This window comes from Amycolatopsis sp. NBC_00438, assembly GCF_036026695.1.
Lineage (GTDB): Bacteria > Actinomycetota > Actinomycetes > Mycobacteriales > Pseudonocardiaceae > Amycolatopsis.
Map to the genome: position 1 here is coordinate 5,298,359 of NZ_CP107923.1, position 55,379 is coordinate 5,353,737.

Sequence of the window (55,379 nt, forward strand, 5' to 3'; positions counted from 1 at the left end):
CGGTAGTCGAGGGCCCGCTGGTCGAGCGGGCTGATGCCGGCGTCCCACCACTCCTCGGCCTCGGCGACGCCGCCGACCATCTGCCACCAGCCCGCGGCGGCCGTGAGAAGCTCTTCGGGCACTTCCGGCAGCCTGCGGCGCATCGCGTCGAGGTAACCGGGGTCGGCCGCTTCGACCTGGGCCCAGCGGGCGGAACCCGACCGGGCGCGCTGGCCGGGGATGCCCGGGGCGGGTGCGGGGGCGTCGGCCAGCCACGCGGATGCGATGCGGTCGACCTCCTGCTCCTCGGGGGTCTGCTCGCGCTCGGCGGCCCACTGCCGGATCAACGCGTCCACTCCGGGATCTCCGGTCATCCCTGCCTCCTCATAGGTCCCCGACGGACAGGTCCTGACACCTGTCCCACGCGGCTGTGCCGCACGCACCCAAGTGCACCTTGCTGAGTGGAAACTGCCTGCGTACCGGGGTTCCCGAGGGGTTCGGAGTACCACCTGATCACGCAATGTGAGCACCGTAGGGCCGGGGTGGTCTCCTTCGCCAGACCCCGGCAGGCACGAATTCGCCGACCTGCGCGTTTTCAGTCGCAATCCACCCGGATGGTCGAGCGTAGAGCCCGAAATCTGGGATTCGTGACGCTGAGTGATTTACCGTCCGATAACACGTGCGGTGACCACCGAGACCGCCCGAATGCGGCGCCGATTCACGAGACCGGCCCAGGGTCAGGAAAAAAGCGTCCGGAAAAAGGTGACGATCGCCTCGGCGCCGTCCTTCAGCCACCCGAGGACGCGGTGGACGAAATCGGCGGACTGGGTGGGCTGGGTGATGAGGAAGAACAGCACGAGCGCGACCACACCCACGATGAGGATCTTCTTCACGCCGCTCGACATCTGCTTCCTCCCGGCTCGCCGTCCCGTCCGGGAGTGGCAGGCTCCCTACTCTAGGAGAGGCTTGCCCGGAAGACACCCCGATCACCCCCAGGGAGCCCCGATGACGCGCAACGTGCTGGTCGAGCGGGACGGCGCCGTGACGACGATCACCCTCGACCGGCCCGCCGCCCGCAACGCCGTCGACGGCCCCACGGCGGCCGAGCTGGCCGACGCCTTCCGCGCGTTCGACGCCGACCCCGAGGCCGCGGTCGCGGTGCTGACCGGCGCGGGCGGCGCGTTCTGCGCCGGCGCCGACCTCAAGGCCATCGGCACCGACCGGATGAACCGCACGCACCCGGACGGGGACGGCCCGATGGGCCCGACCCGGATGACGCTCGGCAAGCCGGTGATCGCGGCCGTCCACGGGCCCGCCGTCGCGGGCGGCCTGGAGCTGGCGCTGTGGTGTGACCTGCGGGTCGCGGACGCGACCGCGGTGTTCGGCGTCTTCTGCCGCCGCTGGGGCGTCCCGCTGATCGACGGCGGCACCGTCCGGCTGCCGCGGCTGATCAGCCAGTCCCGGGCGATGGACCTGATCCTGACCGGACGGCCGGTCGACGCCACCGAGGCGCTGGCCATCGGGCTGGCGAACCGCCTGGTCCCGGCGGGTGAAGCGGTGTCGGCGGCGCAGGAGCTGGCCCGGCAGCTCGCGGAGTTCCCCCAGGCCTGCCTGCGCGGCGACCGCGCGGCGGCGCTCGGGCAGTGGGGCCTGAGCGAGGCGGACGCGCTGGCCGCGGAGTTCGGCGCGGCGATGGGCACGGGCGTCCTCGCGGCCGAAGCGGTCGACGGCGCGGCCAAGTTCAGCGGCGGCGCGGGCCGCCACGGCAGCTTCGGCTGAGCTGATACCCGCTCTGTCACCGGGCGTGCCTCCACCGGGTGGATCCCGGGCTGTCGCGGCGAATCCGGCCGAGTGGCCGATAGGGTCGGCTGATGGACGAGGACGTCAGCAGAGTCGTGCTCCGGCCGGTCGCGGAGTCCGATCTCGACCTGCTGGAGCAGCTGACCAACGACCCCGTCGCGGCGGGCGCGCACCAGTGGTTCGGCTGGCACGACCCGGGTTTCCTGCGCCGCCGCTGGCGCGAGACCGGGATGCTGACCGCCGACAGCGGGATGCTCGTGCCGACGCTCGGCGGGCGGCTGCTGGGCCTCGTCTCGTGGCACCGCAGCCGCACCGGGCCGACGTCGTACTGCTGGAACATCGGGCTGGTGCTGGCCCCCGAGGCGCGCGGCCACGGCCACGGCACGGACGCCCAGCGCCTGCTCGTCGAATACCTCTTCGCGCACACGCAGCTCAACCGCGTCGAAGCGACGACCGAGGTCGACAACCGCGCCGAACAGCGGGCGCTCGAGAAGGCCGGCTTCACGCGCGAAGGAGTCCTTCGCGGCTACGGCTTCCGAGACGGCCGGTGGCGCGACAACGTCGTCTACTCGGTCGTGCGCTCCGATCTCGCGCTGGGCTAGACGATCGCGCCGGCCTCCCGCAGTGCTCCCAGCTCCGTGACGCCCAGCTCCGCCAGCACCGCTTCCGTGTCGGATCCCTTGGTGCGCGGGGCTTCCGGCGTTTCCGGCGGGGTCCGGTCGAAGCGTGGCGCCGGGGCCGGCTGGACCAGGCCGCCGATCTCGACGAAGGTGCCGCGGGCCGCGTTGTGCGGGTGGCCCGCCGCTTCCTGCGGCGACAGCACCGGCGTCAGGCAGGCGTCGGTGCCTTCGGCGCGGGCGACCAGGTCGTCACGCGTGTGCTTGGCGATCGCCTCCGCGACGATCTCGCGCAGCTTCGGCCACTGCGTCTTGTCCACGTGCAGCGGCAGCTCGGCCGGGTCGAGGTCGAGGACCTTGACGAGGTCGCCCCAGAACCGCATCTCGATCGCGCCGACGGCGACGTACTTGCCGTCCGCGGTCTCGTAGGTGTCGTAGAACGGGGCGCCGCCGTCGAGCATGTTGTCCCCGCGGCCGCCGCCCCAGAGCCCGGCTGCCGCCATGCCGTGCAGGCTGGTGGTGAGCAGCGCGGCGCCGTCGACCATGGACGCGTCGACGACCTGGCCCTTGCCCGACGTGTTCCGCTCGTACAGCGCGGCGAGGACGCCCATCGCCAGCAGCAGCCCGCCGCCGCCGAAGTCACCGACGAGGTTGAGCGGCGGCACCGGCCGCTCCCCCGCCCGCCCGATCGGTTCGAGCGCGCCGGCGATACCGATGTAGTTGATGTCGTGCCCGGCCGCCGTGGCGAGCGGGCCGTCCTGACCCCAGCCGGTCATCCGGCCGTAGACCAGCCGCGGGTTGCGGGCGTGCACGACGTCCGGGCCCAGCCCGACCCGCTCGGCGACCCCGGGGCGGAAGCCCTCGATGAGGACGTCGGCCGTGTCGCACAGCTTCAGCACCAGCTCGACGCCCTCGGGCGTCTTGGTGTTGATGCCGACGGTCCGGCGGCCGCGGGCCAGCGGGTCGACCGGCAGGCCGAGCACGTCCTCCCCCGGCGTCGCGCGGTCCACGCGGACGACGTCGGCGCCGAGGTCGGCGAGGATCATCGTGGCGAACGGCCCGGGCGCGAGCCCGGCCAGTTCGACCACCTTCAGGCCGCTGAGCGGACCTGCCTTCATAGCGTGGTTCCTTTCAGAGCGACCGGGAGATGATTTCCTTCATGATCTCGCTGGTACCACCGAAGATCCGGGAGATCCGGACGTCGGCCCAGGCACGCGCGATCGGGTACTCGGACATGTAGCCGTAGCCGCCGAAGAGCTGCACGCAGTCGTCGATCACCTTGTTGACGCGCTCGGTGGTCCACAGCTTCGCCATCGCCGCGCCCTGGACGTCGAGCTCGCCCTTGAGGTGCCGTTCGATGCACTGGTCCAGGAACGCCCGCGCGACGGCGGCCTCGGTGGCGGCCTCGGCGAGCTTGAACTTGGTGTTCTGGAAGGAGAAGATCGGCCGGCCGAACGCCGTGCGCTCCTTCGTGTACTCGAGGGTGAGGTCGACCGCCGCCTCCAGCCCGGCCACCGCGGTGACGGCGATGATCAGCCGTTCCTGCGGCAGCTGCAGCATCAGCTGGATGAAGCCCTGGCCTTCGGCGTCGCCGAGCAGGTTGGCCGCGGGCACGCGGACGTCGTCGAAGAACAGCTCGGCGGTGTCCTGGCCCTTGAGCCCGACCTTGTCGAGCACGCGGCCGCGGCGGAAGCCGGGGGTGTCGGTCTCGACGGCGATCAGCGAGACGCCCTGGGCGCCCGCGTCCGGGTCGGTCTTCACCGCGACGACGACGAGATCGGCGTGGAAACCGTTGGTGATGAAGGTCTTCGCGCCGTTGATGACGTAGTGGTCGCCGTCGCGCACCGCGCGGGTCTTGATGCCCTGCAGGTCCGAGCCGGTGCCCGGTTCGGTCATCGCGATCGCGCCGACCATCTCGCCGCTGGCCATCTTCGGCAGCCACTCGCGCTTCTTCTCTTCGGAGGCGTATGCGCTCAGGTAGTGCGCGACGATTCCGTTGTGGACGGTCACGCCCCACGCGCTGTCACCGGAGCGGGCCTGCTCCTCGTAGAGCACGGCCTCGTGCGCGAACGTGCCGCCACCGCCGCCGTACTCCTCGGGGATGGACAGGCAGAGCAGGCCGACCTCGCCGGCCTTGTTCCACAGCTCGCGGTCGACCTTCTTCTCCGCCGCCCAGCGCTCCTGGTGCGGGACCAGCTCCTTCTGCATGAACGACCGCGAGAGCTCGCGGAGGTCTTCGAGCTCGGTCGTGCTCCAAGAGCTCTTCGGGAGTTTCAGCGGCACGGGGGACCCTCCTGCGGGACGAGTGCTGGAAAACATGACGCGCAGCATGTAAGTTCTCTCCGGAATGTACATCCGTTCAGGCCGGTAGGTAAAGCAGGGGAGGCCGGAGTGACCGAGACGGGTCACCGCACCCAGGCGCAGCGGCGGGAGCAGACCCGCACCGCGCTGCTCGACGCCACCATCGACTGCCTGGTCGAGGTCGGCTACGCCCGGACGTCGGTCCAGGAGATCTGCGCCCGCGCGGGTGTGTCGAAGGGCGCGGTGCAGCACCACTTCACCGCGAAGGCCGAGCTGATGGCGGCCGCCGTCGAGCACCTCACGAACCGGCTGCGGAGCCAGCTGGCGGCGTCGCTGGACCGGCTGCCCAGCGGCGGCACCGGTGTCGCCGCCGCGATCGACCTGCTCTGGACCGGCTACTCCGGCACGCTCTCGACCGCCGTCACCGAACTGTGGGTCGCCGCCCGCACCGACCCCGAGCTGCGCGCGGCGATCCGGCCGGTCGACCGCGCGCTCGGGCGCGCCACCCTCGAGCACGTCACCCAGGTCGCCGGCGACCTCCCGCCCGGACGCGCGGAGATGCTGTTCTGGCTCACCGTGAACCTGACCCGCGGCCTGGCGCTGGACGCCGAACTCGGCGGCGACCCGAAGCGGCGCCGTCAGCTCCTGGAGGAGTGGAAGCGGATCGCCGTCTTGCTCTACCAGGACGCCGCCACTGCGCCGACCTGACCAGCGCGGCGCACCAGTGTCACTTCGCCCCTTATCCCGCAGGCGGATTCGTGGTCCAATCCCCGCAAAGAGGGAGATTTGATGACCACCAGCGCGCCGCCGCCGTACCCTCCGCAGCCGTATCCGTACGGCCCGCCCCCGATGCAGCCGCCGCGGCCGCAGGCCGCCGATCCCGGCGCGCTCTTCCGGCTGGTCGCCGGGTTGTTCGGCGCCCTCGCCGCGATCCTCGTGCTGGTCGGGTCGTTCCTGCCGCAGACGACGTTCGAGCAGATCGTCGGCGGCAAGACCGAGAGCAGCCAGACGATCAGCGCGTGGTCGCGGTCCTTCGACGTCGACCCCAGCCCCGAAGCGGCGAAGTTCTACGAGAGCACCCACGTCGCGCACTACGGCATCCCGCTCTCCGTCGGCGCGGTGATCCTGCTGGCCGGCGCCGTGCTGGCGATCCTCGGCCTCCGGCGGTCGGCGGGTGCCGGCACGCGGTCGGGCGCGCGGACGGCGTTGCTCGTCGGCGGCGCCGGCGTGGCCGCGGCGGTGTGGATGCTCGGCATGGACGTCTCGGCGACGCTGAGCTACGAGTCCAACGACGACTCGATCACGTCGCACTACACGACCGGGACCGGGTTCTGGCTGCTGCTCGGCGGCGGGGTGCTCGCGGTGGTCGTGCTGGCGTTCGCCCTGCTGGCCGGCCGGCGCGCGACGGCACCCGCCGGTCCGCCGGCGAACCTGCACGGCGGGCCGGGGTATCCGCAGCAGCAGTCGCGGCCGTACCCGGCCGGGCCGCAGCAGTCCGGCGGCTACCCGGGTTCGTCGCCGTACCCGGGCCAGCAGCCCTACGGCGGCCAGCAGCCTTACGGCGGGCCGCCGTCGCAGCCGTTCCCCGCGCAGGGCCCGCCGTCCCAGCCGTTCCCCGCGCAAGGCTCGCCGTCCCAGCCGTTCCCCGGGCAGGCCCCGCCGTCACAGCCGTTCCCGTCACAGCCGTTCCCGTCACAGCCGCCCGCCGACGCCTACGAGGCGACGCAGGCCCAGCCGCACCCGGACGAGCCGCCCGCGGCGACGGCGTCACCGACCGAGCCGACCTACCAGCTCCCGCCCCTGAACCCGCCCAAAACGTGAAATAGATTCACGTCGAGCTGGACAGCTGACGTACCGACGGTATGCTGTACTCGTCGGTAACCCCTGCGCGTCGCCGCGCGGAACGGAGACGTCATGACCAGCACGACCCCCGCGAACCCGGTCCACGACACCGCCCTCCCGCCGACCGTCGGCGGGATCGCCGGTGCGCCGACCGCCGCCCGGGCGGCCCAGCTCGTCGCCCGGGTGGCCGGCGGCGCGGACTCGGCCCCGATCCGGATGGCCGCGCCGTTCACCGGGCAGCCGATCGCGACCCTGCCCCAGGCCACCGACGCCGACGCCCGCGCGGTGTTCGCCGACGCGCGGATCGCGCAGCGGGCGTGGGCGGAACACTCCCCCGCCGAGCGCGCCCGCGTGCTCACCCGGCTGCACGACCTGGTGCTCGCCCGGCAGGACGAGGTCCTCGACCTGGTCCAGGTCGAGGCGGGCAAGGCCCGGCTCGACGCGTTCGACGAGGTCAGCGTGACCGCCCTGGTCGCGGCCTACTACGGCAAGCACGCGGCGAAGATCCTCGCCCCGCGCCGCGTCGCCGGCGTCATCCCCGGCCTGACCCGCGCCGGTGAGCTGCGGCACCCGAAGGGCGTCGTCGGCGTCATCTCGCCGTGGAACTACCCCCTCGCGCTCACCGCGATGGACGTCTTCCCGGCGCTCGCGGCCGGCAACGCCGTCGTCCAGAAGCCGGACAACCAGACCGCGCTTTCGGCGCTGTGGCTGCACGAGCTCGCCGAGGAGGCCGGGCTGCCGGCCGGGACCTGGCAGATCGTGCTCGGCCGCGGTTCGAAGATCGGCACCGCGCTGGTCGAGGAGTCGGACTACCTGTGCTTCACCGGGTCCACGCCGACCGGCAAGGAGCTGGCCGGGCAGGTGGCGAAGCGGCTGACGTCGTACTCGCTCGAGCTCGGCGGCAAGAACCCGATGATCGTGCTGCCCGACGCCGACGTCGCGAAGGCCGCGACCGGCGCGGTGACCGCGTGCTTCTCCTCGGCCGGGCAGCTGTGCGTGTCGGTCGAGCGGATCTACGTCCACGAGTCCATCCGCGAGGAGTTCACCCGGGCGTTCGTCGCGCGCACGGCCGCCGTGAAGCTCGGCGGCGCGCTGGACTACCAGGCCCAGATGGGATCTTTGACGTCCGAGGACCAGCTCAAGACGGTGTCCGCGCACGTCGACGACGCCCGCGCGAAGGGCGCTTCCGTGCTCACCGGCGGACGCGCCCGGCCCGACCTAGGCCCGCTGTTCTACGAGCCGACCGTCCTTTCCGGAGTCACCGAAGAGATGGTCCCGTTCGCGGAGGAGACGTTCGGGCCGGTCGTCTCGATCTACGGCTACACGGACGTCACCGAGGCCATCGACCGGGCCAACGACACGGCGTTCGGGCTCAACGCCAGCGTCTGGTCGCGCAACGGCCACGCGGGCTGGGAGGTCGCGGCCCGGCTCAAGGCGGGCACGGTCAACGTCAACGAGGGCTACGCGGCGACGTTCGGCAGCGTCGGCGTCCCGATGGGCGGCATGAAGGACTCGGGCGTCGGCCGCCGCAACGGCGCCGAAGGCCTGCTGAAGTACACCGAATCCCAGTCGATCGCGCTCCAGCGCGGCCTGGCCCTGCGCCCGCCGCGCGGAGTCTCGGGTTCGCTGTGGTCCCGGGGCATGACCCTGGGCCTGAAAGCCCTCCGCCGCCTCCCCCGCTGACCCGATCGGTGTGTCTGAAGGGCAGCAAGGGTGTCGACCTTCTGATCACGCGCGTTGGCCGGTGGTGGGGGCTGTCAGCAGGCCTCGGTCGTAGGCGATCGCGACCGCTTCCGCGCGGCGGCTCGCGCCGAGCTTCGCCATCACCCGGGACAGGTGGACGCTCACCGTTTTCTCGCTGATGTAGAGCTCTTCACCGACTTGGCGGTTCGTGCGGCCCAGCGCGACGCGCTCGAGGACGTCACGTTCACGGTCGGTCAGCGGGTCGACGACCGCGCGGGCCGGGGCCGCCGGTTCGACGCCCGCCAGGTCCACCCGCGCGCGGTGCGCGAGGTCGCGGACGGCGTCGCGCAGCGGGATCGCGCCCAGCCGGGCCGCCACCGCGTGCGCCGACTCCAGGGCGGCCCGCGCCCGGTCGACGTCGTCCGCCAGCAGCCAGGCTTCCGCTTCGTGCCGGCGGCAGATCGCCTGCTCGTAGACCGCGCCGTAACCGAACGCCGCCGCCGCGACCGCCCACTTCTCGGGGTCTCCCCGGCCGCTCAGGCCGGACGCCGCCGCTTCCAGCCGGGCCAGCCAGGCCCGGCCTTCCGGCCCCAGCGTCGTCGAGCGCGGCTGCCCGACGACCGCGCACATCCGGCCGTGCGCCAGCAACCGCTCGCCCGCCGCCACCGCGGCTTCGACGGCCGCCTCGTCGCCGCGGATCCGGGCGTCGGCGGCCAGCGCGGCCGCGGCGGTGACGCCGAGCGCTGCGACCCGGATGCCGGCCAGCAGGCCGGGTTCGATCCGGTCGAGCCAGCCGACGAGCTCTTCGGCCCGCTTCACCGCGTCCTTGTGGTCACCGCGCCAGTAGGCCAGCTCGATGCCGGCGTCCCCGGCGGACAGCGGGATCTGGATGTCCGCCGCCCAGTGCTGCCGCAGCCCGGCCACGAGCTTCGCGGCGTCGTCGAACCGGCCGCGGGCGACCACGAACAGCGACCAGATCGCGAGGATCCGCGCGGCGACCGCGCTGGACACCCCGCGCCCGGCCCGGCCGGCGCTCTCGTCCGGCCAATCGCCCATCAGGTACCGCAAGGTCATCTGCCGCGCCCGCAGCTCCAGGCCGTAGACGCTCCAGCTGAGCCCGGATTCTTCGGCCCGGGCGACCCCGCGTGAGGCGTGTTCCAGCGCTTGCGCGAACTCGGCCTGGTCGTCGTGGCTCAAGGCGAGGAAGTAGGTCGCGCGGATCTCGGTGTTCAGCGCCCCGGAGTCCCGCGCCTTGCGCTCGGCCTGGCGCAGCCGCTCGCGGGCCTCCTCGGCGTCGCCCGCCGAGTCGGCCAGCGTGCCCAAGGTGACCAGCGCCGACGCCTCCGCCCCGGCCGCGTCGACCTCCCGCGCGTCGGTGACCGCGGTGAGCGCGCTGTCCAGCGCCGCGTCCGGCTGGTCGAGCAGCCGGAGGAACCCGGCCCGGCTGGCCAGCACCCACGCGCGGGTCCCGCTCGGTTCGGTGTCCTTGACCAGGTCCCACGCCTTGTCGATCGCCGCGACGGCCTCGTCGAGGGTTCCTTCCAGCGCGAGCAGCGCCTCCGCCAGCCGCCGCCACGTCTTCGCCGCGCGGTCGGTCGAGCCGTCCGGGGTCAGCGCCTGCGTGGCCGAGCGGGCGAACGCGGCGGCCCGCTCGGGCTCGCCGGACGTGCCCGCGAAGTACGACGCCTCGTGCAGCAGCCGGATCTCGTCGAACCCCTCGGGCCGGTCGGCGGCCGGAACGGCGTCCCAGATGGACAGTGCCTGCTCGACGTGGCGCAGCGCCGAGCCGGGCGCGCCCAGGTTCTCGGCTTCGTCCATCGCGCGCAGCAACGCCGGCAGCGCCGTGACCAGGTCGCTGCTCTGCAGGGAGTGGTAGGCCAGCTTCGCGTCGTGCCCGCGGCCTTGCGGCCGCGACCGGATCCGCGTCGCGTACGCCGCGTGCGTGCGCGACCGCTCCCCCGGCAGCAGATCGCCGTACACCGCTTCCTGCAGCAACGCGTGCCGGAACCAGTAGGCGCCGTCCGGCATCACCACCAGCACGTGGTGCTGGACGGCTTCGCGCAGCGCCTCGTCCAGCTCCAGCTCGCCCAGGGCGGAGATCTCGGCCAGGGCCGCGTGCATCACCGGCTCGTTCGCCACCGACACGACGCGCACGACCCGGCGGGTGTCCGGCGAGAGCCGCTCCAACCGCGAGAGCAGCACTTCGGCCAGGCCCGCGGGCAGGTCGTCGCACTCGGACTGGGTGGCGAGCAGCTCTTCGGCGAAGAACGGGTTGCCCTCGGAGCGGCTGACGATGTCGGCCACGACGTCGGCGGACAGCGGCTCGTCGGCCAGCGCCTCGACGAAGGCCCGGGCGTCGGCGTTGCCGAACGGCTGCAGGTCGACGCGCTCGACGGTGGCGAGCCGGACCAGCTCCGAGAGGAGGCCGCGCAGCGGGTGCCGCCGGTGCACGTCCTCCTCGCGGTAGCTGCCCACGACCAGGAGACGTTGCGCGCGCAGCCTGCTGAGCAGGAACGACAGCAGGTTGCGGGTCGAGGCGTCGGCCCAGTGCAGATCCTCGAGCAGGATCACCACCGGCCGGGACTCGGCGATCTCGGTCAGCACCCCCAGTACCGCGTCGAACAACTGCAGCTGACCGAGATCCTGCTCCGGCCGGGGACGCACCATGGTCTCCCGGTCGTTCGAGGTCATCGCGGCGTGCTCGGCCGCCCGGGGCTCTTCGAGGCCGTGCAGCCCCTGGCCCTGCGGGAGCAGCCGGCCGAGCGCGGGCCGGGCCCGCACCGCGGCGGCGATCGCCGGGTCCGTCGCGCTGCCCAGCGGGGCGAGCGCTTCGGCGAAGGGAAGATAAGGGAGACCGCCTTCGCGGACGTCGATGCAGCGGCCGGTGAGCACCAGCGCGCCGCACGCGGCGACGTGCTCGCCGAGCGCGGTCAGCAGCCGGGTCTTGCCGACCCCGGCGTCCCCCGAGAGCAGCGCCGCGCCGGCTTCGCCACGTTCAGCCCGGGCGAAGGCGGCGCGGAGCCGCCGCATCTCGTGGGTACGGGCGACGAGCGGGATTCCGGAGCCGAGTCGGGGCACAAGGAGCATTCTTGCTCACCCCACCGACAGATTTTCGGGGGTTCGGGTGGCGAAGCCCCTGACCTGGGGTGAAGCCCCCGATGTCACCGACAGAATCCGCACGCTCATCGCCTTGGACACCATCACCCGCCCTTACCGGGCGGTCTCGCCGACGGCCGCGGTCTCCCGCGACGCTTCCCGGCGCTCCTGCGCCGGGACCTCGACGACGCTGCGCCCGGCCCGCACGTGGCGGACGGCGCGGCGGGCGCGGTCGGCCCAGGCGCTGCGCCCGGCCTTCCGCAGTTCCTCGGCCCGGTAGGCCGCTTCGGCCCGGACCGCGTCCAGCAGCAGATCGCTGTGCATCGTGTTCCCCTGTTCCCTGAGTTCACCGGTTGGTAGGACTCAGGTTCGTCCTGAGGGACTCCCCCAGGCATCGGGTGATCACGTACCCCTGGCACGGAAAAGACCCCTTACTCCCGGCCGAGTCCAGCTCGGCGGGGGTAAGGGGTCTTCCCCAGGCCTCAGTCGCGCGCGGGGCCGCCGGGCCGCACCGCGGCCAGCAGCCCACGCCAGCCCGATGCGGGCAGGCGGAAAGCACCACCCTCGGGGTCTTTCGAGTCGCGCACCGCGGCACCCCCGGCGACGAACGCGACCTCGACGCAGTCGTTGCCGCCGCCGCTGTGACTGCTCTTGCGCCAGCGCGCACCCGAAAATTCGGCTTCCATGGTCCCCAACTCCCTTACTGTGTCCTCGGTTCCAGATGGTGCACCGGAGCCGGTACAGCCGCCTGTTCGGCGAACCGTCCGGCCGCCTCGGCGATCAGCTCCACCGAGTCGTCCGGCTTCAGTGCGGCCGCGCGCAGATGGTCGAACATCAGCCCGTAGCGCCGGACATCTGTGGGTTCCTCCAGGTAGAGGCCGCTGGAGGTGCTGTCGTCGACGTAGACGACGTCCGGGTCGGCCTGCTCCGGGAACCCCATGATCAGGAAGGGGCCTTCCATCCCGGGGTGCGCGCCGGCGTGGAACGGCACCACCTGGATGATCACGTTCGGCTTCTCGGCGAGGGCGACCATCCGGTAGAGCTGCTCGGCCATCACCTCGGGGGTGTCGACGACCCGGTGCAGCACGGCCTCGTCGATGACGGCCCAGTACTCCGGCGGCGGTGTGTCCGACAGCAGCTCCTGGCGCGCCATCCGGGCCGCGACGCGGCGGCGGATCTCGGCGTCTTCGGCGTCCGGGCGCAGGGCCCGGATCACCGCGCGGGCGTACCGCTCGGTCTGCAACAGGCCCGGCACGAGCAGCGCCTGGAACGCGCGCAGCGAGCTCGCGTCGGCTTCGAGCCCGACGAACGTGCCGGTGAAGACCTCGTTGTAGGCGTGCCACCAGCCGCGCTTGCGGGCTTCGCGGGCCAGCTGGACGAGCGCCTCCTGCTCGTCGCCGGTGATCCCGTAGAGCGCCAGCATGTCCCGGGCGTCGCGCGGGGTGACCCCGACGTGGCCGGTCTCGATGCGGCTGATCTTCGACGCCGAGCATTCGAGCTTCTCGCCGACCTCGTCGATGGTGAGGTCCGCCGCCTCGCGCAGCCGGCGCAGCTCGCCCGCGAGCCTCCGGCGGCGAACCGTGGGGCTCTGTCCCCTGGCCATTCGGCACCTCCGGATGTCGACGGCGTCGTAGCCGTTCGCTTGCTCCCAGTATCTAACCAGGACGGTGGCGCATTAACACGGCACCGATTCCGGGCCCGGCACACGCGTCGCACCTGCAATTTGCAGAATGCTCTTGTATCCTCGCACTCTGCACTGCGACGGGACGCGGTACGGGCCCGGGTCGTTCGGCCGCCGGGCCCTGCGGCCCTTTGAGCAGCGTAGACGATGACTTCGCGGTCCGCCGTGTGGTCATTCGGAGAAGGGGTCCGGGACCGTCCCCCGATCGGTCCCGGCCCCCTTCACCGAGCCGAATACCCTATTCCCGCGGCGAATACCCCGACTATTTGTCGCCCGTAAGGGTGATTTTCCCGCCAACGTTCAGAGGACGCGCAGGAGTCCTTCTTGGACGACCGTGGCGATGAGGGTGCCGTCCGCGGCGAAGAACCGGCCGGTGGCCAGGCCACGCGCTCCGGAGGCGGTCGGTGAGGCGCTGTCGTAGAGGAACCATTCGTCGGCGCGGAACGGCCGGTGGAACCAGAGCGCGTGGTCGAGGCTCGCGCCGAGCACCTTGTCGGTGTCCCAGTACACGCCGTGGCGCGCGAGGACCGAGTCCAGCAGCGTCATGTCCGAGGCGTAGGTCAGCACGCAGACGTGCAGCAGCTGGTCGTCGCCCAGCTTGCCGTCGGCGCGCATCCACACCTGGTTGCGGGCGGGCGGCTCGCCGGTCTGGCGGGTGACCCACGGCGGGTCGTTGACGTAGCGCAGGTCGATCGGCTGCGGCCGGCTGTGCGCGCCGATCGCGTACCCCTCGGCGCGTTCCATCAGCGTCGGCAGCGACTCCGGCGCGGGCACGCCCTCCGGCATCGCCTCGGCGTGGTCGATGCCCGATTCGTCCTTCTGGAAGGACGCCGAGAGCGAGAAGATCGCCTTGCCGTGCTGGATCGCCACGACCCGGCGGGTGGTGAACGAACGGCCGTCCCGGATCCGGTCGACCTCGTAGACGATCGGCACGCTCGGGTCGCCGCCGCGGATGAAGTACGCGTGCAGCGAGTGCACCCGGCGCTCGTCGGGCACCGTGCGCCCGGCCGCGACCAGCGCCTGCCCGGCCACCTGCCCGCCGAAGACACGGACCGGCGAGTGGGCGGGCGAGACGCCGCGGAAGAAGTTCTCCTCGATCTTCTCGAGGTCGAGCAACGCCACCAAGCGGTCCAGCACGGGCTGGCCGCCACCCGGGATCTCCAGCTCGGTGGCGGCCGCTCTGGCCATTTCAGTCATGGCCAGACCCTATGTGGTCGGAGGGCAAGCCGTCCCTTACGCGTGGTCGTCTTCACCAAGGCGGTGGACGTGGATCAGGTTGGTCGAGCCCACGGTCCCGGGCGGGGAGCCGGCCACGATGACGACGAGGTCGCCCTTCTGGTACTTGCCCATCTCCAGCATCGCGTGGTCGACCTGCTGGATCATCTGGTCGGTGGACTCCACCCGCGGCACGATCTGGGTGGTGGTGCCCCAGGTCATCGAGAGCTGGCTGCGGACGCAGTCCTCGGGCGTGAACGCCAGCAGCGGCAGCCGCGTGTGCAGCCGGGCCAGGCGGCGCACGGTGTCGCCGGACTGTGTGAAGGCGACCAGGGCCTTCGCGTTGAGGCGCTCGCCGATGTCGCGGGCGGCGTAGGAGATCACGCCGCGCTTGGTGCGCGGGACGTGGGTCAGCGGCGGGACGACCGGCGAGTCGGTCTCGACCGCCTCGATGATCCGGCCCATCGTCTGGACGACCTCGATCGCGTACCGGCCGACACTGGTCTCGCCGGACAGCATCAGCGCGTCGGCGCCGTCGAGGACGGCGTTCGCGACGTCGGAGGCCTCGGCGCGGGTCGGCCGGGAGTTGTTGATCATCGACTCGAGCATCTGCGTCGCGACGATGACCGGCTTCGCGTTCTCGCGGCAGATCTGGATGGCGCGCTTCTGGACCAGCGGGACCTGCTCCAGCGGCAGCTCGACGCCGAGGTCACCGCGGGCGACCATCACCGCGTCGAAGGCCAGCACGATGGCCTCGAGGTTGTAGACGGCCTCGGGCTTCTCGATCTTCGCCACGACCGGCAGCCGGCCCTTGCCGACGCGGTCCATCACCTGGTGGACCAGGTCGATGTCGGCCGGCGAGCGGACGAAGGACAGCGCGATGAAGTCGACGCCCAGCTCGAGCGCGAACTCGAGGTCCTCGATGTCCTTCTCGGACATGGCCGGGACGGAGACGTCCATGCCGGGCAGCGAGACGCCCTTGTTGTTGCTGACCGGGCCGCCTTCGGTGACCTCGCAGACCACGTCCTGGCCGTCGACCTCCTTGACCACCAGGCCGACCTTGCCGTCGTCGACCAGCAGGCGGTCGCCGGGCTTGGCGTCCTTGGCCAGGCCCTTGTAGGTCGTGGAGACCCGGTCGTGGGTGCCGGCGACGTCCTCGACGGTGATCCGGACGATGTCGCCGTTGTGCCACTCGACCGGCCCGCCGGCGAACGTGCCCAGGCGGATCTTCGGGCCCTGCAGGTCGGCGAGGATGCCGACCGCCCGGCCGCTCGCGGCGGCGGCGTCCCGGATCAGGTCGTAGACCTGCTTGTGGTCGCCGTGGCTGCCGTGGGAGAAGTTCATCCTCGCCACGTCCATGCCCGCGTCCACGAGTGCCCGCATCTTCTCCGGGGTGGCGGTGGCGGGGCCCAGGGTACAAACGATCTTCGCGCGTCGGCTCACGTTCGCATAGCGTAGTCCCTGTCCGCGCGTTCGTCTGTACCGATCCCGAAAAGTTCAGAGAAACGGTTCAGAAACTCGCGGGTCACCGGCGGGGCTGCTCGCTCGGGCCGACCCGGTCACGGGCCCATTCGTTGAACTCGCGCAGCTGCCGCCACGCCTTCCGCACCCGGTCGAGGGCGGCGCGCTCGTGCAGGACGTCGTCCGGCTCCCAGGTGCGCACGGCGTACACCGAGCGGTAGCGCAGCAGGTCGAGGCGCGGGTGCTCAGCGTCGAAGCCGCGCGGCTTCGACTTCAGCCGGTCGCCCTTGACCTCCCAGCCGGCGCGCTCGAGCTTCGTGATGATCTTCTGGAGCGCTTCGCCGTGCAGGTCGGTGTCGACGGCCTGGCGGAACCGGGCGATCTGGTCGGACGCGAGGTAGAAGCACCCGCCGCCGACGCGCAGGCCCTCCGGCCCGACCTCGACGTAGTAGGCACCCCCGCCGCGCCCCTGCTCGATCACGCCGCCGCAGTGGGTCTTGTAGGGCGTCTTGTCCTTGGCGAACCGGACGTCCCGGTAGGGGCGGAACACCTTGGGATCGCCGAAGCCGTCGCCGAACTCGGTCTTGAGCTCGTCGAGCAGGGCCTCCATCGGCGCCCGGACGTCGGACTTGTACGTCTCGACATGGTCGTCCCAGTAGGGCTTGGAGTTGTCTTCCACGAGACCGTCGTAGAAGTCGACGGCGTACTCGCCGAATCCGCTGAACTTCACGGTGAGGAGGGTAATCGGGGGTACCGACAGGAACTGAAACCCGGTGCGGCCGGCGCTCCGCGCGAGACCGGCCGCACCGGGAGCCCTTACTCGGCGACGGCCGTGATCAGCTCACCGTCGGTGGTGTCGCCCGAGAGGTCCCAGACCATCGCGCCGCCGAGGCCCTGCTGCTGGGCGTAGCCGATCTTGCCGCCGATGGTCGACGGGGTGTCGTAGCTCCACCAGTCGCCGCCGCACTTGGCGTACGCCGTGCCGGCGATGGTGCCGGTCGACGGGCAGGACGTCTTGAGCACCTTGTAGTCCTCGATGCCCGGCTCGTACTTGGCCGGCGCCGGCCCGGTCGCGGTGCCGCCCGGGGTGTCCTGCGTGACACCGGTCCAGCCGCGGCCGTAGAAACCGATGCCCAGCAACAGCTTGCTCGACGCGACGCCCTTGCTCTTGAGCTTCTGGATCGCGGCGTCGGAGTAGAAGCCCGGCGTCGGGATGCCGTCGTAGGACGTCAGCGGCGAGTGCGGGGCGGTCGGGCCCTGCGCGGCGAACGCGCCGAAGTAGTCGTAGGTCATCACGTTGTACCAGTCGACGTACTGGGCGGCGCCCGCGTAGTCGGCCAGGTCGATCTTGCCGCCGTCGGTGCCGTCGGCGGTGATCGCCGAGGTGACCAGCTGCGAGCCGAACTTGGCGCGCAGCGCGGCCATCAGGTTCCGGTACGCGTCGGCGCCGCTGGAGTCACAGCTCAGGCCGCAGGCGTTGGGGTACTCCCAGTCGATGTCGATGCCGTCGAAGACGCCGGCCCAGCGCGGGTCGTTGACCAGGTTGTAGCAGGAGTCGGCGAACGCGGCGGGGTTCTGCGCGGCCTGGCCGAAGCCGCCCGACCAGGTCCAGCCGCCGAACGACCAGATCACCTTGAGGCCGGGGTGCTTGGCCTTGAGCTCCTTGAGCTGGTTGAAGCTGCCCGCGAGGGGCTGGTCCCAGGTGTCCGCGACGCCGTCGACACTGCCCGCTGCGTCGTAGGTCTTCTGGTAGTCGGCGTAGGCGTCGCCGATCGCGCAGCCGCCGTTGGTGATGTTGCCGAAGGCGTAGTTGATGTGCGTCAGCTTGCCCGCCGAGCCCGACGTCTCGATGTTCTTGACGTGGTAGTTGCGGTCGTACACCCCCCAGTCGGTGAAGTAGCCGACGACCTTGCCGACGGAAGCCTCGGCCTGAGCGGGGGCGGCGGTGGCGGCCGGGGCCGCGGCGGCGCCCACCACCAGGCCCGCGGCGGCCGCCACGGTCAGCAGGGCCGAGAAGCTCTTCCTGCGGAAACGGGACATGCCTTCTCCCTTCGGAGAATTACCGACAATCATGGGGACCACGTGGTGGAGACCACACCAACCGTAAATGGACTAGACCATCAGGTCAATGGTTCAGACCAGACGGGTCAGGCCGAGCAGCCCATCGGGACCGCCGCACATGCCTTGACAGGAATATGCCGGGCGGCGCACATTTCCAGGGTGATGCAGACTTTCGACGTCCTCGCCGAACCCCGCCGGCGCACCATCCTCGACCTGCTCCGCGACGGCGAACGCTCCGTCGGCGAGCTCGTCGAGGAGCTGGAGCTCAGCCAGCCCGCGGTGTCCAAGCACCTGCGGGTCCTGCGCGAAGCGGGGCTCGTGACGGTCCGGGTCGCGGCCCAGCGCCGGTGCTACGCGCTGCGCCCGGAGCCACTGGCCGAAGTGGACGCTTGGCTCGCCCCCTACCGCCGCTTCTGGGCCGGCCGCCTCGACGCGCTGGAACGCCGCCTCGACGAGACCCCCTAGCCCGCGCGGACGACACGCGTACCCAGGCGGACGACACGCGTACCTGGATGGACGACACAGCCGCGCTCAGGCCGGGGTGCGGCGTGTCGTCCATCCGCGTACGCGTGTCGTCCGCGCGGGTACGCGTGTCGTCCGGTCCGGCGTTTGGCCGGTTCTAACCAGCCGGTTCGAACGTGATGCCAGAGGCCGCCGCGCGGCGCTCGCCCCACTCGTACAGGGCCGTGAGCGCCGGGCGCAGCTCCTCCCCCACCGCCGTCAGGTGGTACTCGACGTGCGGGACGCGGCCGTCGCGCTCCTCGCGGCGGACGATGCCGTCCGCCGTCAGCTCGCGCAGCTGCTGGGTCAGCATCTTCTCGCTCACCCCCGGCATCCGGCGGCGCAGCTCGCCGTAGCGGTGGGCGCCCTCCTTGAGGTGCGCGAGGATCACCGGCTTCCACTTGCCGCCGATCAGGTCGACCGCCAGCTCCGTCGCGCAGTGGTAGCGCTTCATCCCGTTCCCCCTACGCACCGGAAAGTACGTGCTTGCCCGGCCGGGCCGCCGCTGGTTGCCTTGCCGGGTGATCGTGCCAGAGAACCCGCCCGCCACCCCGACCCTCTACGAGTGGGCAGGCGGCCACGAAGCCCTCGTGAAGCTCCTCACGATCTTCTACGGCCACGTCCTCGAAGACCCGCTGCTCGAGCCGGTGTTCCGGCAGATGGACCCGCACCACGCCCAGCACGTCGCGGTCTGGCTCGGTGAGGTCTTCGGCGGACCGGCGGCCTATTCGGAGAGCCACGGCGGGCACGCCCACATGATCGGCCGCCACCTCGGGCGCGGCATCACCGAGCGGCAGCGCCGGCGCTGGGTCACGCTGCTGCTCGACGCCGCCGACGAGGCCGGCCTGCCGGGCGACCCGGAGTTCCGCGCCGCGTTCGCCGGCTACCTCGAGTGGGGCAGCCGGCTGGCCGTCCTCTTCTCCGCGCCCGGCGCCGAGCCGAACCTGCACGAACCCGTCCCGCAGTGGGACTGGCCGAAGCCACCCTGGCCGCCCGCGCCGTCCTAGCCCCTTGGTCGTCCTGGCCCCTTGGTCGTCCTGGCCCCATAGTGAGGGCAGGCGAAAGGAGGCTGCCCTTGATCCGGGTGGACGGTCGGACCCTGCGGTGCGCCGACGTCGTGACGGCGGCGCGCACCGAGGGGCCACTGGGTATCGACGTCTCGATCGCCGCGCTGCGCGGCGCCGAGCACGCCTGGAAGCTCGCCGAGGAGCTCAGCACGCGGCGGGTGGTCTACGGCCGGACCACCGGCGTCGGGGCCAACAAGGACGACACGGTCGCGAGCTCGAAGGAACACGGGCTGCGCCTGCTGCGCAGCCACGCGGGCGGCAGCGGCGACCCGATGCCGCCCGGCCAGGTTCGCGGGATGATGCTGATCCGGCTCAACCAGCTCCTGGCCGGCCGCTCCGGGATCAGCCCCGAGCTGATCGGCGCGCTGGCCGAGGCCGTCCGCACCGGCGCGCTGCCGCTGGTGCACCGGCTCGGCGCGATCGGCACCGGCGACCTGGCCCCGCTGGCCGAGACGGCGCTCGCGCTCACCGGCGAACGCGACTGGCTCGCCGGGCATGTCCCGGCGGTGCCGGTGCACGCCGGCGACGCGCTGGCGTTCATGAGCAGCAACGCCGCGACGCTGGCGGAGGCGACGCTGGCCGCGATGCGGCTGGACGCCCTGACCCGCGCCAGCCACGCCATCGCCGCACTGACCTACGTCGCCCTCGACGGCAACCCCGAGGCGTACGCGACGCCGGTGCACGAAGCGCGGCCGCACGCCGGCCAGGTGGCCTGCGCGGCGGAGATGCGGCGGCTGCTCGGCATGCACCAGACGCCGAAGCCGGGCCGCCGGATCCAGGACCCGTTCGGGCTGCGGGCGTTCCCGCAGGTCCAGGGCCCGGCCCTGGACGCGATCCACTACCTGCGCGACGTGCTGGCCGTCGAGATCAACGCGAGCACCGAGAACCCGATGATCTCCACGGTCCACGGCGACGCCTACCACCACGCGCACTTCCACACGGCGTACGTCTCGACGGCGCTGGACCAGGCCCGCGCGACCGTGCACCAGGTGGCGGAGCTGTCGGTGGCGCGCCTCGGCGACCTGGTCGAGCCGGAGTTCACCGGGCTGCGGCCGTTCCTCGCGGCCGGGCCGGCGGGCAGTTCGGGCGTGATGATCCTGGAGTACGTGGCGCACGACGCGCTCACGGAGCTGCGTCAGGCGGCGCTGCCGGCGACGCTCGGCACGGCCGTGGTGTCCCGCGGCATCGAGGACCACGCGAGCTTCTCGACCCAGGCGGCCCGCGCGGCGACGGCGGCTTGCACGTCGTACCAACAGGTTCTGGCCTGCGAGCTGGTCGCGGCGGTCCGCGCGCTGCGGATGCGGGACGCCGACCTGGTGGACCTCCCGGTGCGCGACGCGTTCGACGTCGCGTCCGAGGTCCTGGACGACAGCACCGACGACCGCCCGCTGACCGACGACATCGCCCGGGCGATCACCGTCCTGGACACCTTGGCCCGCATCTGAAAGCCGTGAAGGCCACCTTGAGGGACTCCATGTCCCTCAAGGTGGCCTTCACGGACAACCAGGCGCAGGCTCAGCCGAAGAAGACTTCGGCCTCTTCGTAGCGCTCGGTCGGGACCGTCTTCAGCTCGGCGGTCGCCTCCGACAGCTTCACGCGGACGATGTCGGTGCCCTTCAGGGCGACCATGACACCGAAGTCGCCGTCGGCCACCGCGTCGACGGCGTGCAGGCCGAAGCGGGTCGCGAGCACGCGGTCGTACGCGGTCGGCGTGCCGCCGCGCTGGACGTGGCCCAGCACGACCGCGCGGGACTCCTTGCCGGTGCGGCGGGCGATCTCGTCGGCCAGCCAGGTGCCGATGCCGCCGAGGCGGACGTGCCCGAAGGCGTCCTTCTCACCGGTGAGCAGCTTCTCCTCGCCGCCCTCGGGCAGCGCGCCCTCGGCCACGACGATGATCGGCGCGAACTCCTTCTCGAAGCGGCGCTCGACCCAGGAGACGACCTGGTCGACGTTGAAAGCCCGCTCCGGCACCAGGATCACGCTCGCGCCGCCGGCCAGGCCGGAGTGCAGCGCGATCCAGCCGGCGTGCCGGCCCATGACCTCGACGACCAGCGCGCGGTGGTGCGACTCGGCGGTGGTGTGCAGCCGGTCGATCGCCTCGGTCGCGATGGAGACCGCGGTGTCGAAGCCGAAGGTGTAGTCGGTCGAGCCCAGGTCGTTGTCGATCGTCTTGGGCACGCCCACGACGCCGACGCCGTCGTCGGTCAGGCGCTTCGCGACGCCGAGGGTGTCCTCGCCGCCGATCGCGATCAGCGCGTCGACACCCTGCTCGGCGAGGACCTTCTTGATCTGCTCGACGCCGCCCTCGACCTTGTACGGGTTGGTCCGCGACGAGCGCAGGATCGTGCCGCCGCGGGTGAGGATGTCCTCGACGTCGTTCAGGCCGAGCGGGCGGCTGTCGCCCGTCAGCGGGCCGTTCCAGCCGTTGCGGAAGCCGACGAAGTCCCAGCCGTGCACCTCGATGCCCTTGCGGACCACCGCGCGGATGACCGCGTTGAGACCCGGGCAGTCGCCGCCGCCGGTCAGCACACCGACACGCATGAGAATCCTCCGTTTGTGTTCGCTGGAGATGACAGTCACATTTCGCCAGGGCCAAGCGTAGCTGGCTTCGTCTGGATCGGTGCAGCCCGTACCACCTGCCGAATCGGTCCGCGCCGTCGTTGTGCTAACTTGTCGTCGTGCAGCGCTATTACTGGTTTACGAAGCCGGCCCCGGGTGGGCACGGCGGCGTGAACCTGCGCTGACCTCCACCCCCGAGCCGGATTCTCCTACCGGCTCGGCGAGGGTCCCCCGCGCGGGTCGGTGTCCATCAGGAAGGAACACCCCCGCCATGACGCTCTCCGCAGGCCCGGCCGCCATCGGTGACCTCGACGCCGCGCGCACCACGTCGATCAGTCCGCTCATTTCGCCCGCGATGCTGCGCGAAGATCATCCGGTCGACGCCGCCGTCGCCAAGGTGGTGCAGCACGGACGCGCCGAAACCGTCGACATCCTCGAAGGCCGGGACGACCGGCTGCTCGTCGTCGTCGGCCCGTGCTCGGTCCACGACCCCGAAGCCGCTCTCGACTACGGCCGCCGCCTCGCCGAGAAGGCCGAAGAGCTGCGCGGCGAACTGCACGTCGTGATGCGGGTGTACTTCGAGAAGCCGCGCACCACGCTGGGCTGGAAGGGCCTGATCAACGACCCGGACCTCGACGGCACCTTCGCCGTCAACAAGGGCCTCCGGATGGCGCGCCGGCTGCTGCTCGACGTCTCCGAGCTGGGCCTGCCGGTCGGCTGCGAGTTCCTCGACCCGATCACACCGCAGTTCATCGCCGACATCGTCACGTGGGGCTCGATCGGCGCCCGGACCGCGGCCAGTCAGGTGCACCGGCAGCTGTGCAGCGCGCTGTCGATGCCGGTCGGCATCAAGAACTCCACCGAGGGCGACGTCCAGGTCGCGGTCGACGCGACCCGCGCGGCGGCGGCGAGCCACGTGTTCCCCGGCATCAACACCGACGGCCTGGCGGCGCTGCTGACGACGTCGGGCAACCCGGACTGCCACGTGATCCTGCGCGGACACGCGGGCGGCCCGAACTACGACGCCGGCACGGTCACCGACACCCTGGCGCGGCTGGCGAAGTCGGGCCTGCCGGAGCGCGTGATCATCGACGCGAGCCACGGCAACAGCGGCAAGGACCACGTCCGCCAGGCTTCGGTCGTGCGTGAGCTGGCGGAGCGGATCGGCGGCGGTGAGCGCGGGATCGTGGGCTTGATGATGGAGAGCTTCCTCGCGGGCGGCCGCCAGGACCTCGACCTGGGCCAGCCGGAGAAGCTGACCTACGGCCAGTCGATCACGGACGCCTGCATGTCCTGGGACGACACCGCTCCCCTGCTGGACGAGCTGGCCGAGGCGGTCCGGGCGCGCCGCTGAGAGGTCCCCGCCTAGGGGTCCCCCGGATTTCACGTTACCGGGAGGCACCGACAGTTCCGGGCCGTGCGGTGGAGGCGGACAGCGCCAACGGACCGTTTGTGCCGAGGTGGGCGCGAACGGTCCGTTGGCACGACCTTCGAGCAAGTCTTCAGCGGCAGAGCCTCAGCGGCGGGGGAAGTAGGACTCGATGACGTCCCAGCGGGCCAGGTTGTGCTTGGCGTCCGCGAGGGCGTCGTGCTGGTCGGTGGGGGCCGCCGGGAGCTTCGGCTTGCCGGCGTCCTCCCAGCGCTGACGCAGGTCGCGGGTGAACCGCGGCAGCTGCCGCGGCAGCGCCGGCATCGGGCCCCAGAGCTGCGCCAGCGCGACGTGGTCGTACGCCGCGAACCAGGCCCACAGCTCGATCCCGCCCGGCGGCTTGCCGAAGAACTCCAGCAGGTCGGCGCGGATCTTCTCGCGGCTGCGCCAGGCCGGGTCGGCGGGTGAAGGCAGCTTCGGCAGGACGTTGTCGCGAACCCACGGCCCGGCCCGGCCCGGGTCGAAGTCCGTGGAGACCGCATAGAACTCGCGGCCACGCTCGTCAACGACACCGATGGACACCAGATCGATGGTCACGCCGTCTTCGATGAATTCGGTGTCGTAGAAAAAACGCACTGGTGAACAGTAGTGGGTCAGCCGACCTTGCTGTCGGGCACCCGGGCGGCGTCCCGCGCGGTGGGCTGCGCCGGCACCTTCGGCTTCGCCCCGGCGGCCTCCGCTGCGAGCAGTTCCTTCGCCTTCGCCGCGTAGATGTCGACGTACTCCTGGCCGGAGAGCTCCATCAGCGCGTACATGATCTCGTCGGTGATCGACCGCTCGATGAAGCGGTCGCCCGCGAGCCCCTCGTACCGCGAGAAGTCGAGCGGCTTGCCGAAGCGGACCTCGAGGCGGCGCGGCCACCACATCTTGGAGCCGATGGGGTTGACCTTGTCGGTGCCGATCATCGCCACCGGGACGACGACGCCGCCGGAGTCCAGGGCGATCCGGGCGACGCCGGTCTTGCCCTTGTACAGGCGGCCGTCCGGGGAGCGGGTGCCCTCGGGGTAGATGCCGAGCAGGTGGCCGTCCTTGACCAGGCGGGTCGCGGTGTCGAGCGCGGCCTGGGCCGCGTTGCCGCCCGAGCGGTCGATCGGGAACTGGCCGACGCCGGTGAAGAACCACTTCTTGAGCAGGCCCTTGAAGCCGGGTTCGGTGAAGTACTCGGACTTGGCCGGGAAGGTCACCTTGCGCTTGACCCGCAGCGGCATGAAGAACGAGTCGGCGACCGCGAGGTGGTTGCCCGCGAGGATCGCGCCGCCGGTCTCGGGGATGTTCTCCGCCCCGACGACCTTGGTCGGCCACAGCGTCTTGAGCAGCGGACCGATGAACACCCACTTCATGAGCCAGTACAGCACCGGTGCCTCAGTCCTCCATCGCAGCTCGGCCCCTGTTCACCCGCGTCGACCAGACTACGAAGCCGGGTGGCCTCCGCACAACGGAAGCCACCCGGATACTCGCCGGGCAGCGATCGATCTCACAGAGAATTACGGGTCCGGGCGGACCCCCACAACGCCCTCGACCCGTGAGAGCATGGATGGCCTACACCGCTCACACGGAAGGCGATCGCATGGGCGTGCTCGCCGGCGCGGAACCGTTCGGCCACACCGGTTCGGCCGAGACCGGGTTCCTGCTCTGCCACGGCTTCACCGGTACCCCGGCCAGCATGCGGGCCTGGGGTGACCACCTCGCCGAGGCCGGGTTCACCGTGCGCTGCCCGCTGCTGCCGGGCCACGGCACCCGCTGGCCCGACCTCAACCGCACGACGTGGCAGGACTGGTACGGCGCGGTCCGCGAAGCGCTCCTCGAGCTGCTCTCGACCTGCAAGACCGTCTTCGTCGGCGGGCTCTCGATGGGTGGGACGCTCACGCTGCGCCTGGCCGAGGAGTTCGGCGACCGGATCGCCGGGATCGTCCTGGTCAACCCGTCGGTGACGCGGCTGAAGTGGGACACGAAGCTGCTGCCGGTGCTGGGCCGGATCGTGCCTTCGGTGCCGGCGATCGCGAACGACATCAAGAAGCCGGGCGAGACCGAGCTGGCCTACCCGCGCACGCCGGTGCGGGCCGCGGCGAGCCTGGCGAAGCTGTGGGCGCTCGTGCGCGCCGACCTGCCGAAGGTGACGCAGCCGGTGCTGCTGCTGCACTCGGCGGTCGACCACGTCGTCGAGCCGGAGAACTCGCGGCTGGTGCTGGCGGGGATCTCGAGCGCCGACGTCACCGAAGTCGTGCTGGAGAACAGCTATCACGTGGCGACCCAGGACAACGACGCGGACGTGATCTTCACCCGCAGCGTCGAGTTCGCGAAGGCGCACGCCGGGCAAGCGGAGGAGACCGCATGAGCCGAGGGAAGGACGGGCCGGAGGACGTCGACGCGACGTTCGCCGAGATCGTCGCCGACCTGCGGGCCGACGGGTTCGGGCTCCCCGAGTTGGACACCGCCGACACCGCGGACAACGCCGACAGCGCCAGTGGTGCCGCCGGGGCCGCCGGGCGCGGGGTGGCCGAGGAGAGCGAGACCCGGAAGGCCCCGGACCGGCCGGCCGAGCCGAAGCCGCCCGCCGCCGCCGACCCGCCGGACACCGGCTGGCGTTCGGGCGGCGGCACCTCGTGGGACAGCACGATGTTCTCCGACGACCCGGCGGAGGACGACGAGCACTTCGTCCCGCCGGAGCCGCCGCCGTTGCCGCGGCCGAAGATGGGCGCGTTCCTCATCCTGCTGCTGTTCCTGGCCGGGCTGTTCCTGCTGATCCTGCCCGGCGTGATCGGCGTGGGCCCGACGGTGGCGACCCCGCTGGGCATCCTCGCGCTCGCGACGTCGATCGCGCTGCTGCTGCTGCGCGTCCGGCAGGGTCCGCCGCCGGGCGCCGACCCGAGCAACGGCGCGCAGGTCTGATCCGGAACCGATGAACATCGAATTCACGCCTTCACGGCGCTCCACCGTCGGCGTGGAGTGGGAGCTGGGCCTGGTCGACCGGCGCAGCGGCGACCTGTCGTCGACCGCCGAGCGGATCCTCGACGCCGTCCGCCCGGACGGCGCGGCCGAGCACCCGAAGATCAAGCAGGAGCTGCTGCTCAACACCATCGAGATCATCACCGGCGTCTGCGAGACGATCGGCGAGATCAAGGCGGACCTGAACGAGTCGCTCGAGGTCGTGCACGGCGTCGCCGACCCGCTCGGCGTCGAGATGTTCTCGGCCGGCACGCACCCGTTCTCCAACTGGTACCAGCAGAAAGTCACCGACAAGGAGCGTTACGCCAAGCTGATCGACCGCACCCAGTGGTGGGGCCGGCAGATGCTGATCTACGGCGTCCACATCCACGTCGGGCTCGACCACCGCGAGAAGGTCCTGCCGGTGCTCGACGCGCTGCTCAACTACGCGCCGCACCTGCAGGCGCTGTCGGCGTCGTCGCCGTACTGGGGTGCCGAGGACACCGGGTACGCGTCGAACCGCGCGCTGATCTTCCAGCAGCTGCCGACCGCCGGGCTGCCGTTCCAGTTCCGGAAGTGGGCCGAGCTCGAGAACTACGTCGAGGACATGTTCACCACCGGCGTGATCGACAGCTTCTCGGAGATCCGCTGGGACATCCGGCCGTCCCCGCAGCTGGGCACGATCGAGATGCGGGTCTGCGACGGCCTGCCGACGCTGGAGGAGGTCGGCGCGATCGCGGCGCTGACCCAGTGCCTGGTCGACGACTTCGGCGAGCGCCTCGACGACGGCGAGATCCTGCCGTCGCTGCCGCCGTGGCACGTCCAGGAGAACAAGTGGCGCGCGGCGCGCTACGGCACCGACGCGATCGTCATCCTGGACGCGGCGGGGCGCGAGCGGCTGGTCACCGACGACGTCTGCGACCTGCTGAACCGGCTCGAACCGGTGGCGCGGCGGCTGGGCTGCGAGGCCGAGCTGCGCGACGTCGAGACGATCCTGAAGTACGGGCCGAGCTACCGGCGCCAGCGCGCGGTCGCGACGCAGCACAACGGCAGCCTGAAGGCCGTCGTCGCGTCGCTGGTCGCCGAAATGCGCGACGGGATCCTCAAGGACTGAGCCGGTCCAGCTGGGTCCGGAGCGTGCCGGGGCCCATCGTGGCCGCGCCGAGCGCCTCCACGCGGCGGCGCAGTGCGCGGTCGGCGGTCGCGACGAGCACCTTCGCCTCGCGGTGCTGCCCGGTGACCTCGACGATCTTCGAGTCGCCGTCGGTGTCGGCCGGCACGACCGCCACGCCTTTGACGGGCTGCACGCCGCTCGCCTTGCCCTCGACGACCAGGATCACCCGCGGCCACCAGGTCAGCGTCGGGTCGTCCGGGTCCGGCAAGCCCGTTTCGGCGAGCCGGGCCAGCTGGTCACGCAGGCGTTCGGCGGCGCCGTGGCGATCGTGCCACCAGCCGTCCGGCCGCGAGCCGACGACGTTGGCCGCGTCGACGACCAGCACCAGTTCCTGCCCGACCCGCGGCCGCAGCGCGGGCCAGGCCGCGGCGAACCCGCTGTGCAGCCGGTAGCCCGGGACGTCGTCGGGGTCCACCCAGCGCACCTCCGCACTCTCGGTGTTCGCGACCTTGGCGTCGATGTTGTCGGCCAGCGCGAGGACGGTCGTGTAACTCCAGTCGCCATGGTCCACCACGGACGCGGAGAGCGCCCGGAACGCGTCGGGAGGAATCGCGGCCTCTTCGAAAGCCTCCCGCGCGGCGGCGTCGACGGCGGTCTCCCCCGCCTCGATCGCCCCGCCCGGCAGGGCCCAGGTGCTGCCGTTGTGCACCCACCAGGCCCGCCGCTGCAGCAGCACCCCGCGCGCCGGATCGAACAGCAGCAGGCCGGCGGCGCCGTAGCGGCCCCAGTGCAGCCGCCCGCAGGAACAGCGGACGAACACACTCGCGGACGGCTGCTGGCTCACCCCATCCACCTTGGCACACTCTCCGGTATGACCCCGTTCGAGCAGCTCAAGCCCACGTTCTGGGAGCGCGGCCCCGGCGAACCGCTGAGCGCCCGCGAGTTCGCCCACGCCGGCCGCGAGCTGGGGGTCCGGCTGCCCCTCGAACTGGGCGAGCTGCTGGGCCTGCGCAACGGCGGCACGGTCGCCGCGCACTGCGACGCCTTCCCGGCGAGCGCGCCGACGTCGTACAGCGAGACGCACATCCCGTTCGACCGGCTCCTCGGCGTCGGCGGGCGGCTGTCGCTGCTGGACTCGCCGTACCTGAGCACCGAATGGGACCTGCCGAAGCGGGTGGTGGTGCTGTCCGGCGACGGCCACACCTGGGTGGCGCTGGACTACCGCCGCTCCGCCGAGCCGTCGGTGACGTGGTTCGACGCGGAGCTGGAGTCGGAGCTGCCGCTGGCGCCGACGTTCCGCGCGTTCGCGGAAGGGCTGGTGCCGTCGGCGAGCTTCCCGGAGGAGTGACCCCGGCGGCCGCCACAGTCGGGTGACACAGTCACCAACTTTGCGCTTCAAAGCCGCACTTTCGCTAGGAAAGTGCGGTCTTCGCACCCCTGAGGCGTCACTTTCCTAGGGAAAGATGCGTCTCTGCGCGGAGCGGGGTGGCTATTTCGGGTGACACTCGGGAGTGGACTCGGCCGGTCAGACCGGGGTTTTGGCCATCTCCACGGCCAGGGCCGCCGCGCCGACGATCGCCGTGTCGTCGCCCAGGTGGGCCGTGCGGATCCGGGCCAGCGGGCGGTGCCGGGCGCCGGTGATCGCGCCCGCGTAGTGCTCGCGGGCCTCGTCCAGGAACAGCGGGGCCGACTCCGAGACGCCGCCGCCGATCACGATGATCTCCGGGTCGAACACGTCCGCCACCAGGGCCAAGCCCTCGCCGAGCCACTTGGCCAGCTCCGCCATCGCCAGCTGGGCGATCGGGTCGCCGTCGCGGGCCGCGCCCGCCACCCGGCGGCCCGTCACCGAGCCCGGGTCGCCCGCGACCTGCGGGGCCAGCACCGTCGAACGGCCCGGGTGCCGCGCGAGCAGCTCCACCGCCGTCGCCGCCAGCGCCGTCCCGCTGCAGTAGCGCTCCCAGCAGCCGTACTTGCCGCACGGGCACGGCCGGCCGCCGCGGACCACCGTCAGGTGACCCAGCTCCGGGGCGACGCCGTACGCGCCGCGGTAGAGCTTGCCGTCCAGCAGCAGACCGGCGCCGATGCCGGTGCCGAGCGCGACCAGCGCGGCGATCTGCGCGCCGCGGGCCGCGCCGAACCGGTGCTCACCGACGATCGCCGAGTTGACGTCGTGCTCCAGCAGCACCGGCAGGCCGACGCGCTTCTCGATCCGGTCGGCGACCGGCGCGCCACGCCACGCCAGGTGCGGCGCGAACATCACCGACCGGCGGTCGCGCGCGACGAAGCCCGCGACGGCCAGGCCGACCGCCGCCACCTCGTGCCGGTTGCGCAGGTCCTCGATCACGCCCGCGATGGCGTCCTCGAGGGCGCCTTCCTCGGTCGGCGTCGAGACCCGGGCCGTGTCGAGCAGCGAGCCGCGCTCGTCCACCACACCGGCCCGGATGCTCGTCCCGCCGACGTCCACCCCTATCGTCCGCACTCAGTTCTCCCGATCCGCCCGCCACTCGTCCCGTCTGCGGACGGTGATGTGCTGCACCCGCGGTGAAGCCATGCCGTCCGTCGCCGGCCGCGGCGCCGGCCGGAACCCGGGCATGTGCACGCCCTCGTCCGGCTCCCAGCGATCCGCGAGCACCGCTCGGAGCAACGCCACGAGCTGCGCCAGCTGTTCCAGCAACCGCGCCACGAACTCGGGACGTTCCCCGCGCACCACCGCGACGATCGCACACAGCGGACACCAGCCGCACGCCGAGCCCCCGGGTTTCGCCTGGTCAGGGTCGCCATGCCCGGCCGCGACCACGCCTTCGAGCCACGGCGCCGCCTTCTCGGCGACCATCTCCACGAGCAGCCGGAGCTCCTCGGCCAGGCGCAACCCGTCGGTGGCCTCTTCTTCGCTCACCGGCGTCCCCGGTCCCCGGCCAAGCTCACGAGCAGGCCGTCGGCGTCGGATTCCGCGCCGGTGATCCGGCACGGCCGCAGCGACTCCGGCAGGGCGATAAGCCTGCGGAAGCCGTCCACGGTGATCGCCAGGTCGTCGTCGACGCGGACGAGGTCGACCTCGGCGTCCCGCCCCAGCGGGATCGCGACGCGCAGCGTGTAGCCCTCGGCCGACGGCCGGATCCGCAGCAGCGGCGTGACCGGTGTCCCGTTGCCGGCCAGCGGGTCACCGTCGCGGTAGAGCTCGTCGGCGATCTCCAGCAACGCGGGCAGCCCGACCGGCTCGACGGCCCGGTGCTCCACCCGGGACACCGCCTCGAACCCGGCGCCGGAGAGCTCGGCCAGCACGGCGTCCTGCTGCGTCCGGCGGGTGCGCATCCACGCCGCCGCGCCCCCGCGCCAGAACCCCGGCGCGGGCATCAGCCGGTTGACGATCAGGCCGTCGACGGCGATGCCGCGCAGGGCGAGCGAGCTGAGCGTGCGCCGGGCCTCGGCCACGACGACCCGCTCGGGTGTCAGGACGAGCCGGACCGTCGTCACCGACGGCTCGGTGAGCAGCGCGCGCAGGCCGTCCAGGTGGGTGCCGAGGCGGCGCACCGACTCGGTGACCCGGCCGCGGCGCCCGAACACCCGGGTCAGGTAACCGGAGACGGCTTCGGGCAGCGCCAGCAGCCGCAGGGTCTCGGCCGTCGGGCCGCAGTCGACGACGATCGTGTCCCACGGCCCGTGTTCGGCCAGCCGCCGGACCTCGCTCAGCGCGAGCAGTTCGTCGACGCCCGGGAGCACGGTCAGCTCTTCGGCGTCGAGGGTGTCGAGCCCCACGCCGGACAGGGTCGCCCGCAGCTCGGCGCGCAGCCGGTCCCAGGTGGTGTCGACGAGCGTGCGGGAGTCGATCTGGACGGCCGACAGCAGAGCGTCCACTTCGGACGGTTCGGCGCCGAGCGGGTGGCCGAAGGCGTCGCCGAGCGAGTGCGCCGGGTCCGTGGACGCGACGAGGGTTTTCCCGCCGTGCCCGGCCAGCGCGGCGCCGGTGGCCGCGGCCAGCGTGGTCTTCCCGACACCCCCCTTGCCGGTGAACAGCAGGATCCGCACGTGGTTACCCCTCGGCCCGCTTCTTGAGCTCCTTGAGCGCGGTGTCCATGACCATCTTCTCGGCCTTGCGCCGGAGCAGCCCGATCATCGGCAGTGCCAGTTCCACCGAAAGCGTGTACGTCACGCGGGTGCGGCCGCCGAGGTCCTCGAGGGCGTACCGGCCGTTCTGCGCCTTCTGCATCTGACCCTTGACCAGGTGCCAGCTGACGCCGAGGCCGTCACCGTCCCACTCGTAGGAGAGGGTGTAGACGTCCTTGATCGGGCCCGCGTCGAGGGTCAGCTTGACCTGCTTGGCCCGGCCTCCGTCGTCGGTGTCCAGGACCTCGGTCTGCCGGACGGCCTTGGCCCATTCCGGGTAGGCGGGGAAGTCGGCGATCACGGCCATCACCCGGCTGGGCTCGGCGTCGACCTCGATGGACTGTGTGGACTGCTCGGCCATGGACGAAGCGTAGCCGCCGCTGCCGGTCACCAGCGCAGCACGTAGGGCTGCCCGGTCTCCTTGAAGTGACCCACGTTACGGCACTCGGTCAGGCCGACCCGGGCGCGGGCGGCCAGGGGCTGGTGCACGTGACCGAACACCGACCAGCGGGGCCGCTGTTCCCGGATGAGGTCGAGCAGCGCCGCCGACCCGAGCTCGCTGCGGCGCGCCACGACGTCGTAGGTCAGCTCGGGCAGCGCCGGCGGGGCGTGCGTGCAGAGGACGTCGACCTCGGTGAGCGCCGCCACACTCGCGTCGTAGTCCGCGCGATCGCGCAGGTAGGGGCGCCAGGCGGCGCCCTTGCGGCGGCGCGGGACGACACCGTCGGGCAGCAGCGCGCCGCCGACGAAGCCGAACCGCAGGCCGCCGATCTCGGCGACCTCGCCGTCCAGCACCCGGATGCCCTCGCCCGCGAACTCCGGCCACAACGCCGGGGTGTCGACGTTGCCGGGTGTGGCGTACGTCGGCGCGGTCATCGCCGCGAACAGCGTCGCGTACTGCTCGCGGATGGCCTCGTCGACGGCCGCGGCCGGGTCTTCGAGACTCGCCCAGAGCGTCCGCGAGTAGGCAACGGTTTCGTCACGGGTGCCCTCGCGGCGCAGCCGGGCGAACTCACCGACCTTCTCGGCGCCGAACAGGGCGCCCATGATGCCCTTCTCGTGCTCGCGGTAGTCCACGAAGTCGAGCAGGTCACCGAGCACGACGAGGGCGTCGGCCCCGTCCCCGGCCCGCTTCAGCGCGTCCGCGTTGCCGTGCACGTCCGAGACGACGTGTACCCGCACCCCAGCTCCCCTTAGTCGTCGGCGCGAGGAGGAACGCCGGGCTCGCGCCCGTCCTCCAGGATCTCCTTGAGCCCGAGTGCGATCGCCTTCGCCGCGCGGGCCCGCCGGTCGAACTCCCGGCGCAGGTCGCGCGGCGCCAGCGCCCGGGGCGTCCCGGCCGCGTCGGCGGGGGTCGCCCGCAGGAAGTAGTGCAGCAGAGTGCCGTCGAGCACCGGCTCGAGCCAGACCTCCATGGTACCGACGAGCGCACCCCGCACGGTCCAGCGCAGGCCCTTGTCCCCCCGGTCGGTGTAGACCTCGAGCACCAGGTCCGGCCAGTAGCGCGTCCAGGACCTCGGATCGGCGAAGACCGCGGCCACGGTGGCGGGCGGGACGACGAGGAACGTCTCGTCGACGACGTCGAGAGCGGGTGGTGCCTGGTTCACGGAGCGAAGAATGTCACGCCCTCGCCGTGCGACGGCGATCAGCATGGTCTTAAGGTGCTCCTCACGCTAAGTTGACTGGCGGGTAACAGCGGTGTCATCTGCTGCCGCACGCGTTGAACACGGAGGTCCCACGTGCGCGAATACAGCGCTCCCGCCGGCAAGCCGGTGGCCGACGACGAGAACATGTCCGATGTCGTCTGGGCTAACGCGGAGCGGTTCTCCGACGTGGTCAGCTTCCGGCGACAGGTGGACGGCAGCTGGCTGGACGTCACGGCCAAGGAGTTCGCCGGCGAGGTGCTGGCCGTCGCCAAGGGCATGGCCCAGGCCGGGATCGGCCGCGGCGACCGCGTCGCGATCATGTCGAAGACGCGGTACGAGTGGACGCTGATCGACTTCGCGATCTGGGCGGCCGGCGCCGTCACGGTCCCGATCTACGACACGTCGTCGCCCGAACAGGTGTACTGGATCCTCTCGGACTCGGCCGCCAAGGGCGTGTTCGTCGAGACGAACGCGCACGCCGGCGCGGTCGACGAGATCCGCGACCGGCTGACGGTCCTGGACCACACCTGGCAGATCGAGGGCGACTCCCCCGCCGTCGAGGAGCTGTCCGCGCTCGGCGCGACGCTGTCCGACGACGAGCTGCACGAGCGCCGCCGCGAGGTCGTCGCCGACGAGCTCGCCACGATCGTCTACACCTCGGGCACCACCGGCCGCCCCAAGGGCGTCGAGCTGACCCACCGGAACCTCCTAGCGGAGATCCGCGCCGACATCGAGGCGTTCCCGCAGCTGATGGAGCAGGGCAACTCGCTGCTGTGCTTCCTGCCGCTGGCGCACGTCCTGGCCCGCGCGATCGCCGTGACGGCGCTCACCGCCCGGGTCACCCTCGGGCACACGCCCGACGTCAAGAACCTGGTTCCCGACCTGGGCACCTTCCGGCCGACGTTCGTGGTCGCCGTGCCGCGAGTGTTCGAGAAGGTCTACAACTCGGCAAAGCAGAAGGCCCACGGCGACGGCAAGGGCAAGATCTTCGACGCCGCCGAGGCCGTCGCGGTCGCCTACAGCGAGGCCCAGGACAAGGGCGGCGCCGGGCTCGGCCTGAAGGCCAAGCACCTGGTGTTCGACAAGCTCGTCTACGGCAAGCTGCGCGCGGCCCTCGGCGGCCGCTGCGTGGCGGCGGTGTCGGGCGGCGCCCCGCTCGGCGCGCGGCTGGCGCACTTCTTCCGCGGCATCGGCGTCCCGGTGTTCGAGGGGTACGGCCTGACCGAGACGTCGGCGGCGGCGAACGTCAACACGCAGTCGGCGTTCCGCGTCGGCACGGTCGGCAAGCCGGTCAACGGCACGTCGGTCCGCATCGCCGACGACGGCGAGGTGCTGCTCAAGGGCGACGTCGTGTTCCGGGCGTACTTCAACAACCCGCAGGCGACGGCCGAAGCGCTCACCGACGGCTGGTTCCACACCGGCGACCTCGGCGAGCTGGACGTCGACGGCTTCCTCAAGATCACCGGCCGCAAGAAGGAGATCATCGTGACGGCGGGCGGCAAGAACGTCGCCCCGTCCGGCCTCGAGGACACCATCAAGGCGGCCCCGCTGGTGAGCCAGGCGATGGTGGTCGGCGACCAGCGCCCGTTCATCGCGGCGCTGGTGACGGTGGACGAGGAGTACTTCCCGTCCTGGAAGTCCCAGCACGGCAAGCCCGCCGGCGCGTCGGTCGCGGACCTCGCGTCGGACGCCGACCTGCTGGCGGAAATCCAGGCGGCGGTCGACGAGGCCAACAAGACGGTCTCGAAGGCCGAGGCGATCAAGAAGTTCACGGTGCTGGCCAACGACTTCACCGAACAGGGCGGCGAGATCACGCCGAGCCTGAAGCTGAAGCGCAACGTGGTCACCAAGAACTACGCGACCGACATCGAGTCCCTGTACAAGAAGTAGCCGAATGCCGTGAAGGCCTCCTTACCGGCCATAAGAGCCGGTAAGGAGGCCTTCACGGCATTACGGGGTGCTCTGGGCCGCGATGTGGTCGCGGTACCAGCGGTAACTCGCCCTCGGCGTCCGGCGCTGGGTCTCGTAGTCGACGTGCACCAGGCCGAAGCGGTGCTTGTAGCCGTGGGCCCACTCGAAGTTGTCCAGCAGTGACCAGGCGAAGTAGCCGCGCAGGTCGACGCCCGCGTCGATCGCTTCCTGGGCCGCCGCCAGGTGGTCGCTCAGGAACGTGATGCGCTCGTAGTCGGCGAAGTCGCTGCGGTCCGGGTAGACGCAGCCGTTCTCGGTGACGTACAGCGGCGGCAGGTCCGGGTAGCCGTTGTGCAGCGCGACCAGGGCTTCGGTGAGGCCCTCCGGCTCGACCGGCCAGCCCATCCCGGTGCGCGGGACGTCGGGCAGGCGGGTCGTGTCGACGCCGATGTCGGCGAGGGTCCGCCGCGCCGGGTCCGGCTCGCGCGGGGGCGCGTCCGCGACGTGCTGCCGGTAGTAGTAGTTGACGCCCAGGTAGTCCAGCGGCACGCCGATCGTTTCCAGGTCGCCGTCGTGGCGGAACGAGAAGTCCGAGGCGGCCCCGAACATCGCCTTCAGGCCCGGCGCGTACCGGCCGCCGAACAGCGGCTCGGTGAACTGCCGGCGCAGCAACGTGTCCTGCCGCGCGGCCGCCGCGGCGTCGGCCGCCGAGTCCGTCACCGGCACCGCCGGGGACTGGTTGAGCACGACGCCGAACCGGTGCGTGTGCGCCGCCTGCGCCCGCATCGCCTGCACCGCCAGGCCGTGGCCGAGCAGCAGGTGGTGGGCGGCGGCGAGCGCGCCGTGGCCCTCCTTCGCCCCGGGCGCGTGCCGGCCCTCGCCGTAACCCGCGACCGCGCACGGGTACGGCTCGTTGAGCGTCGTCCAGTGGTCGACGAGGTCACCCAGCTCCTCGTGGACCAGCGCGGCGTAGTCGGCGAACCGGTGGGCCGTGTCCCGCGCCCGCCAGCCGCCTTCGTCCTCCAGGGCTTGGGGCAGGTCCCAGTGGTAGAGCGTCAGGAACGGCTCGATCCCGTGGTCCCGCAACCCTTCCACCAGCCGCCGGTAGAAGTGCAGGCCGCGCCACTCGACGCGGCCGCGGCCCTCCGGCTGCACCCGGGGCCACGACACGGAGAACCGGTAGGAGTCGACGCCGAGCTCGCCGAGCAGCTCGAGATCCTGCTCCCAGCGTTCGTAGTGCTCGGCCGCGGGCTCGCCGGTGTCGCCACCGGCGATCGCCCCCGGCGTGGCGGCGAAAGTGTCCCAAATGGACGATCCACGGCCGTCCGCGCGGGTGGCGCCCTCGATCTGGAACGCCGATGTGGCCACACCCCAGCGGAAGCCGGGCGGGAAACTGGAAGTCACGGATCTCTCCCGGGAGACTCAGCCCTTGAGCGCGCCCTGCATGATGCCGCCGACGATCTGGCGGCCGAACAGCAGGAACACGACGAGGACGGGGATGGTGCCGAGGGTTGCGGCGGTGAGCACGAGCGTGTAGTCGGTGGTGTACCCACTGGCCAGAGTGGACAGTGCGGTCTGGACGGTCGGGTTCTCCGGCACCAGCACCACCAGCGGCCAGAAGAAGTCGTTCCACGCCTGCATGAACGTGAACAGGCCGAGCACCGCCGCGGCCGGGCGGGCCGTGGGCAGCGCGACGTGCCAGAACAGCCGCAGCGAGCCGCAGCCGTCCATCCGCCCGGCTTCCAGCAGTTCCAGCGGCAGTGCCCGCTCGAAGTACTGGCGCATGAAGAACACGCCGAACGCGGTCACCAGGCCGGGCACGATGACCGCCTGCAGCTGCCCGGCCCAGCCGAAGTCGGCCATCATGATGTAGAGCGGCACCACACCCAGCTCGGTCGGGATCGCCTGGGTGGCGACCACCAGGAGCAGCAGCAGGGTGCGGCCGCGGAAGCGCATCTTGGCGAAGGCGAACCCGGCGAGCGTCGAGAACAGCACCACCGAGAGCGTGATGGTGCCCGAGACGATCACCGAGTTCGCCAGCGCCAGCCCGAAGTTCGTCTCGTCGAAGACCCGGGCGATGTTCTCGAACAGGTGCCCGCCCGGCACCAGCACCGGCGGCACGCTGCCCACCGCGTCCGGCGTCTGCGACGAGACGACGAACGACCAGTAGACCGGAAACGCCGAGCCGGCCAGGATCGCGATCAGCGCGGCGTAGGTCCACGGGCTGGTGACGCGCTGGGTGAACCGCCGCGTCCGGCTGGGCGGCCGGGCCGCGGCGGGGGGTGCCGAGGTCAGCACGGTGGACATGTCCGCTCCTCAATCGGTCTGGATGCGCCGGGTCACCAGGTACGCCACGCCCGCCACGAGCATCGTGGCGATCGCCAGCAGCAGCGCCACCGCGGAGCTGTAGCCGAAGTCGTACTTGCTGAAACCCTGTTCGTAGAGGTAGAGCGCGGCGGTCTGGAACTGCCGGTCGGACCCGCCGGTCGCGGCCGCGGTGCCCGGGTTGAACAACAGCGGCTCGGCGAGCAACCGCATGTTCCCGGTCGTCGCGATCACCGTGGAGAAGATGATCTGCGGCCGCAGCAGCGGCACGGTGATCCGCAGGAACTGCTGGTGCCCCTTCGCGCCGTCGAGCGTCGCGGCCTCGTACAGGCTCGACGGGATCGCCTGCATCGACGCCAGGAAGATCAGCGCGTGGTAACCGGTCCAGCGCCAGACGACCATCGACGCGATCGCGGCGTGCGAGCTGGCCGTGCCCGCCTGCCAGTCGACGTGCCCGGCGCCGAACCAGCTCAGCACCCAGTTCACCAGCCCGAAGTCCCGGCCGAACAGCTGCGCGAAGATGATCGTGACCGCCGCCACCGAGGTGATGTTCGGCAGGATCATGCCGGTCCGGAACAGCGTCCGGCCGCGCAGCCTGCGGTTGAGCAGGTGCGCGATGCCGAGCGCGAACAGGATCTGCGGGATCGTGGTCAGCAGCCACAGGCTGACCGTGTTCCCCATCGCGTTCCAGAAGTACGGGTCGTGGAACAGCAGCTGCCGGTAGTTCTCCAGCCCGATGAACTTCGCGCCTTCGGCGTCGAGCAGGTTCCGCTTCTGCAGCGATACGAAAGCCGTGTACAGCAACGGGAACAACCCGAAGACGCCGAAGATCAGGAAGTACGGGCTGATGAAACCGAACGGCGAGAGCTTGACGTCCCAGTTCGCCCGCCGGTCGGCGAAGCTCAGCTTCGGCACGGGAGCCGTCACTTGAGCTTCGCGACGTCACCGACCAGCTGCTGCCACGCCGCCGCGCCGTCCTGCTTGCCCTGCTCGACGCGCTGCATCGCGTTGCCGAACTCGGTCTGCACATCGCCGGCCTTCGGGCCCTGGTACTGCGGGTTCAGGTTCTTCGCCGCGTCGGTGAAGAGCTTGCCGACGGGCGCGTTGTTGAAGAACGGGTTCGTGTAGGAAGTGATCTTCGGGTCGGTGTAGAGCGACGGCGTCGAGGGCAGCAGGCCCTGGCTGGTGAACACCTTCGCCTGCTGCTCGGGCGCGGTCAGCCAGGCGGCGAGGTCGGCGGCTTCGGCGGTGTGCTTGCCCTGCTTGGGCACGGTCAGGTACGAGCCGCCCCAGTTGCCGCCGCCACCGGGCACGCTGGCGACGTCCCACTTGCCGGCGGTGTCCGGCGCCTGGTCCTTGATCTTGGTCATCATCCAGGCCGGGCACGTGACGGTGGCGAACTGGCCCTGGGTGAAGCCGGTGTTCCAGGTCGGCGTGCTGTAGAGCAGGCCGGCGCTCAGGTTCGCCTTGACGGCGTCGACGACCTGGTCCCAGCCGGTCCGCAGCGCCGGGTTGCTGTCGACGACGAGCTGGTCGCTGGTGTCGTAGTAGCCGGTCGGGGCCTGGCCGAAGATCGCGTTGAGCACGGTCGGGCCGCCGTCCATCCACTTGACGCCGCCCGGCGCGTTGGCCTGGAAGCGCTTGCCCGCGTCGAAGAACGCCTGCCAGGTCGGCCAGAGCGCGGAGACGGCCTCGCGGTCGGCGGGCAGGCCGGCGGCCTGGAGCAGGTCACGGCGGTAGCAGATGGCCAGGCCGCCGACGTCGGTGCCGTAGCCGATCTGCTGACCGCCCTTGGCCAGCGACGCCGACCACTTCCAGCCGAGCCAGCGGTCCTTGAGCTTGTCGCCGCCGACGGTGTTGAGGTCGACGAACTTGTCCGGCGTCGCCTTGAACTGGGCGACGTAGCCGGTGTCGATGGCCTCGATGTCCGCGGCCCCGCCACCGGTGGCCAGGTGCGCGGCCAGGTTCTTGTGGTGGTCGGAGTAGGCGGCGGTGCGCTCGGTGATCTCGATGTTCGGGTGCGCCGCCTGGTACTCCTTGATCAGGTCGGTGTACCCGAAGTTGCCGAACAGCCCGAGGCTGAGCTTGATCTTGCCGCCGCTCCCGCCGTCACCGCCGCTGCAGGCGCTCAGGACGGTGATGGCGGCCAGCACGGCCACCAGGACCATGCGGGTTCTCGTGTTCGGGCGCATGAGATCTCCGTTGTTCTGCTGAAAGCGCGCGGAAACACCGCGGCCGCCGGGAACGTGTCTCCGGGGGCCGGGCGAGAATGTGGCCTCTATGAGAGCGCTCCCAGCGCGTCGCCGTCAAGTAACGAAACGATAACGGCAACTCAAATTTTTCGAAGCAGGGGCCGATGTGCTAGGTATGTAACCGGTTACAGCCGAAGGAGCCACCATGGTCACCGCCCGCGAAATCGCCGAGCTCTGCGGCGTCTCCGTCGCCACCGTTTCCCGGGTCTTCAACCAGCCGGCCTCGGTCAGCGGGCCGACCCGCGAACGCGTCGAGCGGGTCGCCCGCGAGCTCGACTTCTCCCCCAACGAGTCGGCGCGCGCGTTGTCCCGCAAGCAGTCGGCGATGATCGGGCTGGTCTGGGACACCGATCACCGGCGGCCCGGCTGGCGCCACCCGTTCCTGCAGGACCTGTTGCTGGGCTTGAAATCCGCGCTCAGTTCGCACGGTTACCACCTGCTGATGCTCGCCACGAGCGACGACGCGCGCAGCCGCACCCCCGGCGTCTCGCTGGCCGACCCGGTCGCCTACGTCCGCATGACGCGGCAGCACCACCTCGCCGGGCTGGTGCTGATCGACAGCGGTTCGGACGCGGAGGCGTTCACGGCGTTCGCCCGGTCCGGCTTGCCGTGTGTGGCGCTCGACGTCGCGATCGCCGGTCCTAAAGCGACATACGTGACGTCCGACAACGTCCGCGGCGCCGCGGACGTCGTCCGGCACCTCGCCGGCCTCGGCCACCGCCGGATCGCGACGCTGACCGGCCCGCGCGACAACGCCCCGGCGGCCGAGCGCACCCGGGGCTACCGGGAGGGCCTCGCCGCGGCGGGCCTCGAGGCCCGCGACGACTACGTCGTGTCCGGGGACTACTACCGCGAGAGCGGTTTTGTCGGCATGCGCCGGCTCCTGGCCCGCAAGGAACCGCCGACGGCGGTCTTCGCGGCGAGCGACGAGATGGCGGTGGGCGCCCTGCTCGCGGCCCGCGCGACGGGCCTGCGCGTGCCGGACGACCTGGCGGTGGTCGGCTTCGACGACATCGAAGTCGCGTCCCTGGTGGACCCGGCGCTGACGACGGTCGCCCAGGACAAACCGGGCTTCGGCACGGCCGCCGCCGAGGCGCTGCTGAAGATGATCGAGACGGACGAGGCCCCGGAACCGGTGCTGCTGCCGACCAGGCTGGTGGTCCGCGACTCCTGCGGCGCCTAGCGCCACTTTCCTTGCGTCAGGCCGAAACCCGCGCTGTGCGCAGCATGCTTTCGCCGGCGGCCACGACCGCCTCCGCCGACTCGCGCGGCGTCCAGCCCAGCACCGAGCGGGCCTTCTCGTGGGAGACCTTCTTGACGAAGCCGAGTTCGGCCGCGATGGTCCGGAACTCCGCCGAGAACACGGCGCCCGCGCGCACGACGAGGTTCGGAATGGTGCGGGTCGGCACCTTCTTCGCACTCTCGCCGAAGTTCTCCTTGAGCAGCGCGCCGATCTCCTTCATCGCCATCGAGGGACCGCCGGCGAGCAGGAACCGCTGCCCCGCGGCGCCGTCGGCGGTCATCGCCAGCACGTGCGCGCTCGCCACGTCGCGGACGTCGACGATCGGGAGGTACAGGTCCGGGTAGCCGGGGATCTTGCCCTCGAGCAGCCGCTGCACGAGGTGGTTGGCGCCGGAGACCTCCCGGCCCATGACCGGGCCCATGACGGCGACGGGCAGGACCGTCGCCAGCTCCAGGGCCCCGCCCTCGTCGCGGACGAAGTCCCACGCGGCGCGCTCGGCGAGGATCTTGCTCTTGCCGTAGGCGTCCACGCCGGGCCCGTCGAGCACGGACCAGTCGTCCTCGGTGAAGGCCCGGCCGGTGTGCGGGTGCCCGAAGCCGACCGCGTGGAACGCCGAGGTGAGCACCACGCGCCCGACCCCGCCGTCCCGGGCGGCACGCAGCACTCGGAGGGTGCCGTTGCGGGCAGGGGCGATGACGTCGTCCTCGTTCGCGACCTTGCCGGGCCGGACCGGCGACGCCACGTGGAGGACGAAGTCGCAGCCGTCGACCGCCTCGGCCCAGCCGCGGTCGTCGGTGAGGTCGGCGGCCACGAAGCTCAGCGCGTCGCCGTGCGTCATGCCGGCGTCGGTCAGCACCGCGCGGACGGCCTGCTCCTTCGCGAGCGACCGCACCGTGGTGCGCACCCGGTACCCCTGCTCCAGGAGCTGGAGGATGCAGTGCCCGGCGATGAAGCCCGAGCCGCCGGTGACGAGAACCCGCTGCGTGCTCATGTGTTCGTTCCCATCGAAAGCGTCGTGACGGTCATGGTGCCGACGATCCACCGGGGGAAGCACCCGTGCCAGTGCTCCGCTCAGCCGGGGGGATGACAGGACCCCCCACATCGGGTGACCTCGGCTTATCGTGGGGCCCATGGCCGACGACCGGAACCAGCTGGGCGCGTTCCTGCGGGCGCGCCGCGAGCTCGTCACGCCCGGAGAGGCGGGGGTTCCCGTGGTGGGGCCGCGCCGGGTGCCCGGTCTGCGGCGCGAGGAGGTCGCGATGCTGGCCGGGATCAGCGCCGACTACTACCTGCGGCTGGAACGCGGCCGTGACCGCAGCCCGTCCGCGCAGGTCCTGCGGTCCTTGGCCCGGGTGTTCCGCCTGGACGACGACTCGACGGCGTACCTGCTCGGCCTCGCCGGGGACACGCCTCGCCGGCCGCGGCGGCGGCGCCGGGAAACCGTGCCGCCCAGCACCGCCGCGTTCCTGGCGTTGCTGCCCGTGCCCGCGTTCATCGAAGGCCGCTACCTGGACGTCCTGGCCGCCAATCCCCTGGCCACCGCCCTGTCCCCCTGCCTGGTCCCCGGGGCCAACCGGCTCCGCGACGTCCTGCTCGACCCCGGCGAGCAGGCGCTGTTCGCCGGCTGGGAGCGAGCGGCGGAGGTGCTGGTCGCGCACCTGCGCGAAGCGGCCGGCACGGACACCGACGACGCCCGGTTCGTCGAGCTCGTCGGCGAGCTCTCCCTGGCCAGCCCGCTCTTCCGCCGCCTGTGGGCCCGCCACGACGTCCGCGCGCGGACAGCGGCCGCGATCACCTTCCACCACCCGCAGGTCGGCGAAATCACCCTGAACCGGGAGAAACTCCTGGTCAGCGGCACTGATGGGGTCATGCTGGTCGCCTACCACGCCACGCCCGGCGCGGAGGCGGACAAGCTGGCGTTGCTCGGCGCGACGGTGGCGGACCGCGTCAGCCGGTGATCTTCGCGTCCCAGTCGATGTGGTGCGAATACAGCCAGTCACGCTCCTCGCCGACGTCCTGGCCCGCGCTGGCCGCCACCAGCTTCTCGACCCGCTCGCGCCGCAGTCCCTCGTACGCGGCGAACGCCGAGGCCGGGTCCGGCAGGTCACGCAGGCACTTCGCCAGCACGACGCTGTCTTCCAGGGCCATCGACGCGCCCTGGCCCGCGGCCGGCGAAGCCGCGTGGGCGGCGTCGCCGACCAGCACCATCTCCGGCGTCGACCAGACGCGCGTTTCGGGGACGTCGTAGGAGTGGCCGCCGAAGACCTCGTCGCCCGTGGCCGCGATGATGTCCGCGCAGGGCAACGGTTCCCCGGCGAACGCGGCGTGCGCGAACTCGCGCCAGCCGGCCGGGGTGACCGCCGCGATCTCGGCGCGGGGCCGCTCCTCGTCCGGGACGCGGGCGAACCAGAACGTCGCGCCGTCCGGGTCGGTCGTGAAACCGAAGGCCGCCTTGCTGCCGCGGACCATCCGGTAGATCCCCGGCGCCGACGGCAGTCCGCCGGCGCGCGTGTAGCCGTAGACGACGGTCAGCCCGGTGTAGCGCGGCTCGTCGGCGGCCGGGTCGATCAGGCGCCGCACCACCGAGCGCAGGCCGTCAGCGCCGACAAGGACATCACCCGATTCGGTGACGCCGTCGGCGAATTCCGCCGTGACGCCGCCCGGGCCGGCCTTGGCCCCGGTCAGGCGCCGGCCGCGCTCGAGGGTGATGCCCCGGCGCGCGGCTTCGTCCTGCAGGACGCGGTAGAGCGTCGCGCGGGTCAGCGTGCGCGGGCCGTCCAGGCCTTCGGTGTCGAATTCCCGCCGTCCCACGGTTTCCCCGGTCGGGACGACGAGCTCGACGCCGTACGCGGCGAAGGACGCGTCGATCACCGGGCCGTCGGCGCCGATCGCCCGCAGGGCGTCCATGCCGTTGTGCATGAGCGTCAGGAACGCGCCGATGTCTTCCCCGCCCGAAGCGTAGGCCTCGAACACGACCGGGTCGTGTCCCGCCAGCTTCAGCGCCATCGCCGTGACCGTGCCGGAAATCCCGCCACCCGCGACCAGTACCCGCACCCCGCGCCCCCCGAGAAACTCCGCTGTGAACTCCGTATGCCGCCGTGCACGACGTTACCGTGACGGCGGCACGCGGCGCTCACTCCTTGGCACCGCTGGTGGCGATGTCGCCGTTGAGGCCGCGGGGGTAGAAGCCGCCCGAGGAGACCTTGTCCGGGTTGAGGTAGGCGATGTTGAGCACGCGGTCGGCGGAGCGGCCGAACGCGATGCCGTTGGCGTCCGCGGGGACGAGGTTGGCCTTGCCGTCCTTGAGCACGCCTTCGTCGTCGTCCGCTTTGCCGTCGAGGCTGTCGCGGGCGTCGGAGATCTTGTTGGTGACGTCGCCGAGGCCGCGTTCGAACAGCTGCGAGCGCACGATGCCCGCGTGGTACGCCTCGACCGCGAGGATGCCGGCCGCCGCGTCGAGGAACGTCTTGTTGTTCACCAGCGGCGCCGCGCCCTTGTACGCCGAGACGCCGACGTCCTCGAAGAGGTAGGCCGCGAGCAGGAAGTTGTTCTCGCTCGCGAACGGGTCGAACGTCTGCTGCATGTTGATGACCCCGGCCGCCTGCATGGCGGCGGTGAAGCTGTTCTGGAAGTCGATCTCGGGCTGCGCGACGGCGGCCTTGTCCAGCGCCTTGCGCAGGAAGGTGACGTGGGCGACCTCGTCACCCGCGATCTCCTGCACGATCTGCTTGGTGTGCTCGCTCTTGAACTTCACCGCGTGCCCGCCGGAGACCTTGCCGAGGTTGCCGACGCCGTTGATGTACTTGTCGTTCAGCCCGTAGCCGTAGACCGCGAACGAGTAGAGGTTCGCTTCCAGGTACTCCAGGTTGAGCGCGAAGTTCAGCACCGCGGCGTCGCTCGCCGCCTCCTTCGCGGCGTCACCTCCCTGCGCACCGTATTGCGAAGTCGCGCCGGCCGAGCCGAGGCCCAAGGACAGCGCAGTGCCGAGCGCACCGGCGCCCGCGACGCCGAGCCCCGCCGCTCCCGCAGCCTTGAGGAAGCGGCGGCGGTCGGTCGCGTTCTCCGCGCTGCGCTCGATCAGCTGCTGTGTGTAGCGTTTTCCGAACACCGGGGGACGTCCTCTCGTGACGAGTTCGTCCACCTCACCCACCGGTCATACGTACCCGGACGGCCCCCGGCTCGGTCAAAACGGAAAAAAGTTCTTGCCGGTTTTGTTTGCCCTGGTCAGGACCGCTGAGCCGCGGCGAGCCGGACGCAGACGGCCAGCGCGCGGACGGCCTCTTCGACGTCGGCGAGCTCCGGGAAGGTCGGCGCGATGCGGATGACGGCGTCGGCCGGGTCGTCGCCGTGCGGGTGGGTCGCCCCGGCGGGGGTCAGCGCGACCCCGGCCTCCTTGGCCAGCCGCACGACCTCCTTCGCGGTGCCCTCGGGCACGGTCAGCGAGACGAAGTAGCCCCCGGTCGGCTTGGTCCAGGACGCCAGGTCGCTGAGCTCTTCGGTGAGGATGCGCTCGACGGCCGCGAACTTCGGGCCGATGATCTCGGCGTGCTTGCGCATGTGTGCGCGGACGCCGTCCTCGTCCTTCAGGAACAGCGCGTGCCGCAGCTGGTTGACCTTGTCCGAGCCGATGGTGCGCTTGCCGATCAGGCCGGTCCACCAGGCGAGGTTGGCCTCGGACGCGCCGAAGAAGCCGACGCCGCCACCGGCGTAGGTGATCTTCGAGGTCGAGCCGAAGACGAACGGGCGGTCGGCGTGCCCGGCCTCGGCGCTGAGGGCGAGGATGTCGGCGAGGGCCGGCTCGTCGTCGGTCAGGTGGTGCACGGCGTAGGCGTTGTCCCAGAAGATCCGGAAGTCCGGCGCCGCGGTGGTCATCGAGGCGAGCCGCCGCACGACGTCGTCACTGAACGTGATGCCGGTCGGGTTGCTGTACTTCGGCACGCACCAGATGCCCTTGATGCCGGTGTCCTCGGCGACGAGGCGCTCGACGACGTCCATGTCGGGGCCTTCGTCGGTCATCGGGACCGGGATCAGCTCGATGCCGAACCGCTCGGTGAGCGCGAAGTGGCGGTCGTACCCCGGGACCGGGGCGAGGAACGCGACGCGCGGCTCGTCGGCCCAGCGGCGCTCGGCGCCGGGGACCTTGCTGAGCAGGGCGTGGACGACGGCGTCGTGCATCAGCTCGAGGCTGGAGTTGCCCGCGGCGAGCAGCTGCCCGGCCGGCACCTGGAGGGCGCCGGCGAAGATGCGCCGGAGCTCCGGCAGGCCCTTGAGGCCGCCGTAGTTGCGGACGTCGGTGCCGTCCTCGGCCTTGAAAGTGCCGTCACCGGGGAGGTCCAGCAGCGCGTTCGCGAGGTCGAGCTGCTTGGGGGACGGCTTGCCGCGGGTGATGTCGAGGGAGAGGCCGCGGTCGACGAGGGCCGCGTAGTCGGCGCGGGCCGTGTCGACGTCGACGGAAGCAGTGGTCATGGCGTCAACGCTAAACCCGGCGCCGATACCATTTCGGGGCGGGTCCTGGCTAGGGTGATCGGCGTGCATCTCGTCGTCCACGCCGACCAGCGCCAGTTCTCGGTCCGCGATTCCCGGTCGAAGCTGGACGGCAGCGGCTGGACCGCACAGGCGGTCGACCACCGGATCGCCGCGGAGCCGGGAGGCCTCGCGATCGTGACGGCGCGGTCGGACCTGGTGGAATCATCGGTGACGCTCGTTCCCGGCCCGCCTTCGCTGAGGGCCGAGGCCGAGCACGTGGTGGAAGCGGATCTTCCGGTGCCGAGCGGGAAACTCGTGATTTCCGGGCCCGCGGACTACCCGTCGCAGGAAAAGTTCTTCTCGGTGCTGCCCGGGTTGTACCGGGCGCGGGTGTCGTACGTCCCGGCGGGCCCGCCCGCGACCGAGTGGAACGAGCACGAGTTCGGCGAGCACTTCGAAGTACGTGCTGGAGATGTGGCCGGTGTCGGCGCCCTCCGAGGTGGAAGTGCTGAGGCAGGGCGCGGCGGTCTGGGACGGTTAGTGCCGCGGGTCTGACAATGTGCTGGTCCAGGTGACTGCGGCACGGAGAACGGCCGGGCGCCCGCCGCGGGAACAGCGGCGTTTGCGGGCTCGGCTCGACGGATCGCCAGGTGCCGCATCAAGTGCGGGAACATCGATGCGTCCTCGGCTTGCCCGGACCGGTCAACGTCACCAGTGGTCGGCCGTTCCCGTCGACGAGGTGGTGCTCTGTGGTGCTTCAGGCGCCCCGGAACGCCTGATCGCGTGATTGGCGCCGCGGCTCTGAGGTGGCCGCGGGTGTCGATGGAGGGTTCGGGACGCTGGGCGTCCGGAAAGGTCCATCCACCAACGCTGAGGACTCGGCCGCTGCGCGACTCTGACGGCGGCACCTTCAGGAAGCCTGGTGTTGCGCGTTGACGGCGGTCTGGCATCGCGTCCCCGGGCGGGGCCCGTTGATAGGGCGCGGCGAACGAACCGTTCCGCTCGTCGCAGGCGAGAAGGGACCTTCGGCTCGGACCTGGCACCGGGCACGGGTTTGGGCCCGGAGCCGATGGCTTCGGGCCTTTCCCTGTTCGGTCGGTCATGCCGCGAACGGCAGTGGTTGGTGGATGTTGTTGCGCCTGGGTTTTCGGCGCTTGTCCAGGAACGCCGGTGGCCGGAACTCGGGCAGGCCGTCGGCGGCGATGCGGACTTCCCAGCCGGAGTGGTGCAGCAGCCGGTGGTGGTGGGCGCACAGCAGGACCAGGTTGGTCAGGTCCGTGGGGCCGCCGTCGGCCCAGTGGCGGATGTGGTGGCCTTGGCAGTGCCGCGGTGGGCGGTGGCAACCGGGGAATGCGCAACCTCGGTCGCGCAGGAACAGGGCGCGGCGCAGCCCGGCGGAGATCAGGCGGCGCAGGCGGCCCAGGTTCAGGGGTTCGCTCTTCTCGCCCAGGACCGCCGGGATCAGCATGCTGTCGCAGGCGTGGACCCGGGCTTCGGCCGCGGTCATGGTGCCGGTGTCGCCGAGGGTGGCCCGGCCGACCCCGGACCGAAGGTCCGCCAGCGAAACCGCGACCATCACGTGGGCCCGTTCGCCGGCCTGCGTCGGCAGGTCCGGGGAGTTCAACGCGAGGTCGACGGCGTCGGAGAAGGCGTCGCCGTAGCGTTCCTGCGGAGAGCGGAAGTCGGCGCCGTCGTCAGCGGTGCGGCGCTCGGCCAGCGAGTCGAGCAAGGCGCTGGCGCGGGCGCCGGTCTCCTCGTCGAGGCGACCGTTCAACTCCCAGACCCCGGATCTCTTACGCCGTAGCGAAAGCTCCCGGGCGGGCACGGATGGTTCGGCCTCATCGGGTTCGGCGCCATCAGGATCAAGGTGGGCCACGATCCGCGCCCCCAACGCAGCGACCTGCTTGTGCCCGGCCTCGGAAGCGAAGGACAGCAGGCTCCGCTCGGCGTCATCGCGGCACTCGGACGGAACCTGCGCAAGAGCCTCGACAATGGCGTCGATCATCGGATTGCTCAACGATCCACCAGCAGCCACACCCCCAGTGGCCGGAGCAACAGCGGGAACGGCACTGCCATCAAGAGCACGACCGGCATTGAGAGCCCGCGCCCGTTTCACCACACGATCAGCGGACGCCTTGGAAAAATCGGCAAGATGCTCGAACAACCGAGCAACAGAACGATACCCAAACAGCTCCATCACACCACGAGACTCGATTTCCACAAGCAGCGAACCAATTTCAGCCTCAGCAGACCGCACAACACCGAGCAGCGAGCTGATGCGATCGGCCAAAGCCACCGCATCAGCTCGCCAAGCGAAGTCACCGTCCACAAACCAAGATTACCGCCAAACGAACACATGTTCATCACACGAAAGGATGATCGCGGCAGGGTCGCCACTGCGTGGGGAATCGGCGCTGCCGACCATAGCAGGAAACGACCACAAGAAGCGCCGATTTCCCACGCCCCGGCGAAGCCGCATCTTGAAAAGCGGGGAACCTAAAGCGCCACAAGAGCCGCAAGCTTCCAACGACCATCAACCCGCTTCGCAGTCACCGAAAGCTGAGCCACGGAAGACGACGGCGCTCCCCCACCCTGGGCAACCGTCTGCTGGTCCAGAAACAACAGCACCGACGCCTCATCCCCGACCAACGAACGAACCCCGACAGCCCGAACCGTAGTAGTACGGACCAGCTTCTCAACCGCGGCCCGAGAGCGAGCGGAAGCGAACTGAGCCTGGTACTGACGAACGGCGTCACCGATCAGGTACTCCGACGCCGCCCGCTCGGTCCGGGCCAGATTGGCGTAGTCGTAAGAGAAAACCGCCTTCACCGCATCGCCGACTTCGGCGGTGACCGAAGCGGTCGCCGCAGTGTCGACCAGCGCCGCGTTGTCGGTAGAAGGCGAAAGCGACGCCGTCTCGACGCCGAACCAGACCGCAAGGCCCAGGGCCACCACGACCACCGCCGCCAGGATCCGGGTCATGAGCCCGCCCCCTGGACGCCCGCGACCTTCCACCCGGTGTCCGACCGCGCAACGTCCACGGTGAGCCGGTTCATGCGGGCGGCAGCGGGAGCGCCGGCCGTCGAGACCCGGACGTCCAGCACCGCCAGCAGCCGTGCCTTCCCCGTGGGGACGTCGATCTCCGTGACCGCCGCCTCCACCAGGGACGCCGTCGAGACGGTGCGCGCCGTGGTGGCCCGGTCGATCTGCAGCTGGCGGTCGCCCGCGAGGTCCTTGCCGTACTGGCCCGTCGACGCCGAGATCCAGCGGTCGACGTCCGCGCCCGCGTTGCGGTAGTCGATCGTGTTCAGCGTGACCAGCTCCGGCCCCGCCGCCGCGAGGACCGCGTCGCGTTCGCGGCCGCGCGCCAGGGAGTCGTCGGACGCCGCGTGCCACCACGACCAGCCGGAGAAACCCGCCGCCAGCACCGCCACCACGGCGGCGATGACCCAGACCTTCACGGCGCGCCCAGCAACTTGCCGAGGCCGCCCGCCGACGGCCCGGTCAGCAGGCTCAGCATCCCCGGCAGCTGGGCCTGTGACGGTGCCGACGCAGTCTGCGAAGGCGCGGCCGGGATCGCCGGCGGCGTGCCCGCGTACGGCGCGTTCTGCGACCCGCGCACCCCGGTCGGGCTGCCCGGCGGCTCGGCGCAGTAGGCGTTCATGTTCACCGGCGCCTCGGACGTGTCGTTCGCCGGACGCTCCTTCGTGCCTTCGTAGCCCTTCGTGCACGAAGCCGGGTCGAAGAAGTTGAACACCACGCCGAGGTGCCCGGTGCCGTCCGGGGAGGTCGACGGCGAGAACGCCGAGATGATCGGGTACGCCACCAGCAGTTCCTCGATCGCGTCCTTGCGCGACGACGTGATCTGCGCGGTGGTCAGCAGGTTCGCGAACAGCACGCCCAGGTCGGTGCCGGACGCCGCGAGCACGTCGCTGATCTGCCGGCTCAGCTGCGGTGCCTCCGAGATCACGCGGCGCAGGTCCGGATCGGACGTCTTGAGCTGGCCCGCGATGGTGCGCAGCCCGCTCGCGAAGTCCGTGATGTTCGCGGCCTGCCGTTCCTGCGTGGTCAGCACGATCCGCGAATTCGCCAGCAGGCCTTGGGTTTCCGGGACGTATTGCGCGGCCACCGCGGTCAGCGAACTCGTGCTGTCCAGCAGCTGCTGCAACTCCGGGCCCGCTCCGGCGAAGGCGTTGTACGTCTCGTCGACGACCGTGCGCAGCGAGTCCGGGTGGACGCTCGCGACCAGGTCGTCGAGGTGGGTCAGCACGGTGTCCGGCGACGGCGGCAGCGACGTCTTGTCCGGCGTGATCACCGAGCCGTCCTGCAGGTACGGGCCGCCGTCGTGCTGCGGGAGCAGGTCGACGAACTGCTCCCCCACCGCCGAGCGGTTCGCGACCTGCGCGTGCGCGTCGGCCGGGATGTCCGGGCCGCCGGAGTCGATGTCGAGCGCGACGTCGACGCCGTGGTCGGTGAGCGTCATCGACGTCACGCGCCCGACCGTGACGCCGCGGTAGGCGACCTCGGAGTTGACGAAGATGCCGCCGGAGTCGGTCAGCTGCGCGGTGACGACGTAGCCGCGGCTGCCGAAGAGCCGGTCCAGCCCGGCGTACTTGCCGCCCGCGTAGACGACCGAAACCACCGCGATGACGACGAAGGCGATCAGCTGGATGCGGGTTTTGCGCGTGATCACCGGCCACCGCCGATCAGGCCCAGCAGGCCGCCCAGCAGTTCGGTGCCGCCGCTCTGCCCGGTCACCGTCCCGAGATCGGGCAACGGCAACGGCGGCGGCGCGGCGGTGCCGGTGCCGGTGGACGGCACGCCGCCGATGGTGTTCGGCAGCGCGATCGGCGGCTGCGACGAGTTCGTGAAGTTCTGGATCAGCTTGTCGAGATCCAGGTTCACAGTCGCTTCGACGTTCGCGTAGTCGCCCTTGATGACGTTGCCCGCGTAGTCCGGGAACGGGTAGGTGAGCAGGATCTGCAGGGCGTTCGGCAGGTCCTGGCCGGCCTCGCCGAGTTTCGTCAACGTCGGCTGCAACGTCTTGAGGTTCGCGACCAGCTGGTCCCGGCTCTTCGTCACGGTGTCGGTCGCGACGCCGGACAACGAGTTGAGCGCGTTCAGCATCCCGACGAGCTGGTCCCGCTGGTCGGTGACGATCTTCAGGCCCGGTGCGAGGTTGTCGAGCGCGTTCGACAGGTTCTGCGTCTGGCCCTTCAACGTCGCCGACAGCTTCCCGAGCCCGTCGATCGCCCGCAGGATCTCGGTTTTGTGCCCGTCGAGCTGCGTCGCCAGTTCGTCCACCCGGGACAGCAGCGCGCGGATCTCCGGCTCGTTGCCCGACAGCGCGTCGTTCAGCTCGTGGCTGATCTTCTGGATCTGCTCGACGCCGCCGCCGTTGAGCAGCAGGGAAAGCGCGCCGAGCACCTCCTCGACCTCGGGGTTGCGGTTGGTGCGCCCGAGCGGGATCTGCGCGTTGTCACCCAGTTTCCCGGTGGCCGGTTCCGCGGTCGGCACGCTCAGCTCGACGAACTTCTCGCCCAGCAGGCTCGACTGCTTCAGCTCGGCGCGGGAGTTGGCGGGCAGCGCGACGTCGCCGTTGACGGTCATCGAGACGAGCGCGGACCGCGTGTCCGGCGTGAGAGTCACTTTGTCGACCCGGCCGACCGCGACGTCGTTGACCTTGACGCTCGACTGCGGCACCAGGTCCAGGACGTCGGTGAACAGCGCGGTGACGTGGTACGGGTGGTCGCCGACGTCGGCGCCGCCCGGCAACGGCGTCCCGTAGAGGCCGTTGAACCCGCCGTCACTGCAGCCGGCCAGCACGAGGATCCCGGCGAGCACTCCCGCGAGCCGCTTCACTTGGCACCGCCGGAAAGCTGTTCCATCACGTCGACGAGCGGGAGCGGCAGCGGCGGCAGTTCGCCGTTCTGCAGGGAGTTCAGCACCTGCGGGATGGTCGGCAGTTTGAGCGCGCCGTCGAGGATCGGCGCGAGCTGCTTGCAGATGTTGCCCAGCGTGTCCGGGATCGGTTTCGGCGTGCCCGCGCTGATCAGCCGGCACACCGTGAGGATCGGCGGGTTGGTCAGCTCGTTGAGGTTGTCGCGCACGGCGATGGTGCCCGACGCGGCGTCGTAGGAGTTGATGAAGTTGGTGGCGCCGGTCGGCGCGATGTCGAGCACCTCGGCCAGCGACGCCCGCTGGTCGACGAGCACCTTCGACAGCGACGCCAGCTTGTCCACATTGGACTCCAGGGCCGTCTTGTTGTCGTTGACGAACTGCTGGACGTCGCCGAGCGCGCCGCCGAGCGACTGCAGCGCGGCGCCGACGTCGGAGGAGTCGTCGGCGAGGAACCGGCTGACGTCGGCGACGCGGCCGTAGAACTCGTTGAGCTGCTGGTCGCTCTGCGCGAGCGCGCCGGTGAAGGAGTTGAGGTTCTGCACGGTGGAGAACAGGTCGTCCTTCGAGCCGTCGAGGGTCTTGGCGAGGTCGGCGAGCTGCCCGACCGTCGAATTCAGCGAAGCGCCGTTGCCGCGCAAGGCGTCCGCGGCGGTGTCCAGGACGCCCGACAGCGCGCCGTCCTTGTTCGCGCCGTTCGGGCCGAGCGCCGTCGACAGCTTGTCGAGGCTGGAGTACAGGTCGTCCAGCTCGACCGGCGTAGCGGTGCGATCGCGCGGCAGCACCGTGCCGGTCGCCAGAACCGGGCCGCTGTCGTAGGCCGGGGTGAGCTGGACGTAGCGGTCGCTGACCAGGCTCGGCGCGACGACGACCGCGCCGACGTCGGCGGGCAGCTGCACCTCGTCGACCTGCATGTCGACGCGCACCGCGTCCCCCTGCGGCGTGACGTCGGTGACCCGCCCGACCGGCACGCCGAGCACCCGCACCGACGAACCCGCGTAGAGCCCGACGGTCTTGCCGAAGTACGCCGACAGCTTCGTGCCGCTGGATTCGCGGAACACCAGCCAGAGCCCGGCGGTGAGGATCAGCGCGACGACGCAGGCGAACGCCACCCACGTCGCGAGGCTGCGGCCGCGATAGGTCCGGATCGTCATCGGCGACCCACCCCCTGGTTCGGCGCCGCGATCGGCGGGGTGCAGCCCTCGGGGTTGATGGACAGGCCGCCCACGGTGATCGTCGGCGGGAGCAGCCCGCACAGGTAGCCCTCGAACCAGCGGCCGTTGCCGGTCGCGTTCGCGCCGACGCGGGCGAACGGCGCCATCAGCTGCAGGCTCTTGTCGAGGTTGCCCTGGTTGCGCTGCAGGATGTCGGTCACCTTCCCGAGCTTGTCCAGCGTCGGCTTCAACTGCGTGCGGTTGTCCGCGACCAGCCCGGACAGCTGCTGCGAGAGCTGCTGGGTGCCGGTCAGCAGCGCGTGGATCGCGGTCTTGCGGTTCTGCAGCTCGGTGAGCAGCAGGTTGCCGTCGCTGATCACGCGCTGCAGCTGCGCGTTGCGGTCGGACAGCGTCTTCGACACCTTGCTGGTGTTGGCCAGCAAAGTGTGCAGGTCGGCGTCGCGCGAGGACACCGTCTTGGCCAGGGAGGACAAGCCGTTCAGCGTGTCCTTCAGGTACTGCGGGCTGTCCTTGAGGCTGTCGGACAACGCGTTGAAGCTGTCGGCCAGCTGCTTCGTGTCGATGTCGCCGACCGTGGTGGACAGCTGGTCGAAGGCGTCCTGCAGCTGGAACGGCGTGCGCGTGCGGGCCTGCGGGATCGTCGCGTCCGGCTCCTGGGTGCCGTCGCCCTTGGTGTCGAGCGCGAGGTACTTCTCCCCCAGCAGTGTCTTGATCTCGATGGACGCGGTCGTCGCGTCGCCGACCCGGACGCCTTTGACGCGGAACCGGACGAGCACCTGCTTGCCCTTGAGCGTCACGGAAGACACCGTGCCGACCTTGACGCCGGCGATCTCGACCTCGTTGTCCGGCGCCAGGCCGGCGGACTCGCCGAAGTACGCCGAGTACGTCGTGCCGTTGCCGAAGAACGGGAGCTGGTCGGAGAAGTACGTCGTGGCCGTGACGAGCACGATCAGCACGAGGGTCACCGCGCCGACCGCGGCCTGGTTGCGATCCTTCAGCCGTTTCACGGACCACACCTCTCCGCGCGCTGGGTGCCCGGGATCGGGATGATCGGCAGCGTGATGTCGAGGGAGGAAATGCCGATGGTGCCGTTGATCCCGCACAGGTAGTAGTTGAACCAGCTGCCGTAGCTCAGGGTCCGGGTGAACTTCTGCAGGTTGCCCGGCAGCACTTCCAGGAGGTGGTTGAGCAGCTCGCCCGAGTCGCCGAGGTGCTGCGACAGCGTGCCGAGCTGCGCGACGTCGTCCTTGAGCGCCGGGCGCGCGTCGGCCAGCAGGCCGGTGGTCGAGACGGCGAGGTCGCCGAGCGCGGTGACCGCGTCGCCGATCGGCTTGCGCTGCTCGGCCAGGCCGCTGACCAGCTTCTGGGTCTGCTCGATGAGGTCGCCGAGCTGCGGACCGTGGGCGTTGACGGTGCCGAGCACGCTGTTGAGGTTGGCGATCACCTGGCCGATCACCTGGTCCTTGCTCGCGATCGCGGTGGTGAGTGACGCGGTGTGCTGCAGCAGGCTGGTGATAGTGCCGCCCTCGCCTTGGAAGACGCTGATGATCTCGCCCGAGAGCTGGTTGACGTCCTTCGGGCTCAGCGCCTTGAACAGCGGCTTGAACCCGTTGAACAGCACGGTGAGGTTGAGTGCGGGTTTGGTGCGCTCGGGCGGGATCGTGCCGCCGTCCGGCAGGGCTTTGTCGCCCGGGACGTCGGTGCCGAGCGCGAGGTAACGCTGGCCGACGAGGTTCCGGTACTTGATGGTCGCGGTCACCGACTCCGGCAGCCGGTAGGTGTGCTCGACGTCGAACCGCACCTCGGCGAGGTTCCGCTCCCCCACCTCGACGTCGATGGTGTCGACCTGGCCGACCTTGACCCCGGCGATGCGGACGTCGTCGCCTTCCTTGAGCCCGGACGCGTCGGTGAACTTCGCCAGGTAGCCCGAGGTGACGCCGAAGTTGGTGTTCGCGATGGTGGCCGCGAGGACGCCGGTGAACAGGACCGTGACGACGGCGAACACCAGCAGCTTCACCAGCGACGGGA

Annotated in this window: 56 protein-coding genes (2 of these 56 running past the window's edge); 17 read left to right on the forward strand and 39 right to left on the reverse strand. The window is 71.1% G+C overall.

Features of this window, described 5'->3' with window-relative positions:
- Together OG494_RS23275 and OG494_RS23280 are read right to left on the reverse strand one after the other, a co-directional pair.
- A protein-coding gene (locus OG494_RS23275; protein WP_328442587.1) for a helix-turn-helix transcriptional regulator crosses the window boundary here: on the reverse strand, positions 1 to 353 show its 5' portion. It extends 130 nt beyond the left edge of the window; only the first 353 of its 483 coding nucleotides appear in the window; its start codon is at positions 351 to 353; the stop codon falls past the left edge of the window.
- 363 nt (positions 354 to 716) lie between these two features.
- Positions 717 to 884 carry a hypothetical protein gene (locus OG494_RS23280; RefSeq protein ID WP_323333010.1) on the reverse strand — a complete coding sequence of 56 codons (168 nt, stop codon included), beginning with the start codon at positions 882 to 884 and terminating at the stop codon, positions 717 to 719.
- Between the two features lie 100 nt (positions 885 to 984).
- On the opposite strand from OG494_RS23280, the gene OG494_RS23285 reads away from it, so the two are divergent.
- Positions 985 to 1,758: a crotonase/enoyl-CoA hydratase family protein gene (locus OG494_RS23285; protein WP_328442589.1), complete on the forward strand. Its 774-nt coding sequence runs from the start codon at positions 985 to 987 to the stop codon at positions 1,756 to 1,758.
- 92 nt (positions 1,759 to 1,850) lie between these two features.
- The gene (locus tag OG494_RS23290; protein ID WP_328442591.1) at positions 1,851 to 2,381 is read left to right on the forward strand and encodes a GNAT family N-acetyltransferase; all 531 of its coding nucleotides are present in this window, start codon (positions 1,851 to 1,853) and stop codon (positions 2,379 to 2,381) included.
- Here the strand turns inward: OG494_RS23290 and OG494_RS23295 are convergent.
- Positions 2,378 to 3,514 (reverse strand): CaiB/BaiF CoA transferase family protein, encoded by a 1,137-nt coding sequence (locus OG494_RS23295; protein ID WP_328442593.1) that lies wholly within the window; start codon positions 3,512 to 3,514, stop codon positions 2,378 to 2,380. The genes OG494_RS23290 and OG494_RS23295 overlap by 4 nt on opposite strands.
- A gap of 13 nt (positions 3,515 to 3,527) precedes the next feature.
- Positions 3,528 to 4,679: an acyl-CoA dehydrogenase family protein gene (locus OG494_RS23300; RefSeq protein ID WP_328442595.1), complete on the reverse strand. Its 1,152-nt coding sequence runs from the start codon at positions 4,677 to 4,679 to the stop codon at positions 3,528 to 3,530.
- A gap of 108 nt (positions 4,680 to 4,787) precedes the next feature.
- Here OG494_RS23300 and OG494_RS23305 point away from each other — a divergent pair, with 108 nt between their 5' ends.
- The 3 genes from OG494_RS23305 (at position 4,788) to OG494_RS23315 (ending at position 8,222) form a co-directional block, all read left to right on the forward strand.
- Positions 4,788 to 5,405, forward strand: a complete 618-nt coding sequence (locus OG494_RS23305; RefSeq protein WP_328442597.1) for a TetR/AcrR family transcriptional regulator — start codon at positions 4,788 to 4,790, stop codon at positions 5,403 to 5,405.
- A gap of 81 nt (positions 5,406 to 5,486) precedes the next feature.
- Positions 5,487 to 6,518 carry a hypothetical protein gene (locus OG494_RS23310; RefSeq protein WP_328442599.1) on the forward strand — a complete coding sequence of 344 codons (1,032 nt, stop codon included), beginning with the start codon at positions 5,487 to 5,489 and terminating at the stop codon, positions 6,516 to 6,518.
- 93 nt (positions 6,519 to 6,611) lie between these two features.
- Complete coding sequence (locus tag OG494_RS23315) at positions 6,612 to 8,222, forward strand: succinic semialdehyde dehydrogenase (protein ID WP_328442601.1); 1,611 nt, start codon at positions 6,612 to 6,614, stop codon at positions 8,220 to 8,222.
- 45 nt (positions 8,223 to 8,267) lie between these two features.
- Here OG494_RS23315 and OG494_RS23320 read toward each other — a convergent pair whose 3' ends face one another.
- The 8 genes from OG494_RS23320 to OG494_RS23355 form a co-directional block, all read right to left on the reverse strand.
- Positions 8,268 to 11,309 (reverse strand): helix-turn-helix transcriptional regulator, encoded by a 3,042-nt coding sequence (locus OG494_RS23320; RefSeq protein WP_328442603.1) that lies wholly within the window; start codon positions 11,307 to 11,309, stop codon positions 8,268 to 8,270.
- Positions 11,310 to 11,432: 123 nt separating this feature from the next.
- Complete coding sequence (locus OG494_RS23325) at positions 11,433 to 11,642, reverse strand: hypothetical protein (RefSeq protein WP_328442605.1); 210 nt, start codon at positions 11,640 to 11,642, stop codon at positions 11,433 to 11,435.
- Between the two features lie 158 nt (positions 11,643 to 11,800).
- Complete coding sequence (locus OG494_RS23330; protein WP_328442607.1) at positions 11,801 to 12,004, reverse strand: DUF397 domain-containing protein; 204 nt, start codon at positions 12,002 to 12,004, stop codon at positions 11,801 to 11,803.
- 14 nt (positions 12,005 to 12,018) lie between these two features.
- A complete protein-coding gene (locus tag OG494_RS23335; RefSeq protein ID WP_328442609.1) occupies positions 12,019 to 12,921 on the reverse strand; it encodes a helix-turn-helix domain-containing protein in 903 nt (300 codons plus the stop codon).
- Positions 12,922 to 13,299: 378 nt separating this feature from the next.
- The gene (tesB, locus tag OG494_RS23340; protein WP_328442611.1) at positions 13,300 to 14,196 is read right to left on the reverse strand and encodes an acyl-CoA thioesterase II; all 897 of its coding nucleotides are present in this window, start codon (positions 14,194 to 14,196) and stop codon (positions 13,300 to 13,302) included.
- A gap of 36 nt (positions 14,197 to 14,232) precedes the next feature.
- Positions 14,233 to 15,657 (reverse strand): pyruvate kinase, encoded by a 1,425-nt coding sequence (gene pyk, locus OG494_RS23345; protein ID WP_328442613.1) that lies wholly within the window; start codon positions 15,655 to 15,657, stop codon positions 14,233 to 14,235.
- An 82-nt stretch (positions 15,658 to 15,739) separates the two neighbouring features.
- Positions 15,740 to 16,405, reverse strand: coding sequence for a DUF2461 domain-containing protein (locus OG494_RS23350; protein WP_328442615.1), 666 nt, complete (start codon positions 16,403 to 16,405; stop codon positions 15,740 to 15,742).
- An 86-nt stretch (positions 16,406 to 16,491) separates the two neighbouring features.
- Complete coding sequence (locus OG494_RS23355; protein ID WP_328442617.1) at positions 16,492 to 17,715, reverse strand: glycoside hydrolase family 18 protein; 1,224 nt, start codon at positions 17,713 to 17,715, stop codon at positions 16,492 to 16,494.
- A gap of 183 nt (positions 17,716 to 17,898) precedes the next feature.
- Here OG494_RS23355 and OG494_RS23360 point away from each other — a divergent pair, with 183 nt between their 5' ends.
- Entirely contained in the window at positions 17,899 to 18,201 is a 303-nt protein-coding gene (locus tag OG494_RS23360) for an ArsR/SmtB family transcription factor (RefSeq protein ID WP_328459005.1), read from the forward strand.
- Positions 18,202 to 18,355: 154 nt separating this feature from the next.
- Here OG494_RS23360 and OG494_RS23365 read toward each other — a convergent pair whose 3' ends face one another.
- The gene (locus OG494_RS23365) at positions 18,356 to 18,691 is read right to left on the reverse strand and encodes a winged helix-turn-helix transcriptional regulator (protein WP_328442619.1); all 336 of its coding nucleotides are present in this window, start codon (positions 18,689 to 18,691) and stop codon (positions 18,356 to 18,358) included.
- A 67-nt stretch (positions 18,692 to 18,758) separates the two neighbouring features.
- On the opposite strand from OG494_RS23365, the gene OG494_RS23370 reads away from it, so the two are divergent.
- Together OG494_RS23370 and OG494_RS23375 are read left to right on the forward strand one after the other, a co-directional pair.
- Positions 18,759 to 19,244: a group II truncated hemoglobin gene (locus tag OG494_RS23370; RefSeq protein ID WP_328442621.1), complete on the forward strand. Its 486-nt coding sequence runs from the start codon at positions 18,759 to 18,761 to the stop codon at positions 19,242 to 19,244.
- 68 nt (positions 19,245 to 19,312) lie between these two features.
- Entirely contained in the window at positions 19,313 to 20,749 is a 1,437-nt protein-coding gene (locus OG494_RS23375) for an aromatic amino acid ammonia-lyase (RefSeq protein ID WP_328442623.1), read from the forward strand.
- 70 nt (positions 20,750 to 20,819) lie between these two features.
- Here OG494_RS23375 and OG494_RS23380 read toward each other — a convergent pair whose 3' ends face one another.
- On the reverse strand, positions 20,820 to 21,845 hold the full coding sequence (locus OG494_RS23380) for a 6-phosphofructokinase (RefSeq protein WP_328442625.1): 1,026 nt from the start codon (positions 21,843 to 21,845) through the stop codon (positions 20,820 to 20,822).
- Positions 21,846 to 22,134: 289 nt separating this feature from the next.
- On the opposite strand from OG494_RS23380, the gene OG494_RS23385 reads away from it, so the two are divergent.
- Positions 22,135 to 23,217, forward strand: coding sequence for a 3-deoxy-7-phosphoheptulonate synthase (locus OG494_RS23385; protein ID WP_328442627.1), 1,083 nt, complete (start codon positions 22,135 to 22,137; stop codon positions 23,215 to 23,217).
- 162 nt (positions 23,218 to 23,379) lie between these two features.
- On the opposite strand, the gene OG494_RS23390 is transcribed toward OG494_RS23385, so the two are convergent.
- Both OG494_RS23390 and OG494_RS23395 read right to left on the reverse strand, forming a co-directional pair.
- On the reverse strand, positions 23,380 to 23,868 hold the full coding sequence (locus OG494_RS23390) for a polyadenylate-specific 3'-exoribonuclease AS (protein WP_328442629.1): 489 nt from the start codon (positions 23,866 to 23,868) through the stop codon (positions 23,380 to 23,382).
- A gap of 17 nt (positions 23,869 to 23,885) precedes the next feature.
- Positions 23,886 to 24,647, reverse strand: coding sequence for a lysophospholipid acyltransferase family protein (locus tag OG494_RS23395; protein WP_328442631.1), 762 nt, complete (start codon positions 24,645 to 24,647; stop codon positions 23,886 to 23,888).
- Positions 24,648 to 24,859: 212 nt separating this feature from the next.
- On the opposite strand from OG494_RS23395, the gene OG494_RS23400 reads away from it, so the two are divergent.
- From OG494_RS23400 to OG494_RS23410, 3 genes are read left to right on the forward strand one after another with little or no spacing between them, the layout of a single operon-like run.
- Positions 24,860 to 25,627 (forward strand): alpha/beta hydrolase, encoded by a 768-nt coding sequence (locus tag OG494_RS23400; protein ID WP_328442634.1) that lies wholly within the window; start codon positions 24,860 to 24,862, stop codon positions 25,625 to 25,627.
- Entirely contained in the window at positions 25,624 to 26,181 is a 558-nt protein-coding gene (locus tag OG494_RS23405) for a hypothetical protein (RefSeq protein WP_328442636.1), read from the forward strand. Before OG494_RS23400 ends, OG494_RS23405 begins: the two co-directional genes overlap by 4 nt.
- A gap of 10 nt (positions 26,182 to 26,191) precedes the next feature.
- Positions 26,192 to 27,331 carry a glutamate--cysteine ligase gene (locus OG494_RS23410; protein ID WP_328442638.1) on the forward strand — a complete coding sequence of 380 codons (1,140 nt, stop codon included), beginning with the start codon at positions 26,192 to 26,194 and terminating at the stop codon, positions 27,329 to 27,331.
- Here the strand turns inward: OG494_RS23410 and OG494_RS23415 are convergent.
- Positions 27,321 to 28,175 carry an NUDIX hydrolase gene (locus OG494_RS23415; RefSeq protein ID WP_328442640.1) on the reverse strand — a complete coding sequence of 285 codons (855 nt, stop codon included), beginning with the start codon at positions 28,173 to 28,175 and terminating at the stop codon, positions 27,321 to 27,323. The two genes, OG494_RS23410 and OG494_RS23415, sit on opposite strands and share 11 nt — an antisense overlap.
- Positions 28,176 to 28,202: 27 nt before the next feature.
- Here OG494_RS23415 and OG494_RS23420 point away from each other — a divergent pair, with 27 nt between their 5' ends.
- Entirely contained in the window at positions 28,203 to 28,679 is a 477-nt protein-coding gene (locus OG494_RS23420) for an SMI1/KNR4 family protein (protein WP_328442642.1), read from the forward strand.
- 177 nt (positions 28,680 to 28,856) lie between these two features.
- On the opposite strand, the gene OG494_RS23425 is transcribed toward OG494_RS23420, so the two are convergent.
- The 6 genes from OG494_RS23425 to OG494_RS23450 are packed head-to-tail and all read right to left on the reverse strand — an operon-like array spanning position 28,857 to position 33,042.
- Positions 28,857 to 29,795: an ROK family protein gene (locus tag OG494_RS23425; protein WP_328459006.1), complete on the reverse strand. Its 939-nt coding sequence runs from the start codon at positions 29,793 to 29,795 to the stop codon at positions 28,857 to 28,859.
- Positions 29,796 to 29,810: 15 nt separating this feature from the next.
- Positions 29,811 to 30,227: a hypothetical protein gene (locus OG494_RS23430; protein ID WP_328442644.1), complete on the reverse strand. Its 417-nt coding sequence runs from the start codon at positions 30,225 to 30,227 to the stop codon at positions 29,811 to 29,813.
- Positions 30,224 to 31,357, reverse strand: a complete 1,134-nt coding sequence (locus OG494_RS23435; RefSeq protein ID WP_328442646.1) for an ArsA family ATPase — start codon at positions 31,355 to 31,357, stop codon at positions 30,224 to 30,226. Before OG494_RS23435 ends, OG494_RS23430 begins: the two co-directional genes overlap by 4 nt.
- Positions 31,358 to 31,361: 4 nt before the next feature.
- Positions 31,362 to 31,796, reverse strand: a complete 435-nt coding sequence (locus OG494_RS23440) for an SRPBCC family protein (RefSeq protein ID WP_328442648.1) — start codon at positions 31,794 to 31,796, stop codon at positions 31,362 to 31,364.
- Positions 31,797 to 31,822: 26 nt separating this feature from the next.
- Positions 31,823 to 32,617, reverse strand: a complete 795-nt coding sequence (locus OG494_RS23445; protein WP_328442650.1) for a metallophosphoesterase family protein — start codon at positions 32,615 to 32,617, stop codon at positions 31,823 to 31,825.
- Positions 32,618 to 32,628: 11 nt separating this feature from the next.
- Positions 32,629 to 33,042, reverse strand: a complete 414-nt coding sequence (locus tag OG494_RS23450; RefSeq protein WP_442874260.1) for a polyketide cyclase / dehydrase and lipid transport — start codon at positions 33,040 to 33,042, stop codon at positions 32,629 to 32,631.
- A 132-nt stretch (positions 33,043 to 33,174) separates the two neighbouring features.
- On the opposite strand from OG494_RS23450, the gene OG494_RS23455 reads away from it, so the two are divergent.
- Entirely contained in the window at positions 33,175 to 34,971 is a 1,797-nt protein-coding gene (locus OG494_RS23455) for an AMP-dependent synthetase/ligase (RefSeq protein WP_328442654.1), read from the forward strand.
- Between the two features lie 60 nt (positions 34,972 to 35,031).
- Here the strand turns inward: OG494_RS23455 and OG494_RS23460 are convergent, their stop codons facing one another.
- Genes OG494_RS23460 through OG494_RS23475 form a run of 4 tightly spaced genes read right to left on the reverse strand, consistent with a single transcriptional unit; the run spans position 35,032 to position 39,509 of the window.
- On the reverse strand, positions 35,032 to 36,396 hold the full coding sequence (locus tag OG494_RS23460) for a GH1 family beta-glucosidase (protein ID WP_328442656.1): 1,365 nt from the start codon (positions 36,394 to 36,396) through the stop codon (positions 35,032 to 35,034).
- Positions 36,397 to 36,414: 18 nt separating this feature from the next.
- The gene (locus tag OG494_RS23465) at positions 36,415 to 37,299 is read right to left on the reverse strand and encodes a carbohydrate ABC transporter permease (RefSeq protein WP_328442658.1); all 885 of its coding nucleotides are present in this window, start codon (positions 37,297 to 37,299) and stop codon (positions 36,415 to 36,417) included.
- A gap of 9 nt (positions 37,300 to 37,308) precedes the next feature.
- Positions 37,309 to 38,244, reverse strand: coding sequence for a carbohydrate ABC transporter permease (locus OG494_RS23470; protein ID WP_328442659.1), 936 nt, complete (start codon positions 38,242 to 38,244; stop codon positions 37,309 to 37,311).
- Positions 38,241 to 39,509: an ABC transporter substrate-binding protein gene (locus OG494_RS23475; protein ID WP_328442660.1), complete on the reverse strand. Its 1,269-nt coding sequence runs from the start codon at positions 39,507 to 39,509 to the stop codon at positions 38,241 to 38,243. Before OG494_RS23475 ends, OG494_RS23470 begins: the two co-directional genes overlap by 4 nt.
- A 205-nt stretch (positions 39,510 to 39,714) precedes the next feature.
- Here OG494_RS23475 and OG494_RS23480 point away from each other — a divergent pair, with 205 nt between their 5' ends.
- Positions 39,715 to 40,752, forward strand: coding sequence for a LacI family DNA-binding transcriptional regulator (locus OG494_RS23480; protein WP_328442661.1), 1,038 nt, complete (start codon positions 39,715 to 39,717; stop codon positions 40,750 to 40,752).
- A gap of 16 nt (positions 40,753 to 40,768) precedes the next feature.
- Here OG494_RS23480 and OG494_RS23485 read toward each other — a convergent pair whose 3' ends face one another.
- Positions 40,769 to 41,803 (reverse strand): SDR family oxidoreductase, encoded by a 1,035-nt coding sequence (locus OG494_RS23485; protein WP_328442662.1) that lies wholly within the window; start codon positions 41,801 to 41,803, stop codon positions 40,769 to 40,771.
- Between the two features lie 139 nt (positions 41,804 to 41,942).
- Here OG494_RS23485 and OG494_RS23490 point away from each other — a divergent pair, with 139 nt between their 5' ends.
- The gene (locus tag OG494_RS23490) at positions 41,943 to 42,770 is read left to right on the forward strand and encodes a helix-turn-helix domain-containing protein (RefSeq protein WP_328442663.1); all 828 of its coding nucleotides are present in this window, start codon (positions 41,943 to 41,945) and stop codon (positions 42,768 to 42,770) included.
- Here OG494_RS23490 and OG494_RS23495 read toward each other — a convergent pair.
- The 3 genes from OG494_RS23495 to OG494_RS23505 all read right to left on the reverse strand — a co-directional run bounded on the left by OG494_RS23495 (position 42,760) and on the right by OG494_RS23505 (position 46,278).
- The gene (locus OG494_RS23495) at positions 42,760 to 43,866 is read right to left on the reverse strand and encodes an FAD-dependent oxidoreductase (protein ID WP_328442664.1); all 1,107 of its coding nucleotides are present in this window, start codon (positions 43,864 to 43,866) and stop codon (positions 42,760 to 42,762) included. The genes OG494_RS23490 and OG494_RS23495 overlap by 11 nt on opposite strands.
- 79 nt (positions 43,867 to 43,945) lie before the next feature.
- Complete coding sequence (locus OG494_RS23500; RefSeq protein WP_328442665.1) at positions 43,946 to 44,920, reverse strand: ferritin-like domain-containing protein; 975 nt, start codon at positions 44,918 to 44,920, stop codon at positions 43,946 to 43,948.
- Positions 44,921 to 45,036: 116 nt separating this feature from the next.
- Positions 45,037 to 46,278, reverse strand: coding sequence for an aminotransferase class I/II-fold pyridoxal phosphate-dependent enzyme (locus tag OG494_RS23505; RefSeq protein WP_328442666.1), 1,242 nt, complete (start codon positions 46,276 to 46,278; stop codon positions 45,037 to 45,039).
- A 63-nt stretch (positions 46,279 to 46,341) separates the two neighbouring features.
- Between OG494_RS23505 and OG494_RS23510 the strand changes: the two genes are divergently transcribed.
- A complete protein-coding gene (locus OG494_RS23510) occupies positions 46,342 to 46,833 on the forward strand; it encodes a hypothetical protein (protein ID WP_328442667.1) in 492 nt (163 codons plus the stop codon).
- Between the two features lie 544 nt (positions 46,834 to 47,377).
- Here OG494_RS23510 and OG494_RS23515 read toward each other — a convergent pair.
- From OG494_RS23515 to OG494_RS23550, 8 genes are all read right to left on the reverse strand, one after another.
- On the reverse strand, positions 47,378 to 48,607 hold the full coding sequence (locus OG494_RS23515; RefSeq protein ID WP_328442668.1) for an HNH endonuclease signature motif containing protein: 1,230 nt from the start codon (positions 48,605 to 48,607) through the stop codon (positions 47,378 to 47,380).
- Between the two features lie 167 nt (positions 48,608 to 48,774).
- Positions 48,775 to 49,260, reverse strand: coding sequence for a hypothetical protein (locus OG494_RS23520; RefSeq protein ID WP_328442669.1), 486 nt, complete (start codon positions 49,258 to 49,260; stop codon positions 48,775 to 48,777).
- Positions 49,257 to 49,739 (reverse strand): hypothetical protein, encoded by a 483-nt coding sequence (locus OG494_RS23525; protein ID WP_328442670.1) that lies wholly within the window; start codon positions 49,737 to 49,739, stop codon positions 49,257 to 49,259. Before OG494_RS23525 ends, OG494_RS23520 begins: the two co-directional genes overlap by 4 nt.
- Positions 49,736 to 50,971: an MCE family protein gene (locus tag OG494_RS23530; protein ID WP_328442671.1), complete on the reverse strand. Its 1,236-nt coding sequence runs from the start codon at positions 50,969 to 50,971 to the stop codon at positions 49,736 to 49,738. Before OG494_RS23530 ends, OG494_RS23525 begins: the two co-directional genes overlap by 4 nt.
- Positions 50,968 to 52,140: an MCE family protein gene (locus tag OG494_RS23535; protein WP_328442672.1), complete on the reverse strand. Its 1,173-nt coding sequence runs from the start codon at positions 52,138 to 52,140 to the stop codon at positions 50,968 to 50,970. The genes OG494_RS23530 and OG494_RS23535 overlap by 4 nt, the downstream gene beginning before the upstream one ends.
- A complete protein-coding gene (locus tag OG494_RS23540; RefSeq protein WP_328442673.1) occupies positions 52,137 to 53,330 on the reverse strand; it encodes an MCE family protein in 1,194 nt (397 codons plus the stop codon). Before OG494_RS23540 ends, OG494_RS23535 begins: the two co-directional genes overlap by 4 nt.
- Positions 53,327 to 54,358 carry an MlaD family protein gene (locus tag OG494_RS23545; protein WP_328442674.1) on the reverse strand — a complete coding sequence of 344 codons (1,032 nt, stop codon included), beginning with the start codon at positions 54,356 to 54,358 and terminating at the stop codon, positions 53,327 to 53,329. The genes OG494_RS23540 and OG494_RS23545 overlap by 4 nt, the downstream gene beginning before the upstream one ends.
- Positions 54,355 to 55,379: the 3' portion of an MlaD family protein gene (locus tag OG494_RS23550; RefSeq protein ID WP_328442675.1), read on the reverse strand. It continues 13 nt past the right edge of the window; 1,025 of the gene's 1,038 nt are visible here — the last part of the coding sequence; its start codon lies off the right edge, out of view; it ends in the stop codon at positions 54,355 to 54,357. Before OG494_RS23550 ends, OG494_RS23545 begins: the two co-directional genes overlap by 4 nt.

What these genes read in the sequence shown, in the direction of transcription:
- OG494_RS23380 (WP_328442625.1), bottom strand. Translation starts at nt 21,845, where the DNA reads ATGCGTGTCGGTGTGCTGACCGGCGGCGGCGACTGCCCGGGTCTCAAC.
- OG494_RS23440 (WP_328442648.1), bottom strand. Translation starts at nt 31,796, where the DNA reads ATGGCCGAGCAGTCCACACAGTCCATCGAGGTCGACGCCGAGCCCAGC.
- OG494_RS23385 (WP_328442627.1), top strand. Translation starts at nt 22,135, where the DNA reads ATGACGCTCTCCGCAGGCCCGGCCGCCATCGGTGACCTCGACGCCGCG.
- OG494_RS23480 (WP_328442661.1), top strand. Translation starts at nt 39,715, where the DNA reads ATGGTCACCGCCCGCGAAATCGCCGAGCTCTGCGGCGTCTCCGTCGCC.
- OG494_RS23485 (WP_328442662.1), bottom strand. Translation starts at nt 41,803, where the DNA reads ATGAGCACGCAGCGGGTTCTCGTCACCGGCGGCTCGGGCTTCATCGCC.
- OG494_RS23505 (WP_328442666.1), bottom strand. Translation starts at nt 46,278, where the DNA reads ATGACCACTGCTTCCGTCGACGTCGACACGGCCCGCGCCGACTACGCG.
- OG494_RS23285 (WP_328442589.1), top strand. Translation starts at nt 985, where the DNA reads ATGACGCGCAACGTGCTGGTCGAGCGGGACGGCGCCGTGACGACGATC.
- OG494_RS23315 (WP_328442601.1), top strand. Translation starts at nt 6,612, where the DNA reads ATGACCAGCACGACCCCCGCGAACCCGGTCCACGACACCGCCCTCCCG.
- OG494_RS23490 (WP_328442663.1), top strand. Translation starts at nt 41,943, where the DNA reads ATGGCCGACGACCGGAACCAGCTGGGCGCGTTCCTGCGGGCGCGCCGC.
- OG494_RS23280 (WP_323333010.1), bottom strand. Translation starts at nt 884, where the DNA reads ATGTCGAGCGGCGTGAAGAAGATCCTCATCGTGGGTGTGGTCGCGCTC.
- OG494_RS23410 (WP_328442638.1), top strand. Translation starts at nt 26,192, where the DNA reads ATGAACATCGAATTCACGCCTTCACGGCGCTCCACCGTCGGCGTGGAG.
- OG494_RS23475 (WP_328442660.1), bottom strand. Translation starts at nt 39,509, where the DNA reads ATGCGCCCGAACACGAGAACCCGCATGGTCCTGGTGGCCGTGCTGGCC.
- OG494_RS23290 (WP_328442591.1), top strand. Translation starts at nt 1,851, where the DNA reads ATGGACGAGGACGTCAGCAGAGTCGTGCTCCGGCCGGTCGCGGAGTCC.
- OG494_RS23335 (WP_328442609.1), bottom strand. Translation starts at nt 12,921, where the DNA reads ATGGCCAGGGGACAGAGCCCCACGGTTCGCCGCCGGAGGCTCGCGGGC.
- OG494_RS23320 (WP_328442603.1), bottom strand. Translation starts at nt 11,309, where the DNA reads ATGCTCCTTGTGCCCCGACTCGGCTCCGGAATCCCGCTCGTCGCCCGT.
- OG494_RS23325 (WP_328442605.1), bottom strand. Translation starts at nt 11,642, where the DNA reads ATGCACAGCGATCTGCTGCTGGACGCGGTCCGGGCCGAAGCGGCCTAC.
- OG494_RS23420 (WP_328442642.1), top strand. Translation starts at nt 28,203, where the DNA reads ATGACCCCGTTCGAGCAGCTCAAGCCCACGTTCTGGGAGCGCGGCCCC.
- tesB (WP_328442611.1), bottom strand. Translation starts at nt 14,196, where the DNA reads ATGACTGAAATGGCCAGAGCGGCCGCCACCGAGCTGGAGATCCCGGGT.
- OG494_RS23520 (WP_328442669.1), bottom strand. Translation starts at nt 49,260, where the DNA reads ATGACCCGGATCCTGGCGGCGGTGGTCGTGGTGGCCCTGGGCCTTGCG.
- OG494_RS23400 (WP_328442634.1), top strand. Translation starts at nt 24,860, where the DNA reads ATGGGCGTGCTCGCCGGCGCGGAACCGTTCGGCCACACCGGTTCGGCC.
- OG494_RS23540 (WP_328442673.1), bottom strand. Translation starts at nt 53,330, where the DNA reads ATGACGATCCGGACCTATCGCGGCCGCAGCCTCGCGACGTGGGTGGCG.
- OG494_RS23365 (WP_328442619.1), bottom strand. Translation starts at nt 18,691, where the DNA reads ATGAAGCGCTACCACTGCGCGACGGAGCTGGCGGTCGACCTGATCGGC.
- OG494_RS23295 (WP_328442593.1), bottom strand. Translation starts at nt 3,514, where the DNA reads ATGAAGGCAGGTCCGCTCAGCGGCCTGAAGGTGGTCGAACTGGCCGGG.
- OG494_RS23355 (WP_328442617.1), bottom strand. Translation starts at nt 17,715, where the DNA reads ATGTCCCGTTTCCGCAGGAAGAGCTTCTCGGCCCTGCTGACCGTGGCG.
- OG494_RS23360 (WP_328459005.1), top strand. Translation starts at nt 17,899, where the DNA reads ATGCAGACTTTCGACGTCCTCGCCGAACCCCGCCGGCGCACCATCCTC.
- OG494_RS23310 (WP_328442599.1), top strand. Translation starts at nt 5,487, where the DNA reads ATGACCACCAGCGCGCCGCCGCCGTACCCTCCGCAGCCGTATCCGTAC.
- OG494_RS23405 (WP_328442636.1), top strand. Translation starts at nt 25,624, where the DNA reads ATGAGCCGAGGGAAGGACGGGCCGGAGGACGTCGACGCGACGTTCGCC.
- OG494_RS23330 (WP_328442607.1), bottom strand. Translation starts at nt 12,004, where the DNA reads ATGGAAGCCGAATTTTCGGGTGCGCGCTGGCGCAAGAGCAGTCACAGC.
- OG494_RS23465 (WP_328442658.1), bottom strand. Translation starts at nt 37,299, where the DNA reads ATGTCCACCGTGCTGACCTCGGCACCCCCCGCCGCGGCCCGGCCGCCC.